The sequence below is a fragment of the Streptomyces sp. NPDC032940 genome (genome assembly GCF_040636935.1).
GTDB lineage: Bacteria > Actinomycetota > Actinomycetes > Streptomycetales > Streptomycetaceae > Streptomyces.
In genome coordinates this window covers 311,115-368,035 of the sequence record NZ_JBEZVJ010000003.1, presented here as the reverse complement: position 1 = coordinate 368,035, position 56,921 = coordinate 311,115, and the positions used below count along the sequence as shown (strand labels likewise).

General features: G+C 72.8%; 50 protein-coding genes and 1 tRNA gene (2 of these 51 cut by a window edge). 22 read left to right on the top strand and 29 right to left on the bottom strand.

Annotated features, from left to right (window positions below; all coding sequences use genetic code 11):
* Positions 1-1,420, bottom strand: partial view of a PQQ-binding-like beta-propeller repeat protein gene (locus AB0E77_RS06650; RefSeq protein ID WP_361566462.1) — the 5' portion only. 353 nt of this gene lie to the left of the window's left edge; only the first 1,420 of its 1,773 coding nucleotides appear in the window; it begins with the start codon at positions 1,418-1,420; its stop codon lies off the left edge, out of view.
* Between the two features lie 250 nt (positions 1,421-1,670).
* Positions 1,671-3,485 (bottom strand): ABC-F family ATP-binding cassette domain-containing protein, encoded by a 1,815-nt coding sequence (locus AB0E77_RS06645; protein ID WP_361566460.1) that lies wholly within the window; start codon positions 3,483-3,485, stop codon positions 1,671-1,673.
* A 144-nt stretch (positions 3,486-3,629) separates the two neighbouring features.
* Here AB0E77_RS06645 and AB0E77_RS06640 point away from each other — a divergent pair, with 144 nt between their 5' ends.
* Positions 3,630-4,238 carry a Uma2 family endonuclease gene (locus AB0E77_RS06640; protein ID WP_361566457.1) on the top strand — a complete coding sequence of 203 codons (609 nt, stop codon included), beginning with the start codon at positions 3,630-3,632 and terminating at the stop codon, positions 4,236-4,238.
* Between the two features lie 4 nt (positions 4,239-4,242).
* Here AB0E77_RS06640 and AB0E77_RS06635 read toward each other — a convergent pair whose 3' ends face one another.
* The 6 genes from AB0E77_RS06635 to rsmI all read right to left on the bottom strand — a co-directional run bounded on the left by AB0E77_RS06635 (position 4,243) and on the right by rsmI (position 9,904).
* Positions 4,243-5,136 (bottom strand): 4-(cytidine 5'-diphospho)-2-C-methyl-D-erythritol kinase, encoded by an 894-nt coding sequence (locus AB0E77_RS06635; protein WP_361566455.1) that lies wholly within the window; start codon positions 5,134-5,136, stop codon positions 4,243-4,245.
* Between the two features lie 7 nt (positions 5,137-5,143).
* A complete protein-coding gene (gene rsmA / locus AB0E77_RS06630) occupies positions 5,144-6,004 on the bottom strand; it encodes a 16S rRNA (adenine(1518)-N(6)/adenine(1519)-N(6))-dimethyltransferase RsmA (RefSeq protein WP_361566452.1) in 861 nt (286 codons plus the stop codon).
* A 52-nt stretch (positions 6,005-6,056) separates the two neighbouring features.
* Entirely contained in the window at positions 6,057-7,349 is a 1,293-nt protein-coding gene (locus AB0E77_RS06625; protein ID WP_361566449.1) for a ubiquitin-like domain-containing protein, read from the bottom strand.
* Between the two features lie 96 nt (positions 7,350-7,445).
* Complete coding sequence (locus AB0E77_RS06620) at positions 7,446-8,345, bottom strand: TatD family hydrolase (protein WP_361566447.1); 900 nt, start codon at positions 8,343-8,345, stop codon at positions 7,446-7,448.
* 65 nt (positions 8,346-8,410) lie between these two features.
* Entirely contained in the window at positions 8,411-8,842 is a 432-nt protein-coding gene (locus AB0E77_RS06615) for a hypothetical protein (protein WP_361566444.1), read from the bottom strand.
* 213 nt (positions 8,843-9,055) lie between these two features.
* A complete protein-coding gene (gene rsmI / locus AB0E77_RS06610) occupies positions 9,056-9,904 on the bottom strand; it encodes a 16S rRNA (cytidine(1402)-2'-O)-methyltransferase (RefSeq protein ID WP_361566441.1) in 849 nt (282 codons plus the stop codon).
* A 97-nt stretch (positions 9,905-10,001) separates the two neighbouring features.
* Here rsmI and AB0E77_RS06605 point away from each other — a divergent pair, with 97 nt between their 5' ends.
* From AB0E77_RS06605 to AB0E77_RS06595, 3 genes are all read left to right on the top strand, one after another.
* Positions 10,002-11,747, top strand: coding sequence for a phospholipid carrier-dependent glycosyltransferase (locus AB0E77_RS06605; RefSeq protein ID WP_361566438.1), 1,746 nt, complete (start codon positions 10,002-10,004; stop codon positions 11,745-11,747).
* 502 nt (positions 11,748-12,249) lie between these two features.
* Positions 12,250-13,887 carry a penicillin-binding transpeptidase domain-containing protein gene (locus tag AB0E77_RS06600; RefSeq protein WP_361566435.1) on the top strand — a complete coding sequence of 546 codons (1,638 nt, stop codon included), beginning with the start codon at positions 12,250-12,252 and terminating at the stop codon, positions 13,885-13,887.
* A gap of 167 nt (positions 13,888-14,054) precedes the next feature.
* Positions 14,055-15,788 carry a penicillin-binding transpeptidase domain-containing protein gene (locus AB0E77_RS06595; RefSeq protein WP_361566432.1) on the top strand — a complete coding sequence of 578 codons (1,734 nt, stop codon included), beginning with the start codon at positions 14,055-14,057 and terminating at the stop codon, positions 15,786-15,788.
* A gap of 36 nt (positions 15,789-15,824) precedes the next feature.
* Here the strand turns inward: AB0E77_RS06595 and AB0E77_RS06590 are convergent, their stop codons facing one another.
* Positions 15,825-16,202, bottom strand: coding sequence for an SsgA family sporulation/cell division regulator (locus AB0E77_RS06590; RefSeq protein WP_361566429.1), 378 nt, complete (start codon positions 16,200-16,202; stop codon positions 15,825-15,827).
* Positions 16,203-16,394: 192 nt separating this feature from the next.
* On the opposite strand from AB0E77_RS06590, the gene AB0E77_RS06585 reads away from it, so the two are divergent.
* The 4 genes from AB0E77_RS06585 (at position 16,395) to AB0E77_RS06570 (ending at position 20,448) form a co-directional block, all read left to right on the top strand.
* The gene (locus AB0E77_RS06585; protein WP_361566426.1) at positions 16,395-17,465 is read left to right on the top strand and encodes an energy-coupling factor ABC transporter permease; all 1,071 of its coding nucleotides are present in this window, start codon (positions 16,395-16,397) and stop codon (positions 17,463-17,465) included.
* Between the two features lies 1 nt (position 17,466).
* Positions 17,467-18,228 carry a cobalt ECF transporter T component CbiQ gene (gene cbiQ / locus AB0E77_RS06580; RefSeq protein ID WP_361566423.1) on the top strand — a complete coding sequence of 254 codons (762 nt, stop codon included), beginning with the start codon at positions 17,467-17,469 and terminating at the stop codon, positions 18,226-18,228.
* Between the two features lie 208 nt (positions 18,229-18,436).
* Complete coding sequence (locus AB0E77_RS06575) at positions 18,437-19,186, top strand: ABC transporter ATP-binding protein (RefSeq protein ID WP_361566420.1); 750 nt, start codon at positions 18,437-18,439, stop codon at positions 19,184-19,186.
* 65 nt (positions 19,187-19,251) lie between these two features.
* Positions 19,252-20,448, top strand: a complete 1,197-nt coding sequence (locus tag AB0E77_RS06570) for a serine hydrolase domain-containing protein (RefSeq protein ID WP_361566418.1) — start codon at positions 19,252-19,254, stop codon at positions 20,446-20,448.
* A 71-nt stretch (positions 20,449-20,519) separates the two neighbouring features.
* Here AB0E77_RS06570 and AB0E77_RS06565 read toward each other — a convergent pair whose 3' ends face one another.
* From AB0E77_RS06565 to AB0E77_RS06545, 5 genes are all read right to left on the bottom strand, one after another.
* Entirely contained in the window at positions 20,520-20,795 is a 276-nt protein-coding gene (locus AB0E77_RS06565) for a DUF1876 domain-containing protein (RefSeq protein ID WP_361566416.1), read from the bottom strand.
* A 56-nt stretch (positions 20,796-20,851) separates the two neighbouring features.
* Positions 20,852-21,697 (bottom strand): EamA family transporter, encoded by an 846-nt coding sequence (locus tag AB0E77_RS06560; protein ID WP_361566413.1) that lies wholly within the window; start codon positions 21,695-21,697, stop codon positions 20,852-20,854.
* Positions 21,694-22,197 carry a YbaK/EbsC family protein gene (locus AB0E77_RS06555; RefSeq protein WP_361566411.1) on the bottom strand — a complete coding sequence of 168 codons (504 nt, stop codon included), beginning with the start codon at positions 22,195-22,197 and terminating at the stop codon, positions 21,694-21,696. Before AB0E77_RS06555 ends, AB0E77_RS06560 begins: the two co-directional genes overlap by 4 nt.
* 142 nt (positions 22,198-22,339) lie before the next feature.
* Positions 22,340-24,574, bottom strand: a complete 2,235-nt coding sequence (locus tag AB0E77_RS06550; RefSeq protein ID WP_361566409.1) for an MMPL family transporter — start codon at positions 24,572-24,574, stop codon at positions 22,340-22,342.
* Positions 24,575-24,697: 123 nt separating this feature from the next.
* Positions 24,698-25,288, bottom strand: a complete 591-nt coding sequence (locus tag AB0E77_RS06545; RefSeq protein WP_361566406.1) for a TetR/AcrR family transcriptional regulator — start codon at positions 25,286-25,288, stop codon at positions 24,698-24,700.
* Between the two features lie 161 nt (positions 25,289-25,449).
* On the opposite strand from AB0E77_RS06545, the gene AB0E77_RS06540 reads away from it, so the two are divergent.
* Positions 25,450-28,869, top strand: a complete 3,420-nt coding sequence (locus AB0E77_RS06540) for a S41 family peptidase (RefSeq protein ID WP_361566403.1) — start codon at positions 25,450-25,452, stop codon at positions 28,867-28,869.
* 144 nt (positions 28,870-29,013) lie between these two features.
* Here AB0E77_RS06540 and AB0E77_RS06535 read toward each other — a convergent pair whose 3' ends face one another.
* The 4 genes from AB0E77_RS06535 to AB0E77_RS06520 all read right to left on the bottom strand — a co-directional run bounded on the left by AB0E77_RS06535 (position 29,014) and on the right by AB0E77_RS06520 (position 32,670).
* Entirely contained in the window at positions 29,014-29,217 is a 204-nt protein-coding gene (locus tag AB0E77_RS06535) for a hypothetical protein (RefSeq protein ID WP_361566401.1), read from the bottom strand.
* Positions 29,218-29,303: 86 nt separating this feature from the next.
* Positions 29,304-30,197: an SDR family oxidoreductase gene (locus AB0E77_RS06530; RefSeq protein WP_361566398.1), complete on the bottom strand. Its 894-nt coding sequence runs from the start codon at positions 30,195-30,197 to the stop codon at positions 29,304-29,306.
* On the bottom strand, positions 30,194-31,141 hold the full coding sequence (locus tag AB0E77_RS06525) for an alpha/beta hydrolase (RefSeq protein ID WP_361566395.1): 948 nt from the start codon (positions 31,139-31,141) through the stop codon (positions 30,194-30,196). Before AB0E77_RS06525 ends, AB0E77_RS06530 begins: the two co-directional genes overlap by 4 nt.
* Entirely contained in the window at positions 31,138-32,670 is a 1,533-nt protein-coding gene (locus tag AB0E77_RS06520) for an NAD(P)/FAD-dependent oxidoreductase (RefSeq protein ID WP_361566392.1), read from the bottom strand. Before AB0E77_RS06520 ends, AB0E77_RS06525 begins: the two co-directional genes overlap by 4 nt.
* A gap of 187 nt (positions 32,671-32,857) precedes the next feature.
* Here AB0E77_RS06520 and AB0E77_RS06515 point away from each other — a divergent pair, with 187 nt between their 5' ends.
* Entirely contained in the window at positions 32,858-33,496 is a 639-nt protein-coding gene (locus AB0E77_RS06515) for a MerR family transcriptional regulator (protein ID WP_361566696.1), read from the top strand.
* On the opposite strand, the gene AB0E77_RS06510 is transcribed toward AB0E77_RS06515, so the two are convergent.
* The gene (locus AB0E77_RS06510; RefSeq protein ID WP_361566389.1) at positions 33,484-34,287 is read right to left on the bottom strand and encodes an exodeoxyribonuclease III; all 804 of its coding nucleotides are present in this window, start codon (positions 34,285-34,287) and stop codon (positions 33,484-33,486) included. The genes AB0E77_RS06515 and AB0E77_RS06510 overlap by 13 nt on opposite strands.
* A 68-nt stretch (positions 34,288-34,355) precedes the next feature.
* On the opposite strand from AB0E77_RS06510, the gene AB0E77_RS06505 reads away from it, so the two are divergent.
* The gene (locus AB0E77_RS06505) at positions 34,356-34,841 is read left to right on the top strand and encodes a GNAT family N-acetyltransferase (RefSeq protein WP_361566386.1); all 486 of its coding nucleotides are present in this window, start codon (positions 34,356-34,358) and stop codon (positions 34,839-34,841) included.
* A 16-nt stretch (positions 34,842-34,857) separates the two neighbouring features.
* On the opposite strand, the gene AB0E77_RS06500 is transcribed toward AB0E77_RS06505, so the two are convergent.
* The 8 genes from AB0E77_RS06500 to galU all read right to left on the bottom strand — a co-directional run bounded on the left by AB0E77_RS06500 (position 34,858) and on the right by galU (position 42,401).
* Positions 34,858-36,588, bottom strand: a complete 1,731-nt coding sequence (locus AB0E77_RS06500; protein ID WP_361566383.1) for a hypothetical protein — start codon at positions 36,586-36,588, stop codon at positions 34,858-34,860.
* A 193-nt stretch (positions 36,589-36,781) separates the two neighbouring features.
* Positions 36,782-36,855, bottom strand: a tRNA-Ala gene (locus tag AB0E77_RS06495).
* Between the two features lie 85 nt (positions 36,856-36,940).
* Entirely contained in the window at positions 36,941-38,179 is a 1,239-nt protein-coding gene (gene glpR / locus AB0E77_RS06490; protein WP_361566380.1) for a gephyrin-like molybdotransferase receptor GlpR, read from the bottom strand.
* 168 nt (positions 38,180-38,347) lie between these two features.
* The gene (locus AB0E77_RS06485; protein WP_361566693.1) at positions 38,348-38,986 is read right to left on the bottom strand and encodes a GNAT family protein; all 639 of its coding nucleotides are present in this window, start codon (positions 38,984-38,986) and stop codon (positions 38,348-38,350) included.
* Positions 38,987-39,009: 23 nt separating this feature from the next.
* Complete coding sequence (locus tag AB0E77_RS06480; RefSeq protein ID WP_361566377.1) at positions 39,010-39,549, bottom strand: MogA/MoaB family molybdenum cofactor biosynthesis protein; 540 nt, start codon at positions 39,547-39,549, stop codon at positions 39,010-39,012.
* On the bottom strand, positions 39,546-40,058 hold the full coding sequence (moaC, locus tag AB0E77_RS06475) for a cyclic pyranopterin monophosphate synthase MoaC (RefSeq protein WP_361566374.1): 513 nt from the start codon (positions 40,056-40,058) through the stop codon (positions 39,546-39,548). Before moaC ends, AB0E77_RS06480 begins: the two co-directional genes overlap by 4 nt.
* 85 nt (positions 40,059-40,143) lie before the next feature.
* On the bottom strand, positions 40,144-41,427 hold the full coding sequence (gene glp / locus AB0E77_RS06470) for a gephyrin-like molybdotransferase Glp (protein ID WP_361566690.1): 1,284 nt from the start codon (positions 41,425-41,427) through the stop codon (positions 40,144-40,146).
* A gap of 71 nt (positions 41,428-41,498) precedes the next feature.
* Entirely contained in the window at positions 41,499-42,401 is a 903-nt protein-coding gene (galU, locus tag AB0E77_RS06465; RefSeq protein ID WP_361566372.1) for a UTP--glucose-1-phosphate uridylyltransferase GalU, read from the bottom strand.
* A 152-nt stretch (positions 42,402-42,553) separates the two neighbouring features.
* On the opposite strand from galU, the gene AB0E77_RS06460 reads away from it, so the two are divergent.
* Positions 42,554-43,108: a 5-formyltetrahydrofolate cyclo-ligase gene (locus AB0E77_RS06460; protein ID WP_361566687.1), complete on the top strand. Its 555-nt coding sequence runs from the start codon at positions 42,554-42,556 to the stop codon at positions 43,106-43,108.
* A 92-nt stretch (positions 43,109-43,200) separates the two neighbouring features.
* Here AB0E77_RS06460 and AB0E77_RS06455 read toward each other — a convergent pair whose 3' ends face one another.
* Complete coding sequence (locus tag AB0E77_RS06455) at positions 43,201-46,008, bottom strand: penicillin acylase family protein (protein WP_361566370.1); 2,808 nt, start codon at positions 46,006-46,008, stop codon at positions 43,201-43,203.
* A gap of 187 nt (positions 46,009-46,195) precedes the next feature.
* Between AB0E77_RS06455 and AB0E77_RS06450 the strand changes: the two genes are divergently transcribed.
* The 6 genes from AB0E77_RS06450 (at position 46,196) to mscL (ending at position 51,966) form a co-directional block, all read left to right on the top strand.
* A complete protein-coding gene (locus AB0E77_RS06450; RefSeq protein WP_361566367.1) occupies positions 46,196-47,761 on the top strand; it encodes a potassium/proton antiporter in 1,566 nt (521 codons plus the stop codon).
* A 245-nt stretch (positions 47,762-48,006) separates the two neighbouring features.
* Positions 48,007-49,320: an MFS transporter gene (locus AB0E77_RS06445; protein WP_361566364.1), complete on the top strand. Its 1,314-nt coding sequence runs from the start codon at positions 48,007-48,009 to the stop codon at positions 49,318-49,320.
* A 67-nt stretch (positions 49,321-49,387) separates the two neighbouring features.
* On the top strand, positions 49,388-49,708 hold the full coding sequence (locus AB0E77_RS06440; RefSeq protein WP_361566361.1) for an FmdB family zinc ribbon protein: 321 nt from the start codon (positions 49,388-49,390) through the stop codon (positions 49,706-49,708).
* A gap of 83 nt (positions 49,709-49,791) precedes the next feature.
* Positions 49,792-50,634, top strand: a complete 843-nt coding sequence (locus AB0E77_RS06435; protein WP_361566359.1) for an S-methyl-5'-thioadenosine phosphorylase — start codon at positions 49,792-49,794, stop codon at positions 50,632-50,634.
* A gap of 240 nt (positions 50,635-50,874) precedes the next feature.
* Positions 50,875-51,384: an RcpC/CpaB family pilus assembly protein gene (locus AB0E77_RS06430; RefSeq protein ID WP_361566684.1), complete on the top strand. Its 510-nt coding sequence runs from the start codon at positions 50,875-50,877 to the stop codon at positions 51,382-51,384.
* A 111-nt stretch (positions 51,385-51,495) separates the two neighbouring features.
* The gene (gene mscL, locus AB0E77_RS06425; protein WP_361566357.1) at positions 51,496-51,966 is read left to right on the top strand and encodes a large conductance mechanosensitive channel protein MscL; all 471 of its coding nucleotides are present in this window, start codon (positions 51,496-51,498) and stop codon (positions 51,964-51,966) included.
* Between the two features lie 10 nt (positions 51,967-51,976).
* On the opposite strand, the gene AB0E77_RS06420 is transcribed toward mscL, so the two are convergent.
* Positions 51,977-52,153, bottom strand: coding sequence for a hypothetical protein (locus tag AB0E77_RS06420; protein WP_361566354.1), 177 nt, complete (start codon positions 52,151-52,153; stop codon positions 51,977-51,979).
* A 191-nt stretch (positions 52,154-52,344) separates the two neighbouring features.
* On the opposite strand from AB0E77_RS06420, the gene AB0E77_RS06415 reads away from it, so the two are divergent.
* From AB0E77_RS06415 to AB0E77_RS06400, 4 genes are all read left to right on the top strand, one after another.
* The gene (locus AB0E77_RS06415; RefSeq protein WP_361566351.1) at positions 52,345-53,577 is read left to right on the top strand and encodes a low temperature requirement protein A; all 1,233 of its coding nucleotides are present in this window, start codon (positions 52,345-52,347) and stop codon (positions 53,575-53,577) included.
* Between the two features lie 28 nt (positions 53,578-53,605).
* Entirely contained in the window at positions 53,606-54,649 is a 1,044-nt protein-coding gene (locus tag AB0E77_RS06410) for a P1 family peptidase (RefSeq protein ID WP_361566348.1), read from the top strand.
* A 231-nt stretch (positions 54,650-54,880) separates the two neighbouring features.
* The gene (locus AB0E77_RS06405; RefSeq protein ID WP_361566345.1) at positions 54,881-56,110 is read left to right on the top strand and encodes an Ig-like domain-containing protein; all 1,230 of its coding nucleotides are present in this window, start codon (positions 54,881-54,883) and stop codon (positions 56,108-56,110) included.
* Between the two features lie 188 nt (positions 56,111-56,298).
* A protein-coding gene (locus tag AB0E77_RS06400; protein ID WP_361566343.1) for a DUF6227 family protein crosses the window boundary here: on the top strand, positions 56,299-56,921 show its 5' portion. The gene runs 124 nt beyond the window's last position; only the first 623 of its 747 coding nucleotides appear in the window; its start codon is at positions 56,299-56,301; its stop codon lies off the right edge, out of view.

Sequence of the window (56,921 nt, the reverse complement as noted above, 5' to 3'; positions counted from 1 at the left end):
TCGCCTCGGTCGGCAGGTAGAGGGTGTTGTCGGCGACGACGACGCCCGTGCAGCCCTGGAGGTCGCGCTCGAGGATGGCCCAGTCGCACTCGGGAGCGAAGTCCTCGTCCACGCCGACCTGTGCCTGGACCCGGCCGGCGGAGGTGAAGCCGGAGATGTTCCAGACCTTCTTGTCCTCGTTGGTGGCGTAGATGACGAGCGGGTCGACGGAGTAGGCCCGTGCGACCTGCCAGCCCTTCTCGTACTTGTAGGTCCACAGGGCCTTGCCGGTCTTCGGGTCGAGGCCCTGCAGCTCGTCGTGCTCGTTGTCGCCGCCGGCGCCGCAGGAGGCGACCTGGACGAGCTTGGTCGCGCTGCCCGCGAATCCGGCGGGGAAGCAGGCGTCGCCGTACCGCTTCTTGTCGTACAGCTTCTTGCCGCTGGTGACGTCGTAGGCGGTGCCGGACTGGGAGCGGCCGACCATCAGGGTGTTGCCGCTGACGGTGAGTTCGAGGGAGAGCGTCGAGTCGAACAGCTCGCCGTCCTCGACCACGCCCTTCCAGCCCTGCTTGCCGGTGGCGAGGTCGATCTGCTGGAGCTGGTTGCACTCGGCGCGGTCGCTGGAGCCGCTCATGTAGGCGACGACGATCGTGTTCTGGGCGGTCGCCTCCGGGGTGACCGCGCAGATCTTCTGCGGGAAGGTGACCGGGTCCCAGGTGGGCTTGCCGTCACCGACGTTGTAGGCGAAGACCTGCTTGTACGCGGCCTTCACCGCGGCCTTGTCGGTGATCCACATGCCGTCGGCGTCGGCGCCGGAACCGGGGGCGTCGGGCGCCTCCTTGTACCAGAGGACCTTGGACTCCCCGTCCTGGCGGCCCTCGTTGAGGTCCTCGGGGTCCTCGCCGCCGTCGCCGCTGCCGTCACCCGGGTCGACCGGGGCGCCGCCGGAGGCGGAGGGCTTGGCGTCGTCGCTCTTCTCGGCGACCGGCTTCTTGTCCTTGTCGTCCCCGCTGCCGGTGACCGCCCACACGGTGCCGCCGATCACGAGCAGGGCCGCGACCGCGGCGCCGATCACGAGGGCGGGCTTGCCCTTGAAGGGGTTGCGGGAGCCGGAGCCGCCGGGCGGCGGGGTGCCGGGTCCACCGGGGAACTGGGGCTGCGGATAGCCGTAGCCCGGCTGCTGGCCGTACGGTCCCGGCTGCTGGGGCTGGGCGTACGGGCCGGAGGCGTACGGCCCCGGCTGCGGCGGCTGGGCGTACGGGCCGGGCTGCTGCGGGTATCCGTACCCCGGCTGCGGCGGGCCCTGCGGAGGCGGCGGCGTCTGGGGCGATCCCTGCGGGGGCGGCGGCGTCTGCGGTGCGCCGAACCCACCGCCCGGCGGCGGATCCTGCGGTGCTCCGAAGCCACCCGGCTGCGGCGGCTGGTTGGGCGGCTGGCTCATCAGCGCGTTCCCCCTTATTGCTCACTGATTTTTCGCCACGTCCCGAGGTACGCGCTGGCCTCGGGGACGTCGTAGGGCGGTCACTCAGACAGTCTTCAGACGGCCCTTTCTATCACCCGGCACCGACAGCACACCGGGCCGCGTCCGCCCCTGTTCCCAAGGGAGGACCGGCCCGTGATGCCCCCGTTACGCGCCTTCACGCCCCCTTCACGCGCTGCGCGCCCCGCATACGCACGGGGCGGCCGCCGGATCAGGCGTCCTCGGCCAGTTCCAGCCAGCGCAGTTCCAGCTCGTCGCGCTGGCCCGCCAAGGCGCGCAGCTCGGCGTCCAGTTCGGCCACCTTCGCGAAGTCCGTGGCGTTCTCGGCGATCCGGGCGTGCAGCTTGGTCTCCTTCTCGGAGATCTTGTCGAGCTGCCGCTCGATCTTCTGGAGCTCCTTCTTCGCGGCGCGCACGTCGGCGGCGCTCTTCTCGGGCACCTCCGCGGCCGGCTTCGCCGCCGGTGCCGGGGAGTTGGCGGCCGCGGCCTCCTCCATGCGCTGCCGTCGCTCCAGGTACTCGTCGATGCCGCGCGGGAGCATCCGCAGCGCGCCGTCGCCGAGGAGGGCGAAGACGCGGTCGGTGGTGCGCTCGACGAAGAACCGGTCGTGGGAGATGACGATCATCGATCCGGGCCAGCCGTCGAGGACGTCCTCCAGCTGGGTCAGGGTCTCGATGTCGAGGTCGTTGGTGGGCTCGTCGAGGAAGAGGACGTTGGGCTCGTCCATGAGGAGCCGGAGCAGCTGGAGCCGCCGCCGCTCACCGCCGGACAGGTCGCCGACGGGCGTCCACTGCTTCTCCTTGCCGAAGCCGAAGGTCTCGCAGAGCTGCCCGGCCGTCATCTCGCGGCCCTTGCCGAGGTCGACGCGCTCGCGCACGCGCTGCACGGCCTCCAGGACCCGCCAGTCGGGGTCCAGCTCGGCGACCTCCTGGGAGAGGTAGGCCAGCTTGACGGTCTTGCCGACGCGGACGTGCCCGCCCGCCGGCTGCTTCTCGCCCTCGGTGCGGGCGGCCTCGGCGAGGGCGCGCAGCAGGGAGGTCTTGCCGGCGCCGTTGACGCCGACCAGGCCGATGCGGTCGCCGGGGCCGAGCTGCCAGGTGACGTGCTTGAGCAGCACCTTGGGGCCGGCCTGGACGGTCACGTCCTCCAGGTCGAACACGGTCTTGCCGAGCCGGGACGAGGCGAACTTCATCAGCTCGCTGCTGTCGCGGGGCGGCGGCACGTCGGCGATCAGCTCGTTGGCGGCCTCGACGCGGAAGCGGGGCTTGGAGGTGCGGGCGGGTGCGCCGCGCCGCAGCCAGGCCAGCTCCTTGCGGACCAGGTTCTGCCGCTTGGTCTCCTCGGTGGCGGCGATGCGCTCGCGCTCGGCGCGGGCGAAGACGTAGTCGGAGTAGCCGCCCTCGTACTCGTAGACGTCGCCGCGCTGGACGTCCCACATGCGGGTGCAGACCTGGTCGAGGAACCAGCGGTCGTGGGTGACGCAGACGAGGGCGGACCGGCGCTCGCGCAGGTGCTTGGCGAGCCAGGCGATGCCCTCGACGTCGAGGTGGTTGGTGGGCTCGTCGAGGACGATGAGGTCCTGCTCGTCGATGAGCAGCTTGGCGAGCGCGATCCGGCGGCGCTCGCCGCCGGAGAGCGGGCCGATGACGGTGTCGAGCCCCTGCGGGAAGCCGGGCAGGTCGAGCCCGCCGAACAGGCCGGTCAGCACGTCCCGGACCTTGGCGTTGCCCGCCCACTCGTGGTCGGCCATGTCGCCGATGACCTCGTGGCGGACGGTGGCCTCCGGGTCGAGGGAGTCGTGCTGGGTGAGCACGCCGAGCCGCAGCCCGCCGGAGTGGGTGACCCGCCCGGTGTCGGGCTCCTCCAGCCTGGCGAGCATCCGGATCATGGTCGTCTTGCCGTCACCGTTGCGGCCGACGACACCGATGCGGTCCCCTTCGGAGACGCCGAGGGACACGCCGTCGAGCAGTGCACGGGTGCCGTACACCTTGCTGACGTTCTCGACATTGACCAGATTGACGGCCATTTCTCTCCTGCCTGGGGGATCGATCAGCCTTCAAGCGTAGGCCCTCCGGGGGGTGGGGGGACGCGGGCGGGGGTGGTCACTCTTCGTGGTGACGTGTGTCGGAGCGTCCGGCTACGGTGGGGAGCAGGCAGCAGGATCCCGTCCATGGGAGGAACCATGACCGCCGAGTCCGTAGAGCACCGCCACCCGCGCTGGCCGGTGCCGCCGCAGGACGGATACACCGTGGACGACCTGTTCACGCTGCCGGATCTCCCGCCGCACACCGAGCTGATCGACGGGAGCCTGGTTTTCGTGAGTCCGCAGCGCCGTTTCCACTACTTGGTGATCGACCTGCTGTGCAATGGGCTGCGCAACTCGCTGCCCCCGGAGTTCAGCGTCGAACGGGAGATGACCGTTCTCCTCGACGACCGCAACGGACCCGAACCCGACATCAGCGTGGTGCGAGCCGACGCGGTCACCGGAATGGATCAGACCAGTTTTCGGGCCAAGGACGTCCTCCTCGCCGTCGAGGTCGTGTCCCCGGAGTCCGAGTCCCGCGACCGCACGACGAAGCCGTACAAGTACGCGGCCGCCGGCATTCCGAGCTTCTGGCGCGTGGAGCGGGGCGGGGCGAACGGCGGGCCTGTCGTCCATGTCTATGAGCTGGAACCGAGGACCAAGGCGTACGTGCACACAGGTCTGCATCGCGACGTCCTCAAGGTGGACCAGCCGTGCGCCATCGGCATCGATCTGTCGGCGCTCGGTAGGCAGTAGCCCCTCAGACCACCGTCGCCCCCGCCGCAGCCCCCACCGCGGTGCGTACGTCCCGGCACGTCCCCGACGCCCGCAGCACCCCCGCGATGTCGGAGGCCGACCCGGCGTCGGTGGCGAGGAAGGCCGTCGTCGGGCCCGAGCCCGAGACCAGGGCCGCCAGTGCGCCCGCCGCCCGTCCCGCCGCGAGGGTGTCGGAGAGTTCGGGGAAGAGGGAGAGCGCGGCCGGCTGGAGGTCGTTGGACAGGGCGACGGCGAGTGCGGTGGGGTCGCCCTTGGCGAGGGCGTCGAGCACCGCCTGGTCGGCCACCGGCTCCGGGATGTCCAGGCCCTCCCCCAGCCGGTCGAACTCGCGGAAGACCGCCGGCGTCGACAGCCCCCGCGCCGCCAGCGCGAAGACCCAGTGGAAGTCGCCGCCCACCTCCAGCTCCGTCAGCCGCTCGCCCCGGCCCATGCCCAGCGCCGCCCCGCCGACCAGGCTGAACGGCACGTCGCTGCCCAGCTCGGCGCAGATCTCCAGCAGCTCGTCGCGCGAGGCGCCGGTGCCCCACAGGGCGTCGCAGGCCAGCAGCGCGCCCGCGCCGTCGGCGCTGCCGCCCGCCATGCCGCCGGCGACGGGGATGTCCTTGGCGATGTGGAGGTGTACGGCCGGTTCACGGCCGTACCGCTCGGCGAGCGCGAGGGCCGCGCGGGCCGCCAGGTTGCTGTGGTCCAGCGGGACCTGACCGGCGTCCGGGCCCTCGCAGGTGACGCGGAGCGCGTCGGCCGGGGTCGCGGTGATCTCGTCGTACAGGGAGACCGCGAGGAAGACGTTGGCCAGGTCGTGGAAGCCGTCGGGGCGGGCGGCGCCGACCGCGAGCTGGACGTTGACCTTGGCGGGGACGCGGACCGTCACGCTCACTTGCTCGTCACTCCTTGTGTTCGGCGATACGCGCGAACTCTTCCACGGTCAGGGCCTCTCCGCGCGCCTGCGGCGACACGCCCGCGGCGACGAGGGCGGCCTCGGCGGCGGCGGCCGACCCGGCCCAGCCGGCCAGGGCGGCCCGCAGGGTCTTGCGGCGCTGGGCGAACGCGGCGTCGACGACGGCGAAGACCTCGCGCCTGGACGCGGTGGTCTTCAGCGGCTCGGTCCGCCGGACGAGTGACACCAGTCCGCTGTCGACGTTCGGCGCGGGCCAGAAGACGTTGCGGCCGATGGCGCCGGCCCGCTTGACCTCGGCGTACCAGTTGGCCTTCACGGACGGGACGCCGTACACCTTCGAGCCGGGCCCGGCGGCGAGCCGGTCGGCGACCTCCGACTGGACCATGACGAGGGTGCGCTCGATGGTCGGGAAGGTGTCGAGCATGTGGAGGAGGACGGGGACGGCGACGTTGTAGGGCAGGTTCGCGACCAGCGCGGTCGGCGCGGGGCCCGGCAGTTCGGTCACGTGCATCGCGTCGGAGTGGACGAGCGCGAAACGGTCGGCGCGCTCGGGCATCCGGGCGGCGACGGTGGCGGGCAGGGCGGCGGCGAGGACGTCGTCGATCTCGACGGCGGTGACCCGGTCGGCCGCCTCGAGGAGGGCCAGGGTGAGCGAGCCGAGACCCGGTCCCACCTCGACCACCACGTCGTCGGGGCGTACCCCGGCGGTGCGGACGATACGGCGGACCGTGTTCGCGTCGATCACGAAGTTCTGGCCGCGCTGCTTGGTGGGGCGCACGCCGAGCGCCGCCGCGAGTTCGCGGACGTCGGCGGGGCCCAGGAGGGCGTCGGGGGTGGGGCTGCTCACCCCGCAAGGGTAGCCGGGGGCGGACCGCGGGCCGCCGGTGCGCCGCCCGGGGTCAGCGCAGCCGGGCCCCGCAGTGCGGCCAGGCGCTCGCCCCGCTGCGCACGTAGAGCTTCTTGGCCCGGTACGTCTGTTCCGCGGCCGGCGCGTCCTGGGGCCGCCCCTGCCCGCCGAGGCTGTGCCAGGTGGCGGTGTCGAACTGGTACAGGCCCCCGTACGTCCCGGAGGGGTCGACGGCGTCGGGGCGTCCGCCGGACTCGCAGGCGGCGAGGCCCTCCCAGTCCAGGTGGCCGGCGCCCCGCACGGTGACCGGCCGGGGCCGGGTGCCGACCCGCACGACCTGGGAGCGGGGCTCGCGCACCACCTCGGTGCTCAGCCTGCGGGGCTCGAGCCGTACTCCGTTGACGGTGCGCACGGCGTAGGTGGTGCGCCGCAGGCCGGGCTGTCCCGCCCGTTCGACGACCTCGGTGCCCCGGGGCAGGGAGGCGTCCTCCGTCCGCTCCTCGGCGAAGGGGAGCGGGTCCTCCCGGACCTCCTGGGAGTCGGTGACGCGCAGCACGGTGACGGTCTGTCCGTCGCGCGGGAAGCCGGCCGCGGGGACGGAGGTGGTGTCCTGGCCGTGCAGGGTGACGCCGGCCTGCGCGACGGCCTCGCGCACGGTCGCGGCGTTGGTGCGGATGGTGCGGGCCCGGCCGTCCGCCATGACCGTCACGACGCGTTCGGTGCGGACCTCCAGCGCGAGTCCTCCGTCCCCGATGCGCCGGGAGGGGCTGGTGGACAGGTGGGCGCCCTCCGTGCGGACGCCGAGCATCCGCAGCGCCTCCTCCACGGTCCCGGCGGTGGTCCACACCTGGCGACGCCGGCCGTCGAGGGTGAGCAGGACGGGCCGCCCGTGCCGGACGGCGATCTCGTCGCCGCTGGTGAGCGGCGTGCCGGGGGCGGGTGAGACGACGTCGTGGGCGCCGACCGGGACGCCCTGCTCGGCGAGCAGCCCGGTCACGTCGTCGGCGAAGGTGTGCAGGGTGCGGGGCGTGCCGTCGACGGTCAGCTCGACCGCCTTGTCCTCGGCGACGAAGGCGGTGGTGCCGCCGGCGAGGAAGGCCACGACCAGCGCCTGCGGCAGCAGCCGGCGCACGGTGCCTTCCGCGCGCCCGGCGGAGCGTGCCCGGCGGTGCGCGGCCCGACCGCCCGCCGGGACGGACGCGCGCGGTGCGGGGCTCTGCCGGGGCAGTGCGGGCTCGGCCGCCTCGTAGGCGGGCCGGTACGTCTGCGCGTACGGCAGGGTCGGCGCGCTGTGCACGTCGTACGGTGCACGGGTCGCGCGGGTCTCGGACTGCGTTCTGCTCACGCCGACACGCTCCAGGGGTCCGGATCGGGCCCCCAGAACCTAGCCGAGCCGCGGTCACTCTCCAAAGCGACGCGACCACGAGGCGTGAGCGGCGTGTCAGTAGCCGAAGGCGCGGGCCGTGTTCGCCGCGAGGGCCGTGGCCAGGGCGTCCTCGTCGATGCCGCGCACCGCGGCCATCGCCCGCACCGTGACCGGCACGAGGTACGGCGCGTTGGGGCGGCCCCGGTAGGGGGCCGGCGTCAGGAACGGCGCGTCGGTCTCCACGAGGACCAGCTCCAGCGGGGCGACGGCGAGGGCGTCGCGCAGGTTCTGCGTGTTCTTGAAGGTGACGTTGCCGGCGAAGGACAGGTAGTACCCGGCCTCGGCGCAGATCCCGGCCATGTCGGCGTCGCCGGAGTAGCAGTGGAAGACGGTGCGCTCGGGGGCGCCCTCCTCCTTGAGGACGCGCAGGACGTCGGCGTGGGCGTCGCGGTCGTGGATGACCAGGGCCTTGCCGTGCCGCTTGGCGATCTCGATGTGGGCGCGGAAGGACCGCTCCTGTGCCTCCCTGCCCTCGGGGCCGGTGCGGAAGTAGTCGAGGCCGGTCTCGCCGACGCCCTTGACCTGCGGCAGCGCGGCCAGCCGGTCGATCTCGGCGAGGGCGTCGTCGAGCGCCGCGTCCCCGCCGGGCTGCCGGGACCAGCCTCCCCCAGCCCTAGGGGGCTGGGAGGTGCTTCCAGGGTCCCCGTGGACGATGCGCGGGGCCTCGTTGGGGTGCAGGGCGACGGTGGCGTGGACGGCGTCGTACTGGGCCGCCGTCTCGGCCGCCCAGCGGGAGCCGGCGAGGTCGCAGCCGACCTGGACGACCGTGGTGACGCCGACCGACGCGGCCTTCGCGAGGCCCTCCGCCACCGTGCCCGACTGCATGTCGAGGTGGGTGTGCGAGTCGGCGACCGGTACCCGCAGGGGCTCCGGGAGCGGGGGCGCGGCGGTCTTGTCGGAGGCGTTCGAAGGCATGCCCCGATCCTACGGAAGGAGCGTGCCGTCGCGGATCGCCGGACCGGACCGGGGAGGCGGGGCGGTCAGCTCGGCCTGCGCTGGATGTGGAGGGCCTGGAGGAGGTCGGAAAGGTGCCAGTGCCGGTGCCCGGACGAGACCCCCGGTGTCCCAGGTCCCGGCTGTTCGGGCACCCGCGGGACCTCCAGCGGCCCGGCCGGCGGCACCCGGTGCACGCCGTGCGCGGTGCCGCGTACCGAGGCGACGCGGCCCGGCCGCATGATCCGTACGACGTGGCTGTCGCAGCTGGCGCACGTGGGCCGGCTCAGCGGGGAGGGCACGACGTGGCCGTCCGTCACGTAGCGCACGAACTCGTGGCCCTCGGCGTCCCTGAAGTGTTCTATCTCGAACGACTGCTCCCAGCCGTGCCCGCACCGCATGCAGGCGAAGGAGTACGACTCGTGGACGACGGCGGTGGCGGTGGCCCGCCGGCCGGTCCGTCCGGTGATCTCGCTCATGCCGGCTCCTGCTGTCCGCTGGACGTGGGGAACGGGTACGTCCCCCTTCCTCCAGTGGACGCCTCGGCCGACGGGAATGCATCAGTCCTGTCGACAATTGGAGCCGTTTTGGACGTTTCTTGCCCAAGAGCGCCCTGCGGGTGGTCTGCGGCTTTGCCTTGTGGACAGGCTGTTTGCCCGCCCATGGGGCGCAGGCGCGTGCCGGGGGGTGCGTCACGCGCCGGCGTGCTTGGCGGCCACCACCGCGTCGAACACCTCCCGCTTGGGCACGCCCGCCTCGGCGGCCACCGCGGCGATCGCCTCCTTGCGCCGTTCCCCGGCCTCCTCGCGCACCCGCACCCGGCGCACCAGCTCCTCCGCGCCGACCTCCTCGGGCCCGGTCTCGGGGGCGCCCTCGACGACGACGGTGATCTCGCCGCGCACCCCTTCGGCGGCCCACGCGGCCAGCTCTCCGAGGCCGCCCCGCCTGACCTCCTCGTACGTCTTGGTCAGCTCGCGGCATACGGCGGCACGCCGGTCGGCGCCGAACACCTCGGCCATCGCGGCGAGGGTGTCGTCGAGGCGGTGCGGGGCCTCGAAGTAGACGAGGGTCCGGCGCTCCCCGGCGACCTCGCGCAGCCGGCCGAGCCGTTCGCCGGCCTTGCGCGGCAGGAAGCCCTCGAAGCAGAACCGGTCGACCGGCAGCCCGGACAGCGCGAGCGCGGTGAGCACGGCGGACGGGCCGGGCACCGCGGTGACCCTGACGTCCCGCTCGACGGCGGCGGCGACCAGCCGGTAGCCCGGGTCGGACACCGAGGGCATGCCGGCGTCGGTCACCAGCAGCACGCGGGCGCCGCCCACCAGCTCCTCGACCAGTTCGGGTGTGCGGGCGGACTCGTTGCCCTCGAAGTACGACACGACGCGCCCCTTGGGCGTCACCCCGAGCGCCTGGGTGAGCCGGCGCAGCCGCCGGGTGTCCTCGGCGGCGACGACGTCGGCGCCCGCGAGTTCCTCGGCGAGCCGGGGCGGGGCGTCCTGGACGTCGCCGATGGGGGTGCCCGCCAGTACAAGGGTTCCAGTCACGTCCCCCATCCTCCCAGGGGTGCGCGCGGGGGGACGCATCCGGACCGGTGAGGGCCGTGCGCGGGACGCGCACAGAACGGTTCCCTACGATGGCGCGGTGACCAGTACCGCGTCCTCCACGGACCTCCGGCAGGACCAGGCACCGCCCGACCAGGGGCCCACCTGGCAGCAGCGGCTGCGCCGCTTCGGCTACCGGGCGGGGCTGCCCGCGGGCGACGTGAGCGACCGGCTGGTGCCGCCGTACACGCGGCCCGGCCCGCGGCTTTGGGTCTTCCTCGGGCTGTCGAAGACGGCGGCCGACCGGATCGTGCGCTGGTCGGGCTGGGGCGGTCCGCTGCTGGTGACGCTGCTGGCGGGCGTGCTGCGGTTCTGGAACCTGGGCAGCCCGAAGGCGGTGATATTCGACGAGACGTACTACGCCAAGGACGCCTGGGCGCTGGTCCACCGCGGTTTCGAGGTCAACTGGGACAAGAACGCCAACGACCTGATCCTGAACTCGGGCGGGCACGTCCCGATCCCCGCCGACGCGGCGTACGTGGTCCATCCGCCGGTCGGCAAGTACGTGATCGGTCTCGGCGAGCTGATGTTCGGGTTCGACCCCTTCGGCTGGCGGTTCATGACGGCGCTGCTCGGCACGCTGTCGGTGCTGCTGCTGTGCCGGATCGGGCGCCGGCTGTTCCGGTCCACGTTCCTCGGGTGCCTGGCGGGCGCGCTGATGGCGCTGGACGGGCTGGCGTTCGTGATGAGCCGCACCGCGCTGCTGGACAGCGTGCTGATGTTCTTCGTGCTGGCCGCGTTCGGCTGCCTGGTCGTGGACCGCGACAGGGCCCGCGGCAGGCTCGCCGCCGCGCTGCCCGTGGACGCCGACGGCCTGGTCCGCCCGGACGCGCACGTCGCCGAGACGCTGCGGCTCGGCCTGCGGCCCTGGCGGCTGGCGGCCGGGGTGATGCTGGGCCTGGCCGCGGGCACCAAGTGGAACGGCCTGTACATCATGGCGGCGTTCTGTGTGATGGCCGTGCTGTGGGACGTCGGCTCCCGCCGGGTCGCGGGTGCCCGCCGGCCGTATCTGGCGGTCCTCAAGCACGACCTGGGCTGGGCGTTCCTGTCGACCGTGCCGGTCGCCGTCGCCACCTACCTCGCGTCCTGGACCGGCTGGATCCTCTCCGCCACCGACGGCTCCGGCGGCTACTACCGCGACTGGGCGACGGCGGACGGCCGGACGAGCTCCTGGTCGTGGCTGTTCCCGGACTGGTGGCGCAGCCTGTGGCACTACGAGACGCAGGTGTACGAGTTCCACACCCATCTGACGTCGCCGCACACGTACCAGTCCAACCCGTGGAGCTGGATCGTCCTGGGCCGCCCGGTCTCGTACTTCTACGAGTCGCCGAGCGCCGGCACGGACGGCTGCCCGGTCGACGCGGGCGGGAAGTGCGCCCGCGAGGTGCTGGCGATCGGCACGCCGCTGCTGTGGTGGATCGGCTGCTTCGCCCTGCTGTACGTCCTGTGGCGCTGGGCCTTCCGCCGCGACTGGCGCGCGGGCGCCATCGCCTGCGGGCTGGCGGCCGGCTATCTGCCCTGGTTCCTGTACCAGGAGCGCACGATCTTCCTCTTCTACGCCGTCGTCTTCCTGCCCTTCCTGTGCCTGGCGGTGGCGATGCTGCTGGGGGCGGTGGTGGGCCGGCCGGGCTGCGGCGACACCCGGCGCGTCGCGGGGGCGACGGGCGCGGGCGTGCTGGTGCTGCTGATCGCGTGGAACTTCATCTACTTCTGGCCGCTGTACACGGGCACGGCGATCCCCATGGACGAGTGGCGGTCGCGGATGTGGCTGGACACCTGGGTCTGACGGCCGCCTCCGGAGCGGCTCAGGAGGTGTACTTCACGGTCACCGGCGCGGTGTTGCCGGAGACGTCGGGTCCTCGGGGGCCGGCGGGGCGGTGACGCGGCCAGCGGCGCCGTCGACCGCTTCGGCGATGCGGACGCGCATCATGACGGCGCCGTACGTGAGGGCCCGCACAGGTGGGGCCCTCTCTCGTCGGCGCCCTCCCGGCAGTAGCCGACCTCGCCGGGGTAGGGGAGCTCCCCGGGCTCGAGGGACTCGAGGACGAGTCCCTCCGGGAGGGTCACCTCCATGGTGACGGACCCGCCCGCACGACGCCGCCGCCGACCCGCGCCCCCGGCACGGGGTTGCCGCCTCTTCAGCGGCGTTGTGCCGCAGCATCTCCGTTCGGCAACGAACGGAAACACCCGTACCTTCCGCCGCCCCCGGCGCATAGAGTGCTCACCACAACTACTTCTGAACACGTTCAAGAAAGCGCGTTCAGGGTTCGACGGGGAGGGGACTGCCCATGGGCAGGGGGGTGAAGGCCGCCGTCATAGGCGGCGTGCTCGCCGTGATGGTGGGCGGGGCCGGATACGGCGCCTACAACGTGGTGTCGGCGCTGGAGGGGGGCGGAGGCTCCGGTGCGGCCGGGGCGTCCACGAAGAGCGGGCCGCCGAGCGCCGACGAGGTGCAGGAGACCGCGGACGCGTTCCTCACCGCCTGGGAGAAGGGCGACGCGACGACGGCGGCCTCGTACACGAACAACGCCGCGATCGCCGGGACGCTGCTGACCGCCTACGGCGAGGACGCCCACATCACCGGCGTCGAGATCACTCCCGGCGAGGTGAGCGTCAGCGGCATGACCGTGCCGTTCACGGTGAAGGCGAAGGTCTCCTACGACGGCGCGTCCAAGCCGTTGACCTACCGGAGCAAGCTGACCGTGGTGCGCGGGCAGACCACGGGGCGGCCGCTGGTCGACTGGGACCCGGCCGTCGTCCATCCCCAGCTGAAGGACGGCGACACCCTGGTCACCGCGGAGTCGGCGACCCCGCAGATCCAGGCCGTCGACCGCGAGGGCGCCGTGCTGTCTGCGGAGAAGTACCCCTCGCTCCGTCCGGTCCTCGCCACGCTGCGCGAGAAGTACGGCGACGAGGCGGGCGGCACCCCCGGCGTCGAGCTGGCGGTCCGGCACACCATGACCCAGGCCCCGGACACCCCGCTGCTGACGCTGACCGAGGGGAAGCCCGGCAAGCTGCGCACGACGCTCAGCGCCGGTGTGCAGGCGGCGGCCGAGCGGGCGGTCGCCCAGTACGACGAGTCCTCGGTGGTCGCCGTCAAGCCGAGCACCGGTGAGGTGCTGGCCGTGGCGAACAACCGCGCGGACGGCTTCAACGCGGCCTTCCAGGGCCGGGTCGCCCCCGGCTCCACCATGAAGATCATCACGGCCGCCATGCTCATCGACAACGGCGTGACCTCGATGAACGGACCGGCGCCCTGCCCGGACACGGCGATGTGGCAGAGCCAGACCTTCAAGAACCTCACCAACATGAAGGAGGACATGAGCGCCACGCTCGCCGGCACCTTCATGCGCTCCTGCAACACGGGCTTCATCAAGCTCATCGACGAGGACCCGCTCGACGACGGGTCGCTGACCCGGGAGGCCGAGGAGCGGTTCGGTCTGGGCCGGGACGACTGGCAGACCGGGATCGTCTCCTTCGACGGCAGCGTCCCCGCCGTCAGCGGCCCGGACCGCGCGGCCAACGCCATCGGGCAGGGCCAGGTCCAGATGAACCCGCTGAACATGGCCTCGGTGACGGCGACCGCCATCACCGGCGAGTTCCGCCAGCCCTATCTCGTCTCGCCGGAGCTGGACGGCCGGCAGCTGGCCACCGCCAAGGGGCTGCCGGGGAGCACCGCCGACCAGCTCAAGCAGATGATGCGGCTCACCGCGACGCAGGGCACCGCCGCGACCGCCATGTCCGGGCTGCACGGCGACATCGGCGCCAAGACCGGCTCGGCCGAGGTCGACGGGCAGACCGCGTCCAACAGCTGGTTCACCGGCTTCCGCGGCGACGTCGCGGCGGCGGCCATGGCCGAACGGGGCGGCCACGGCGGTGACGCGGCCGGTCCGATCGTGGCGTCCGTGCTGCGGGCCGGCGGCTGAGCCGATCCCGCGGCGCGGGACGCCCCGGGGCCTGTCGGACGATGCCCGTCGTCGTCCGAAGGGCGGCAGACGGGCATCGTCCGACAGGCCCTAGGGTGGTCGCCGTCGCGGCAGGGCGCGGCGGCGGGGTCCCGGGGATCCGGGCGACACGGAGGAACGGGACGCGAGTGGGCAGCAGAAGGGCCGCCGCCGGGCGGCGGAGGACGAGACCGGCCGTCGTCGGCGGGGTGGTCGCCGTGGTCGTGGGCGGCGCGGGAGCCGGCGCGTGGGCGCTGTACGGCGGCGGGGCCGCGGCCGAGGAGGACGGGCGTACGACGGCCGCGGCCGAGGAGAAGGTGCGGACCGGCCCGCCGACGGCGGCCGAGGTCACCGCCGTGTCCCAGCGGTTCCTCACGGCCTGGCAGCGCGGCGACGTCGCCGCCGCGGCCGCCGCCACCGACGACGCCCAGGCGGCCACGGCCCTGCTCACCGGCTGGACGAAGGACGCCCGCGTCACGGCCGCCACGTTCGCCCCGGGCGCCCCGGCCGGCGCGAAGGTCCCGTTCTCCGTCCGGGCGACGGTGAGCTACGGCGGCCGGACGCCGGCGGGGACGCGGCAGGAGGGGACGCAGCAGGACGCGTCCGGGCAGGGGGCGGCGATCAGCAAGCCGCTCGCCTACGACAGCGCGCTGACCGTCGTCCGCCGGGCCGCCGACGGCGAGCCGGTCGTCGACTGGCACGCCGCCGTCGTCCACCCCGAGCTGAAGGACGGCGACACGCTGGTCACCGGCTCGGCCGGGGAGCCCCCGGTCAAGGCCCTGGACCGCGACGGCGGGGAGATCACCGCCGCGAAGTACCCGTCGCTCGGCACCGTCCTGGACGGGCTGCGCGAGAAGTACGGCAGGAAGGCCGGCGGCACGGCGGGCATCGAGCTGCGCGTGGTCCGCGGCAAGGAGTCCAAGGCGGCGAAGGCGTCCGACAGGACCCTGCTGGAGCTGAGCGAGGGCACGCCGGGCACCGTGCGGACGACCCTGGACCCCGGTCTCCAGGCCGTCGCCGAGCAGCAGGTGGCGGGCAAGGCGCGGGCGTCGGTCGTGCTGCTGCGCGCCTCGACGGGCGAGATCCTCGCGGTCGCCAACGGCGGCCACGGCTTCAACACCGCCTTCCAGGGCTCCCTCGCCCCCGGCTCCACGATGAAGGTCATCACCTCCTCGCTGCTCATCGAGAAGGGCCTGGCGTCGGCGGACAAGCAGCATCCGTGCCCGAAGTACTTCAGCTACGGCGGCTGGAAGTTCCAGAACGACGACGAGTTCGAGATCAAGGACGGCACGTTCAAGGCGAGCTTCGCCCGGTCCTGCAACACCGCCTTCATCAGCCAGGCCCCGAAGCTGGAGGACGACGACCTGACCAAGCAGGCCCAGGAGGTCTTCGGCCTGGGCCGCAACGACTGGGCGATCGGCGTGCCCAGCTTCGACGGCTCGGTGCCGGTGCAGAGCGCGGCGCCGATGGCCGCCTCCCTCATCGGGCAGGGCGGGGTGCGGATGAACCCGCTGAACATGGCGTCGGTGTCGGCGACCGTGCGCACGGGCGCCTTCCACCAGCCGTATCTGGTCGCCCCGTCGGTCGACGGACGCCGGACCGCCACGGCCTCGCGCACGATGTCCGCGTCCACGCTGGGGCAGCTGCGGGACCTGATGTCCTACACGGCCACGAACGGCACCGCGGCCGAGGCGATGGCCGGCGTCAGCGGTCAGATCGGCGCGAAGACGGGATCCGCCGAGGTGGACGGCCAGGACAAGCCCAACGGCTGGTTCACCGCGTACCGGGGCGACCTGGCCGCGGCGGGCGTGGTCCAGCAGGGCGGCCACGGCGGTGACACCGCGGGACCCATCGTGGCGGCGCTGCTGAAGGCGGCCGGCTGAGCGGACGCCCGAGCGGACGCCGGGCGGGAGCGCGGCTCAGTGCGGAACCGGCTCGGCCGCCGTCGCGTGGGTGCGGCGCAGGAAGCGGAAGAGCGCCTTCGTCTCGAACTGGACGACCGAGCACCCCTGCGCGGAGTGGAACTCGACGACGGCCTGCACCCGCCCGCAGGGCCACACCCGCACCTCGCCGCTCCCGGCGGGCGCCCGCATCCCCTGCTCCAGCAGGTCCCGGGCGAACCTCCACTCGCGCGGGGCGGAGCTCCGGCCCCGGCCGGGCAGCGCCACGCACACCGAACGGGGGTCGTGGTCGGGGTCGTAGCGCAGCACAACCGGTATCGCGCCGCCGTCGTCCTCCTCGGGGAGGTCCTCGTCCGTGAGGATGTGGGCTCGTACGTACTGTTCGACAACGGACATCGGATCGCCCCTCACGCTCTGTGACCTGTGGGGATGCCATGCGCCCACTCACTCTTAAATGTCCCATATTTTCCGAATGACACATTTTGAGGGCCGATCACCGCCCGCGCCGCCCGGTCACCCATCTCACATGTGAGATGACGACGCCGTCGCTCTTGCAAGAGGTTCGCAACAAGCCTCTATCATCGAGCCGTGCATGTACCTGACGGATTCATCAACGCCCCGACCTCCGCGGTGACCGGAGTCGTCGCCGCCGGCGCCGTCGCGGTGAGCCTGCGCGGCGCGCGGCGCGAACTGGACGAGCGGACGGCGCCCCTGGCGGGCCTGGTCGCGGCGTTCATCTTCGCGGTGCAGATGCTGAACTTCCCCGTCGCCGCGGGGACCAGCGGCCATCTGCTCGGCGGCGCGCTCGCCGCGATACTCGTGGGTCCCTACACGGGGATCCTGTGTGTCTCGGTCGTCCTGCTCATGCAGGGCATCCTCTTCGCGGACGGGGGTCTGACCGCGCTCGGCGTGAACATCACCGACATGGCGATCGTCACCACGGTCGTCGCCTACGCCCTCTTCCGGGGCCTGGTGAAGGTCCTGCCGCGCACCCGCCGCTCGGTCACCGTCGCCTCCTTCGTCGCCGCGCTGGTCTCCGTCCCGGCCGCCGCCCTCGCCTTCACGCTGCTGTACTGGATCGGCGGCACCACCGACGTCTCCATCGGCAAGGTCGCCACCGCGATGATCGGCGTGCACGTCCTGATCGGCATCGGCGAGGCCGCGATCACCGCGCTGACCGTCGGCGCCGTCATCGCCGTACGCCCGGACCTCGTGTACGGGGCGCGCGGGCTCCGGCAGCGGCTGAAGCTGCGGGTGAACGGCGAGCTGGTCGACGCCCCGGACGCCTCCGGCGCCGCCGCGCCCGCGCCCGTCGCAGCCCGCTCGCACCGCACGGTGTGGATCACCGGCCTGGTCGCCTCCCTGGTCCTCGCCGGCTTCGTCAGCTTCTACGCCTCCGCCGATCCGGACGGCCTGGAGAAGGTCGCCGCCGACAAGGGCATCGACAAGAAGGCCGAGGAGCACGCCGCCGCCGACTCGCCGCTCGCCGACTACGGCGTGAAGGACATCGCGAACGCCCGTGTCTCCGGCGGCCTCGCGGGCGTCATCGGCGTCGGCGTCACCGTCGTCGCGGGCAGCGCGGTGTTCTGGGCGGTGCGCAGGCGGCGCAGTGACGACACGTCGCCCAGCAGCACGTCCAGCAGCAGCACGAGCGTCTGAGATGGGCGCCGGACACGCCCACCGGCTCTACCGGCACGGGCACTCCCCCGTGCACGGTCTGCCGCCGCACACCAAGCTCGCCGCCACGTTCGCCTTCGTGGTCGTCGTGGTGTCGACCCCGCGCGAGGCGATGTGGGCCTTCGGCCTGTACGCCGCCCTGCTGGCGACGGTGGCGTACGCGGCCCGCGTCCCCGCCGGCTTCCTGCTCAAGCGGCTGCTGATCGAGGTGCCGTTCGTCGCGTTCGCCGTGCTGATGCCGTTCGTGGCCGAGGGCGAGCGGGTCGACGTCCTCGGCCTGTCGCTGAGCGCGGGCGGCCTGTGGGGCGCCTGGAACGTGCTGGCCAAGGGCACCCTGGGCGTCGCCGCCTCCGTCCTGCTCGCCTCCACCACCGAGCTGCGCGAACTGCTGCTCGGCCTGCAGCGGCTGAAGCTGCCGCCGCTGCTCGTGCAGATCGCGTCCTTCATGATCCGCTACGGGGACGTCATCACCGACGAGATGCGCCGGATGCGGATCGCCCGGGAGTCACGCGGCTTCGAGGCGAAGGGCGTCCGGCACTGGGGGGTGCTCGCCAAGTCCGCCGGGGCCCTGTTCATCCGCTCCTACGAGCGCGGCGAGCGCGTCCACCTGGCGATGGTCAGCCGCGGGTACGCCGGCTCGATGCCGGTCATCGACGAGGTGACCGCGTCCCGGGCGCAGTGGTCGTACGCTTCACTGCTCCCGGGGGCGGCTCTCGTCGTGTGTTTGCTGGGATGGACGCTTTGAACCCTCCCTCTTGGGTTGCAACGGGGATTCCTGGCTCACGCTGCCCGATTGCCCAGCGGACGACCGAGTCTGACGCGATCAACACCATCCGGGTTGGAACCAGCCCGGTTGCCGGCAATGACACAGAGGTGGTGCAAGCTTGGCTCTCGCATGCACCAGCCGTCGACAACGACACTCATCCGCAGACTGGGAAGTGGGCGTTTTTCCGATGACACCCTCCCTGGAGGTCTCCGGCCTCGCCTTCGCCTACCCCGACGGGCACCAGGCCCTGTTCGGCGTGGACTTCTCCGTCGCCCGCGGCGAGCGGGTCGCGCTGCTCGGCCCGAACGGCGCGGGCAAGACGACCCTGGTGCTCCACCTCAACGGCATCCTGTCCGGCGGCACCGGCACGGTCACCGTCGCCGGGCTGCCCGTGGACAAGCGGAACATGGCGGAGATCAGGCGCCGGGTCGGCATCGTCTTCCAGGACCCCGACGACCAGCTCTTCATGCCGACCGTGCGCGAGGACGTGGCCTTCGGGCCGGCGGCGGCCGGGCTGAAGGGGGCCGAACTGGAGGAGCGCGTGGACCGGGCGCTCGGCCTGGTCGGCATGGCCGGGTTCAAGGACCGGCCCCCGCACCATCTCTCCTTCGGCCAGCGGCGCCGGGTGGCGGTCGCCACCGTGCTCGCCATGGAGCCGGAGATCCTGGTCCTGGACGAGCCGTCGTCCAACCTCGACCCCGCCTCCCGCCGCGAACTCGCCGACATCCTGCGCTCCCTCGACGTCACGGTGCTGATGGTCACCCACGACCTGCCCTACGCCCTGGAGCTGTGCCCCCGCTCCCTGGTCCTGAGCGACGGCGTGATCGCGGCGGACGGTCCCACCGGCGAGCTGCTGTCCGACGACGCGTTGATGCGCGCCCACCGTCTGGAGCTGCCCTTCGGCTTCGACCCGCGGTCGGTGACGTCGGGCGGGTGAGGAATCGCAGGCGCGCGGTGACTGTTGCAGCCACTGTCGCAGGCGAGCGGAAGGAACACAGGGACGTGGACGCGGACATACACGGCACGGTGGCCGGGGGCTTCGAGCCGGTCAGGGACGCGTTCGCGCGGAACTTCGCGGCGCTCGGGGACCGGGGTGCGGCCGTCGCCGTCTACCGGGACGGGCGCAAGGTCGTCGACCTGTGGGGCGGCACGCGCGACATCGACGGCACCGAACCGTGGCGCCGGGGCACCGCGCAGGTCGTGCGCTCGGCGACGAAGGGCGTCGCCGCCGCCGTACCGCTGCTGCTGCACCAGCGCGGGGAACTGGACCTGGACGCGCCGGTGGGCGAGTACTGGCCGGAGTTCAAGGCGCACGGCAAGGAACGGGTGCTGGTGCGGCACGTGCTGAACCACCGGGCCGGGCTGCCGGTGCTGGACCGTCCGCTCACCCCCGAGGAGGCCCTCGACCCGCTGCGGGGCCCCGAGGCCGTCGCCGCGCAGGCACCCGTCTGGGAGCCGGGCACCGACCACGGCTACCACGCGCTGACCTACGGCTGGCTGCTGGACGAGCTGGTGCGCAGGGTCACGGGCGGGCGGAGCGCGGGCGAGTGGATCGCCGACGAGATCGCCGGCCCGCTGGGCCTGGACCTGTGGCTCGGCCTGCCCGCCCAGGAGGAGGCCGCGGGGCGCGCCGGAAGGGTGGGCCGCGTCGAGGACCCCGAGCCCGCGGGCGGTGGCGGACTGCGCCTGCGTCCCAAGCGCTCCGTCACCGAGGCGTACCAGGACCCGGACTCGCTCACCCGCCGTGCCTTCGCCGCGATCACGCCGTTCCCGGACCAGAACGACCCGGCGTACCGGGCGTCGGCCCTCCCGGCGACCAACGGCATCGCGACGGCCGACGCCCTGGCCCGCTTCTACGCGGCGCTGATCGGCGAGGTCGACGGCGTCACGCGGCGGACACGGCTGTTCGACCCGGCGACGACGGAACGCGCCCGGACCGAGGAGTCGGCGGGCCCGGACCGGGTGCTGGTCGTGGGCACGCGCTTCGGCCTCGGCTACATGCTGCACGGCAGCGCGTCGCCGTTCCTGTCGCCCGGCTCCTTCGGCCATCCCGGCCGCGGCGGTGCCCTCGGCTTCGCCGACCCGGAGACGGGGACCGCCTTCGGCTACGTCACCAACGGCTTCCGCAAGACCGTGACGGCCGATCCGCGGGCCCAGGCCCTGGTGCGGGCGGTGCGCGCGTCGCTCGGCGCGGGCTGAACGGGCTGAGCGGACCGGGCCCCGGCGGGCCACGGAACCGGCCCCCACCGGGGACCCGGGCCGGGACGGGCTCAGACGTGGATCGGGTGGGAGATCCTGCCCGACGCGTCGTCGATCTCGTCGTGCGCCTTGGTGAGCAACTGCATCGCGAGCTCGTTCAACGCCCGTGCGCCGGCGACCTCCTCCCCGACGCGGGGCTGCTGGGAGTCGACCCGGTGACGGGTGGCGTGGCCGTGCGCCCGCACCTCCGCGCCGTCGGGCAGCCGCACCATCGCGACCGCGCGCGTGTGCTGGTCGTCCTCCATGAACTCCAGCTCGACATGCCATCCCACAGCGGTGTGCATCATGACGATCACCTCCGGAACATCTGCTTCCAGGGTGCTCCTCGTCGCCGCCGCGCGCACTATCCGGCGTGCAGCATCAGCCCGATCCCGACGACCAGGAGACCCGCCGCCGCGATCCGCGAGGCGCCGAACCGCTCCTTGAAGAACACGGCGCCGATCGCCGCGCCGACCAGGATGGACGACTCGCGCAGCGCGGCGATGGGGGCGAGTGCGGCGCGGGTCTGCGCCCACAGCACGAGGCCGTAGGCGGCGAAGCTCAGGGCCGCGCCGAGCAGGCCGAGGGCGGCCCGGGGACGCACCACCGCCCAGGCGCCGGCGCGGTGGCGGTACACGAGGTACCCCGGGATGAAGCTCCCCTGCACCACCATCAGCCAGGAGATGTACCCGAGGGAGGACCCGGAGGCGCGTACGCCCAGGCCGTCCACGACGGTGTACACAGCGATGGTCGCGCCGGTGGCGAGGGCCGCGCCGATCGCCGCCCAGTCGGGCCGGCGCCCCCTCAGCCCCCACAGGGCGACGCCGGTCAGCCCCGCGCAGGAGAGCACGATGCCGGCGGTCCCCCATCCGTCGGGCACCTCGTGCGCGAAGGCGGCGGCCAGCACGGTGACCAGCAGGGGCGCGCTGCCGCGGGCGATGGGGTAGGCCTGCCCGAAGTCGCCGAGCCGGAAGGAGCGCATCAGCAGGGCGAAGGAGGCGATGTGGACGGCGGCCGACACGAAGAGGTACGGCCACGCGCCGGCCGCCGGGAACGCCGTGAACGGCAGCAGCGCGAGCCCGATGAGCATCCCGCCGCCGGTGATCAGGGCGAAGCCGGTGAGCTTGTCGGGTATCCGGTGGGCGATGGCGTTCCAGCCGGCGTGCGTGACGGCGGCGAGCAGGACCGCGGCGGTGACGAGGGGGGTCACGCCGAGGGCTCGCGCACGTCCACGAGGGTGGCGCCCGCGGTGGCGACGAGGTCCTTGGGCTCCATCGGGAAGACGCTGTAGGGCGTGCCGGCGGCGGCCCAGACGACCTCGTGCGCGAGCAGCGACCGGTCGGCGAGGACCCTGGTCCGGCTGCGGTGCCCGAAGGGCGGCACACCGCCGATGGCGTACCCGGTGGTCTCCCGCACGACGTCGGCCTTGGCCCGCGTGACCTTCTCGGCCCCGAGCTCCTCCCGGACCCGCTCCAGGTCGACCCGGGAGGCCCCGTCCATGAGCACCAGCACGGGCACCCCGTCCGCGGCGAAGATCAGCGACTTGCAGATCTGACTCAGCTCGCACCCGATCGCGTCGGCGGCCTCGACAGCGGTCCGCGCGGCCTCCGGAAACCGCCGCACCCGCCCGACGATCTCATCGAGCCCGAGCCCACGCAGGGCCTCGGCGAAACGGGGGTGGACGTCGGGGGTGCCGTTGGTCGTCGTCATGGTCGGCACGGTAGCGGTACGTGTAGCTCGCATGCGACCGGGTTGTGCGGTTGCCCCGCACACGGCGGGGCAACCGCACACGGCGGGCCGGTGAGGGCCGTCCCGTCCCCACGGAGCCCTCACCGGCCGGTCTGTGTGTGCGTCAGGTGTGTGCCGGGACGCGGTCCTCGTCGGGGTCGGAGCGGTCGGCGTCGGCGGCCGTGCGCAGGCCCTCGCCCTCGACGTCCACGTTGGGCAGGGCGCGGTCCAGCCACTTCGGCAGCCACCAGGCCTTCTTGCCGAGCAGGGCGAGGACGGCCGGGACGATGGCCATGCGGACCACGAACGCGTCGAAGAAGACGGCGATCGCCAGGCCGAAGCCGATCATCTTGATCATGGACTCGCTGGAGCCGATGAAGCCCGCGAAGACCGCCATCATGATGACCGCGGCGGCCGTGACCACCCGGGCGCCGTGCTTGAAGCCGGTCACGACGGCCTGGTTCGGCTTCTCGCCGTGGACGTACGCCTCCCGCATGCGGGTGACCAGGAAGACCTCGTAGTCCATCGCCAGGCCGAAGACGACGCCCACCATGAAGATCGGCATCATCGACATGACCGGACCGGTCTCCTCGACGCCCATCAGGCCGGACAGCCATCCCCACTGGAAGACCGCGACGACCGCGCCGAGCGCCGCCATGACGGAGAGCAGGAAGCCGAGGGCGGCCTTCAGCGGGACCAGGATCGAACGGAAGACCACGATCAGGAGGAGGAAGGCCAGGCCGACGACCAGGACCAGGTAGGGCAGCAGCGCGTCGTTGAGCTTCTGACTGACGTCGATGTTCATCGCCGTCGCGCCGGTGACCAGGGTCTCCGCGCCGGTGTCGGCCTCGATGTCGCCGCCCGCGTCACGGATGGAGTGCACCAGGTCCTCGGTCTGCACGGAGGACGGCTTGGAGTCCGGGATCACGGTGATCGTCGCGGTGTCGCCGTCCTTGTTGGGCGCGGGCGGGGTGACCGCCACGACGCCGTCCAGGCCCTTGATCGCTTCGGAGACGTCGGTGAACGCGTCCTTCGGGGCGTCGCTGCCCTTGGCGTCCACCACGACCATCAGCGGGCCGTTGAAGCCGGCGCCGAAGCCGTCCGAGAGCAGGTCGTACGCCCGGCGCTGCGTCGTGGACGTCGGCTGGGAGCCGTCGTCGGGCAGCCCCAGTTCCAGGGAGGTCGCGGGGATCGCGGCGGCGCCGAGGCCGAGGACGCCGAGCAGCAGCACGGCGACGGGACGGCGGACGACGAAGCTCGCCCAGCGGGTGCCCATGTTGGCCTTGGCGGGCTTGCCGGCCTCGGCCTTGCGCGCGGCACGGCCGCCGCCCAGCAGCTTGCTCTTCTCCCCGGCCGGCTTGACCCTGCGGCCCACGTAGCCGAGCAGCGCGGGGATCATCGTGAGGGCGATCAGGACCGCGATGGCGACCGTGCCGGCCGCCGCGACGCCCATCTTGGTCAGCATCGGGATGTTGACGACCGCGAGACCGACCAGCGCGATGACCACGGTGAGGCCGGCGAAGACCACCGCGGAGCCCGCGGTGCCGACGGCCCGGCCGGCCGCCTCCTCGCGTTCGCGGCCCTCGGCGAGTTCCGCGCGGTAGCGGGAGACGATGAACAGGGCGTAGTCGATGCCGACCGCGAGGCCGATCATCATCGCCAGCGTGGAGGTGGTGGAACCCAGGTCCAGCACACTGGCCAGCGCGGTGATCGAGGAGACGCCGATGCCGACGCCGATCAGCGCGGTGAGCAGCGGCAGTCCGGCGGCGATCAGCGAACCGAAGGTGATGACGAGGACGACCGCGGCGATCGCGATGCCGATGATCTCCGTCGCGCCGGTCTCCGGGACCGCCTGGAGCGCGTCGCCGCCGATCTCGACGGTCAGCCCGGCGTCACGGGCCTGCTGCGCCGCGTCCTCCAGCGCGTCCTTGGTGGACTCCTCCAGCTCCATGCCGGAGACGTCGTACCGCACCGAGGCGTAGGCGATCGAGCCGTCCTTGCTGACGGCGTCGCCCTGGTAGGGGTCGGCGACGGAGGCGACCTCGGAACCGTCCGACAGTTCGTGGACGGTCTTCTCGACGGTCGCCTTGTTGCCGGCGTCCGTCATCTTCTCGCCGGCCGGTGCCTTGAAGACGACGCGTGCGGTCGCCCCGTCGGCGCTCTGGCCGGGGAAGCGCTGTTCGAGCAGGTCGAAGGCCTTCTGGGCCTCCGTGCCGGGGATGGAGAAGGACGAGTTGCCGGCGGGCGGGGCGCTGGCCGCGCCGACGCCGGCGAGCGTCAGCAGCGCCACCCAGATCAGAGCGACGAAATGCCGTCGCCGGAAGGCGAGCCGGCCGAGTTTGTAGAGGAAAGTGGCCACGAGGGCGTACTCCCGGTCAGGTCGTGGGGTCTTCGGGGCAGGGGTGATCAGCCCGACGACGTGAGCGGTGACGTCAGGTGGGGCTCGGGGACAGGGCTCAGGCGGGGCCTGGCCGAGGGGGTGTCAGGCGCCGAGAGCGGGGAGGATCACGGCGTCGATGTAGGAGGTGAGGAAGGCCCGGGTGGGTGGCTGGTCCTCCAGCAGCGTCCGGGTGGCGAAGGCGCCGGCCAGCATGGGGACGAGGAAGTCCAGCGCGGGACAGTCCGCTCTGATCTCGCCCCGGTCGATCGCGCGTTGCAGCAACCGCCGGAACTCCGCCATCTCCGGTTCCACGAGCTGTTCGCGGAAGGCCTGGCGCAGGTCCGGATTCTGGTGGAGCGCCATGGCCACGCCGCGCATCAACGCGGCGTTCTGGGCCATGGTGCAGTCGTCCTCGCGTTCCATCAGGGCGTGCAGGTCGCCGCGGAGGGTGCCGGTGTCGACGTCGGCGATGTCACCGGGCTTGTTGTGCCGCATGGCCGTGACGACCAGCTCGGGCTTGCCGCCCCACTGGCGGTAGAGCGTGGCCTTGCTGGACCGGGTGCGGGCGGCCACGGCGTCCATGGTCAGGGCGTCGTAGCCGACTTCCCGGAGCAGGTCGAGCACGGCGCCGTACAGCTCGGCCTCGCGCTCGGGAGTGATCCGACTGCGGCGCGCGGTGGCGGTCTCGGTCATCTCGCTCTCCCCCTTCTCCGTCGTACGACACCGTTTCGTACGTGTCTTCGTACACGTCGAATCTACACCGGCCCACTAGCGAAACGAAACGGTTTCGTTCGTGTTGTGGGTCACGGTTGTCAGCTCCCCATAAGTTGCCGGTGACCTGCCCGCGGCAAAGCATGGGAGGGGTGAGTTACCTGCGCCTTCCCCACCTCAGCGGCGACCGGCTGTGCTTCGTGACCGAGGACGACCTCTGGCTCGCCGACCTCGACGGTCCGGGCAGCGCCCGGCGGCTCACCGTCGACCGGACCAAGGCGGGCCCCCCGCGCTTCTCGCCCGACGGCCGCCACATCGCCTACACCAGCTGGCGCACCCTGGCACCGGAGGTCCACCTCGTGCCGGTCGACGGCGGGCCGGGACGCCGGCTCACCCACTGGGGCGGCCTGGACACCCGCGTCTGCGGCTGGACGCCGCCCGAGGCCGACGGCGACAGCGCGGTCCTCGCCGTCGCCTCCCACGGCGAGCCCTTCTCACACCTGACCTGGGCCTACAAGATCTCCCTGGACGGCGATCCCGGCCGCAAGCTGCCCTGGGGCCCGGTCACCGACATCCAGGCCGCCGACCTCGACGGGGAGCGGAGGACGCTGCTGCTCACCGGCACCCCGCCGCACGAACCCGCCGCCTGGAAGCGCTACCGGGGCGGCGCCACGGGCCGGCTGTGGCTGCACGGCGAACGCCTGCTGCCCGACCTCGACGGGCACCTCTCCGCACCCATGTTCGTCGCCGGCCGCATCGCCTTCCTCTCCGACCACGAGGGCACCGGCAACCTCTACTCCTGCGCCCACGACGGCTCCGACCTGCGCCGCCACACCGATCACGACGCCTTCTACGCCCGCAACGCCGCCAGTGACGGCACCCGCGTGGTGTACCAGTGCGCCGGCGACCTGTGGATCGTCGACGACCTGTCGTCCGGCTCGGTGCCGCGCCGGCTCGACGTCCGGCTCAGCGGGCCGCGCGCGGGACGGCGTACGTACCAGGTGCCCGCCGCCCAGAACGTGGGCGGCATCTCCGTCGACGAGACGGGCCGCGCGAGCGCCGTCGTCGTCCGCGGCAGCCTGTACTGGCTCACCCATCGCGACGGCCCGGCCCGCACCATCGCCGACACCCCGGGCGTACGGGTCCGGCTGCCCGAGATGCTCGGCGAGAGCGGGCGGGTCGCGTACGTGACGGACGCGGACGGCGAGGACGCCGTCGAGATCTCCTACCTGCCCCGGGCGACGGGCGGCCGGGCGCCCCGGCGGCTGGCGTCCGGCCTGCTCGGCCGGGTGCTGGAGCTGGTCTCCGACCCGGCCGGCGAGCGCCTCGCCGTCGCCTCGCACGACGGGCGGCTGCTCCTCCTCGACGCCTCGGACGAGACGGAGCCCGCGGCCGCGCTGGAGGCGGCCGAGGCCGCCCTCACCGGCCAGGACGGCGCCGGGGCGGCCGGCGGCACGGACACCGGCGGCGGCACCTCGGACACCGGCGCGGACCCGGGCCGGGAGACCGCGGCGGACGCCGGCCCGGGCGGCCCCGCCGGCGGCGGCGTCACCGAGCTGGTCCGGTCCGACAACGGCCCCGTCCGCGACCTCGCCTTCTCCCCGGACGGCGCCTGGCTGACCTGGTCCCACCCGGGCATCGGGCGGTCCCTGCGGCAGATCAGGATGGCCCGCATCGACGCCGCCGACGGGCCGGCCGTCATCGACGTGACCAACGGCCGCTTCGAGGACGAGAACCCGGTCTTCACCAGCGACGGCCGCTATCTCGCGTTCCTCTCCTGGCGCGGCTTCGACCCGGTGTACGACGTGCACACCGGGGACCTGTCCTTCCCGCTGGGCTGCCGCCCCTACCTGGTGCCGCTGTCGTCGGCGACGCCCTCCCCCTTCGCGCTCAACCCGGAGGGCCGCCCGGCCGCCGGCGGTCTGGACCCGCTGGAGGACGAGGCAGGCGAGGGCGGCCCGGTGACCGTGGAGGCGGAGGGCCTCGAGGCACGGGTGACGCCCTTCCCGGTGGCCGCCTCCAAGTACTCGGCACTGCACCCGGTCGCGGGCGGCGGCCTGGTCTGGCTGCGCTGGCCGATCTCGGGCGCGCTCGGCGAGACCTTCGCCAACCCGGACGACCCGAGCGAGCGCCCCACCCTGGAGCACTTCGGCCTGGCCAAGGCGAAGAAGACCGAACTGGTCAACCACCTCGACTGGTTCCGGGTCAGCGGCGACGGCACCCGGCTGGTCGTGCTCGACGAGGGCGACCTGCGCGCCGTACCGGCGACCGAGGCCGGCGACGGGGACTCCACCACCTGGATCGACCTGCGCCGCATCCTGCACGAGGTCGACCCGCCCGCCGAATGGCGCCAGGCCTACGAGGAGGCCGGCCGGCTGACCCGCGCCTACTTCTGGGACCCCGGCATGTGCGGCATCGACTGGGACGCGGTGCTGGCGCAGTACCGCCCGCTGGTCGAACGGGTCGCCTCCCCGGACGAGTTCGCCGACCTGCTGCGCGAGGTCCTCGGCGAACTGGGCACCTCGCACGCCTACGTCGCCGCCGCCCGCCGCAACGAGGGCCCGGCGCACTACCAGCGCTGGCAGGGCCTGCTCGGCGCCAACTTCGTGTGCCGGGACGGCCGCTGGATCGTCAAGCGGATCCTGCCCGGCGACTCCTCCGACTCCAAGGCCCGCTCCCCGCTGGCCGGCACGGGCATCCGCGAGGGCGCCGCCCTCACCCACGTGGACGGCCGCCCCGTCGACCCGGTGGCGGGCCCCTCCCCGCTGCTCGCCGGCGCCGGCGGCACGACCGTGGAGCTGACCTTCGCACCGGCGGGGGACGGCCCGGGCCCGGCCCGCCGGGTCGCCGTCGTCCCGCTGATCGACGAGCGCCCGCTGCGCTACCAGGACTGGGTGTCCAAACGCCGCGAGGTGGTAAGGCGGTTGAGCGACGGACGCTGCGGCTATCTGCACATCCCCGACATGGGCGGCTCCGGCTGGGCGCAGTTCAACCGCGACCTGCGCATGGAGGTGTCTCGGCCCGCGCTGATCGTGGACGTGCGCGGCAACGCGGGCGGTCACATCAGCGAGCTGGTCATCGAGAAGCTGACGCGCACGATCCTGGGCTGGGACCTCACGCGCGACGCCCAGCCGGTGTCGTACACCTCCAACGCCCCGCGCGGGCCGGTGGTGGCGCTCGCGGACGAGGCGACGTCCTCCGACGGCGACATGATCACGGCCGCCTTCAAGCTGCTGCGGCTCGGCCCGGTGGTCGGGCAGCGCACCTGGGGCGGGGTGGTCGGCATGACCGGCCGGCACCGCCTGGGCGACGGCACCGTGATCACGGTGCCGATGAACGCGGCCTGGTTCGACGCGTACGGCTGGTCCGTGGAGAACTACGGCGTCGCCCCCGACGTGGAGGCGCTGCGCACCCCGCTGGACTGGGCGGAGGGCCGCTACCCGGTGCTGGACGAGGCGGTGCGGCTCGCGCTGGAGCTGCTGGAGGCCAACCCGCCCACCACCCCGCCCGGTTACGACGCCGTGCCCGACCGGTCCCGGCCACCGCTGCCGCCGCGCGCCTGACGCGGACCCCCGGGGCACGGGCACGCGCGCACGACGCGGATCCCGACGGACACGCGCGCACGACGCGGTCCCCGAAGGGCACGGGCACGCGCGAAGGCGCCCTCCGTCGCACGGAGGGCGCCTCGCGGGCTCAGCGGCTACGCGTCAGGCGTCGTAGCTCTCCTCGAACCGCTCGTCCGCGTCGCGGCGGCGCGAGGCCGGGTCCTGCTGGTCCTCGTCGCGACGGCGGTCGCGGTTGTGCATCTGGTCCTGCGCCTGGCCGGCACGCTGCCGACCCTGCTCGGCACGCTGCTTGCCCTGCTGCTGCATGCGCTCGGCCTTGTCCTGGAACTGGTCCTTGATACCCATGTGGGTTCACTCCTGTGGTCTTTCGGGCCGGCCGGATCGGCCGGGCCCGATCAGATTCACACGGGCGGTGACCCTGCGCATGTCGATCAGTGACGGACCGTAGCGGAGGTCGTCCGGTGCTGTTCGTCGGCCGCTCCGCCCGCCCCGACCAGCCCTGTGCGCATGCCGTTCAGCCGGTCCGCGAAGCGCCGCATCTCGCGCTGGCCGACGGTGCCGATGACAGCCGGCAGATAGCCACGCACGCCCTGCATGCCGCGCAGCCACCACTGCCCGTAGACGTGTCTCGACCGGCGCTCGATGCCCTCCACGAGCCGGTCCACCGCCGGGCCCAGCGGATACGTCTTGTTCGACGGCCACGGCAGCCGCTGCCGCAGCTCCCGCATGACGTCGTCCTGGTCCGCGCCGCGCACCATGTCCGTGTCGGTCCACGACAGATACCCGACGCCGACCTTCACGCCCCGGTGGCCTACCTCGGCCCGCAGGCTGTGTGCGTACGCCTCCACCCCGGACTTGGAGGCGCAGTAGGCGGTCATCATCGGCGCGGGGGTGATCGCGGCCAGCGACGCGATCTGGAGCAGATAGCCCCGGCTCTCCGTCAGCGCCGGCAGGAAGGCGCGGGCCGTCACCGCCGAGCCGATCAGATTGACCTCGATGACCCGCCGCCAGGACTCCGGGTCGGAGTCGACGAACGGACCGCCCGTGGCGACACCGGCGTTGGCGACCACGATGTCGACCTTGCCGAACCGCTCCTCGACCTCGCCCGCCACCCGGGCCATCACCTCGTGGTCGGTGACGTCGGCGTGCCACACCTCGCTCTCGGTGTGCAGCCGCGCCGCGACCTGCTTGAGTCCGTCCGGCTCCAGCCCGACCAGGGCCACCTTCACGCCCCGCGCCGAGAGCTTGCGGGCCAGCAACTCCCCTACGCCCCGCGCCGCCCCGGTGACGACGGCGACGCGTCCTTCCAGGCTCACCCTGCTCATGCGCTCTCCTCGGCGTGTACGGCGTCCGTCGTCGCGGACGCGGCGGTGATGTGCGCGGCGGCCAGCGCGCGTATCTTCCCGGTGACCAGATCCGGCGCCTCCACCGGCGTCATGTGGCCCATACCCTCGAGCACCGTCAGACCCACGCACCGGGGCAGCGCGGCGGCCAGCGCACGGGCGTGCACGGGCGGGGTCAGCCGGTCCGCGGTGCCGGCGACCACCTCGACCGGCATCGTCAACTCCCCGACACCGCGGTCGAGGTCGAGCAGGTCGAGCACCTGCGACCAGGCGTGGCGCGCCGTACGGGGGCAGGCGTGCACGATGCGGGCGCACGCCTCGACCATGTGCGGGGCCGAACCCGGGCCCATCGTGCCGTACTTGAGGATCCTCAGCGCGATCGGCGTGACCGGTCCGAGCGGCGCCCGGGAGCCGAGGATCCGCCGGGTCAGCCAGGTGCGCACCCGGCCCTCCCGCAGCGGCAGCACGGTCGCCGACGCCACCAGCCGCGAACTGCCCGTGCTGCACAGCAGAACGGCCGCGGCGTGCTCGCGCAGCGCGGGCCGCGAGGCGGCGGCCATGACCGTCATCCCGCCCATGGAGTGCCCGGCGATCACCGCCTGTTCGCCCGGCGCCAGCGTGGCCTTCAGGACCGCCTCGAGGTCGTCGGCGAGCGCGTCGGTGCCGCACACCCGGCTCACCGGGCTGCGGCCGTGGCCGCGCTGATCGTAGGCGATGACCCGGTGGTCGGCGGACAGGGCGCGTATCTGCGCCGCCCAGAAGGCGGTCGAGCAGGTCCAGCCGTGGGCGAGGACGACCGCGGGCGCGTTCTCGGGGCCGTGCACCTCGACGTGCAGCCGGGCCCCGTCGGCGGAGGTGACGGTCAGGACGTGGGCCGCCACGGGCGGGGCGTAGGGGCCAAAGGAGACGTGCGGGAGGCGGCTCACGCGCCCACCTCCGCGCCCTCGGCGGAGGCCGGGGCCTTGCGGGCGGCCGGGACGCGCAGCACCTCGTACTCGGCGAGGTCCACCTGCCGTGTCGCCCGCCGGAACTCGGCGGTCGTGCCGGGCCAGATGGTGGTGTTGCGGCCGCTCGGGTCCAGGTACCAGCTGGTGCAGCCGCCGGTGTTCCACACGGTGCGCTTCATGCGCTCCTGCACCCGGTGGTTCCAGCCCCGCACGGCCGTGGGGCGGGCGTCCAGGGCGACCTTGCCGCCGAGGACGTTCAGCTGGCGCAGGTAGTCGGCCATGTAGTTCAGCTGGGACTCGATCATGAGGATCATGGAGGAGTTGCCGAGACCGGTGTTGGGCCCGATGACCGTCATGAAGTTGGGGAAGCCGGCCGCCGTGGCGCCGCGCAGGGCCTCCATGCCGCCCTTCCAGTTCTCGGCGAGGGTCCGCCCGTCCGCGCCCACGACCCGCTCCGCGACCGGCATGTCCGTGACGTGGAAGCCGGTGCCGAAGATGATCGCGTCGACCTCGGCCTCACTGCCGTCGGCGCCGACGAGGGTGCTGCCGCGGACCTCGCTGAGACCGCTGGCGATCACGTCCACGTTGGGGCGGGCGAGCGCCGGATAGTAGGTGCTGGACAGCAGGATCCGCTTGCAGCCGATGCGGTAGTCGGGGGTGAGCTTGGCGCGCAGGGCCGGGTCCTTGACGGCGGCGGCCATGTTGCGCTTGGCGATCTTCTCGACGAAGCCCAGCTCGTTGGGGTGCTTGGTGAAGGCCTGCACCTGGAGTTCCCGGATGCCCCACAGCAGGCCCCGACGGATCTTGGTGGTGACCGGCAGCGCCCGGTGCAGGGCGCGCTCGGCGCCGCTGATCGGCCGGTCCATGCGGGGCATCACCCAGGCCGGGGTGCGCTGGAAGAGGGTGAGGCGGCCGACCTTCGGCTGGATGGACGGCACGATCTGGATGGCGGAGGCGCCGGTTCCGATCATGGCGACGCGCTTGCCGGTGAGGTCGTAGTCGTGGTCCCAGCGGGCCGAGTGGAAGACCTTGCCGGGGAAGGTGTCGAGGCCGGGCACGTCCGGGAGCTTGGGGTCGGACAGCGGGCCGGTCGCGGAGACGATGACGTCGGCGGTGAGGTTGCCGCTCGCCGTCTCGATCTCCCAGTGCAGCTGCTCGGGGTCCCACACCATCCGCTTCACCTCCGAGTCGAAGCGGAGGTGGGGGCGCAGCCCGAAGGTGTCGGCCACGTGCTCCAGGTAGGCCCGGATGTGCGGCTGCCCGGAGAAGGTGCGCGGCCACTCGGGATTGGGCGCGAAGGAGAACGAGTACAGATGGGACGGCACGTCACAGGCGCACCCCGGGTAGCTGTTGTCCCGCCAGGTGCCGCCGACGCTGCCGGACCTCTCGAGGACGACGAAGTCGGTGATCCCCTCGCGGCGCAGCCGCACGGCGGCTCCCAGCCCTCCGAAGCCCGACCCGATCACCGCCACCCGCACGTGTTCTTGAACCTGCTCGTGCTCGGCCATCCCGAAGCCTCCACGCATCGCCTAGAACTCTGCCAGTGAACACTGGCGCAATGGGGAGAGTAGAGCAGCTCCGTACCGATGGGTAGGGGGCGCGGCAAGGAAAGTTACCGCCGGTACGACATAGGCTTCCGGCGTGGCAGAAGACGCTGGAGACGCTGGACGCACCGAAGGCCCGCGCGAGTACCGCATGGAGGAGCTGGCCCGGCTGGCCGGCATCACGGTGCGCACCCTGCGCTTCTACCGCGAACGCAAACTGATCCCGCCGCCCCGCCGCGAGGGCCGCATCGCCTGGTACGACGACCACCACCTGGCCCGCCTGCGCACCATCGCCGCCCTCCTGGAACGCGGCCACACCCTCAGCGGCATCGCCGAACTCGCCGACGCCTTCGACCACGGCCGCGACGTCGGCGACCTGCTCGGCATCGGCGAGCCCACCGAGGAGACCCCGGTCCGCCTCACCCCCGAGGAACTCGCCGCCCGCTTCGAGGGCGAGGTCACCCCGGAGAACCTCGCCGCCGCGATGGAGCTGGGCTACCTCGGCACCGACGGCGACGAACTGGTCCACATCAGCCACCGCCTGCTCGACGTCTCCTCCGCCCTGGTCCGCGAGGGCATACCCCTCGCCGAGGTCCTCGACGCCGGCAAACGCGTCCGCGACCACGCCGACGCCCTCGCCGAACTCTTCGCCGACGTGATCCTCCGCCACGCCACCACCGAGGACCTCGCCCGCCTGCGCCCCCTGGCCCGCAGCGTGGTCGAGGCGGAACTGTCCCTGGCCCTGGACCGCCGGCTGCGGATGCGGCCGGACGAGGATCAGCGCTCGTAGACGACGGTCACCGGCGCGTGGTCCGACCAGCGCTCGGCGTGCGTGGCGGCCCGCTCGACGTACCCCTTGACCGCCCGGGCGGCCAGCCCGGGGGTGGCCACCTGGAGGTCGATCCTCCAACCCGAATCGTTGTCGAAGGCCCGCCCCCGGTACGACCACCACGAGTACGGCCCTTCGACGTCCGGGTGCAGGGCGCGGACGACGTCCACGTAGCCGCCGTCGGCCGGGTCGAGGACGCGGCTCAGCCACTCGCGCTCCTCCGGCAGGAAGCCGGAGTTCTTCTTGTTGGCCCGCCAGTTCTTCAGATCGGCCTCGCGGTGCGCGATGTTCCAGTCGCCGCAGACCACGACCTCGCGGCCCTCGGCGGCGGCGCGCTCGCGCAGGCCCTTGAGGTGGGCGAGGAACTCGCCCATGAAGCGGATCTTCTCGTCCTGTCGCTCCGTACCGACCTCGCCGGAGGGCAGGTAGAGGGAGGCGACCGTCACACCCGGCAGGTCGGCCTCGACGTAGCGGCCGCTGGTGTCGAACTCCGCCGAGCCGAAGCCGATCCGCACGGCGTCCGGCTCACGGCGGGTGTAGAGGGAGACGCCGGCGCGGCCCTTGGCGGCGGCGGGGGCGTGCGTCACGTGCCAGCCCTCGGGGGTGCGCACGTGCTCGGGCAGCTGCCCGGGCTCGGCCCGCACCTCCTGGAGGCACAGCACATCGGCGGAGGTGTCCGCGAGCCATTCCACGAAGCCCTTCTTCGCGGCGGCACGCAGACCGTTCACGTTTGCGGTGGTCACGGTCAGCACCCCGGCACGATACCGGCACACTGGACGACGTCCCTCTCCGGATTGCGCATCGAACAACGGTAGGAAGCATGAACATACGCCGGGTCTCCTTCGACCACCCCGACGCCGTGAAGCTGAACGACGAGGTCCAGGCCGAGTACGAGCTGCGTTACGGCGACGGTGGCGACGCCACGCACCTGGAGGCCTCGGACTTCGCGCCGCCGAACGGCCTCTACCTGATCGCGTACGACGAGAACGACGTCCCGGTCGCCTCCGGCGGCTGGCGCAGTCAGGACGCCAACGAGGAGGGCAACCGGGACGGGGACGCCGAGCTCAAGCGGATGTTCGTGATCGAGCAGGTGCGCGGCCGCGGGCTGGCCCGCCGCATCCTGGCCGCCCTGGAGGAGGACGCCCGTGCGGCGGGCCGGACCCGGATGGTGCTGGAGACCGGCACCAAGCAGCCGGAGGCCGTGGCCCTGTATGTCTCCAGCGGCTACGAGCCCTGCGAGAAGTTCGGCTACTACCGCTTCCACGAGGAGAGCCTCTGCTATGCGAAGGCTCTCCGGGTCCCGTAGGGGCCGGCGGCGGCGATCAGGCCGCGCCGGCCGTCCTGCGGCGGCGCGAGACGGCGTACAGGACACCGCCCGCCGCGAGCGCGAGGGCCGCCGCGGCCGAGCCCAGCAGGGCCGTGGTGCCGGTGGAGGCCAGCAGGCCGTCCTCGCCGCCCTGGGGTGACTGGCCGCCGTCCGTGCCGCCGGTGGTCCCGGCGGTGGAGGTGTTGCCGGTGCTGCCGCCGGTGGCGTCGGTGCCACCGGTCGTCCCGGTGCCGCCCGGGGCCGGCGTACCGCCGGTGGTGCCCGTACCGCCCGTGGAGTCCGAGCCGCCGGCGGTGCCACCGGTGTCGCCGGGCGTCTCCTCGTCACCCGTGCCGTTGAGCACGATCCAGCCGGTGTCGTTGGACGGGTCGCCCTCCCACGGGTTCTCGAAGTCGGGCAGGGAGATCTTGCCCTTGGCGCCGGGGACGACCTTGTCGATGCGCAGCGTGAAGGGGAAGCTCCGCGTGTCGTCCTCCAGGAAGGGGGTGGCGGCGAAGCACAGGTACTCGGAAGCCGTCCCGCCGCTCTTGGGCCGGCAGGGACTGTCGACGACGCCGGCGCCCTCGGGGATCTGCACGGTGAAGCCGATCGGCTCGCCGCCCGCGCGCAGCGACCCGACCCAGGCGGGGCCGTGGTTGCTCAGGCCGACGTCGACGGTGACGGTCTCGCCCTGCTCGCCCGCGACGCGGGCCCCGGTGAGGTCGAGGTCGTAGGTGTTCTTGGTGGCCAGGTCGATCTCGGCGTACTTGGCGTAGTCGCCGCTCTGTCCGCCTCCGACCGGCTTCAGGGTGAGCGTCGTGCCGCTCCCCTGCCGGTGGCCGGCGCCCGCGCGCAGGGCGTCGGCCCCCTCGGCGCCGATCGCGTCGAAGCCGTAGCTGAAGATGTCGCCGAGCGCGAAGTCCGCGGTCTTGACGGCGATCGGCTCGCTCAACGCGTAGGCCGTGCCGGGCGGGAAGTCGCCATCGAAGGTGCACAGGGCGATGTGGCGGTAGCGGATCAGGTTGTCCTTGTTCTCCTCGGCGTACGTGCAGTTGTCGTACGTCTCGGGGAAGGAGAGCCCGCGGGTGCCGGCCAGGCGGAGCACGACCCCGTGCGCGGGCAGGGCGCCCACGTTGCGGAAGCCGAGCGGGGCCGTGTAGGTGTCGCCGGCCTTGAAGCCCCCGGGTTCGGCGGGGAGCTTCTTCTGGAGGAGCTCGGGGCCGCCGACGAGGACGTCGACGGTGTGCTCGTTGAACTCCAGGCCCTCGCCCTCGCCGGTGACCTTGACCGTGCCGTGGTCGCCGGCCGCGGCGGAGTCCAGCAGGTCGAGCCGGACGTTCCAGTACGGGTTGTAACTGGCGCCCGGGTAGAGGCTGCTCTCCTGGCAGACCGCGACGAGGCCGTCGACGTCGCAGAAGCGCGGCAGGGTGACCTTGGCGAAGCCCTTGAGCGCGGTGGCGTCGATGGTGACCCGGTAGCCGCTGTTGGGGATCGGCTCGGGGTCCGTGTCCGGGTCGTATTCGCCCGGGCCGGTGAGCCCGAGTTCGATCTGCGGCTCCCCGGGCTCGGTCTCGGCGCCGTCGAGGGCGAGGTCGACCCTGTCCGTGCCGGTGATCGTGACGGGCAGCGGTGCCTGACCGTCGGCCGCATGGGCGACGCCGGCCAGTCCGGCCGCGGCGAGCCCGGCGGCCGCCGCCCCGGCCACCGCCGCACGCGCCCACGGCGAGTACAGGGAGCTTGGTCTCATGGTGTGCTTCTTCCGTTCCCCGGACGACAAGAAGGTGCCACTGTGTGACACCGCGCACAGGAGACCCACGGGAAACGCCCAAGGTTGTGCTGTACATGATCACGGATGTGTCTCGGTGCCGCGAGCCGGGGCCGGGAAACGACGAAGGTCCCGTCCGATCGTGATGATCGGACGGGACCTTCGTCAATGTGCGTGGACCTGAGGGGATTTGAACCCCTGGCCCCCTCGATGCGAACGAGGTGCGCTACCGGACTGCGCCACAGGCCCTTGCAACGAGTGAAACTTTAGCACCCCGATCGGCCTGCTCAAAAATCCCTTCCCGGAGCCCGGCCGAGGCCGTGGCGCGGGCGGGCTACTCGTTGGCCGCGCGGGGCCGGTCGCCGTCCTCGTACTGGTCGAACAGCGGCGTGCGGCCCCGCTCCCGCGCACGGCGGGCGGACGCGGCGCGGCGGACGCCGCTGCGGCCGGGGGCCTCGGGCCGGTCCTCGGCTCCGTCGGCCGGGCGGTCGGGCTCGGGCCGGGCCTGTGCGTCCCGCCCGTCCGTCCGCTCCGTCCGCTCCGGTGTGACGGCGCTGGAGCGGGCCGAGCTCCACGCGTCGGGCGCCGCGAGGTCCACGTCGGGCGTGGCGCGCGGAGCGACCGGCGCGGTGACGTAGGTGGGCAGCGGGACCGGCACGGGGTCCCAGCTGTCGCCCTGGCCGGGCCGCCGCTGCCGTTCGCGCTGCTGGTCGACCCACTCGGCGTGGTCGGTCTGCTCCACCAGCGCCCGGCGGTCCGCGGCGAGCGCGGAGAGCCCGGCGTCGGGTTCGGCCTCGGGTGCCTCGTCGGGCTCCTCGGCGTCGGGCTCGGCGGGGACGTCGGCGGGGGTGCGCCGGCGCGGCTGGCGGTCGCGCAGCCGCTGGGCGGCGACCTCGGCCTGGCGGCGGTCCATGTGGAAGGCGAACCGGCGGCGTTCCTGGGACCGGAGGTAGGCGATGTAGGCGCTGAGCAGCACGGCGGGCACGCCGGGCGCCCACAGGAACGCCAGTCCGCCGACCGCGGCGACGACCGAGCCGAGGGTGAAGGCCAGGAAGAGCACCACGGTGGTGCGGCGGCGGCGGGCGAGGACCTTGGTGCGCCGGGCGCGGGCCGCCGCCGGTGAGCCCGGGGCGGGCCGGGCGGCGGGCACCCGCTTGCGGCCCGGCGCGGCGCCGGACTCGGGGGTCTGCGCGGGTCTGGCGCGCTCGGCGCGTCCGTCCGCCCCGGCGCGTCCGTCCGTCCCGGCGCGCGCGGGCCGCTCGTCGCCGGGCTGCGGGACCGGCTGGGTGTACTGCTGGGTCCTGGACACGGCGAAGGCCCGGACGTCCACCGATCCGGTGACGGCGTCCGGGGCGTCGGCGTCGGACTCCGCCTCGTCGGCGGAGCGCGACCGCAGGTCCTTGGCGTACCGGCGCTCCATGCCCGCCCGTCCGGACAGCAGCCGGATGGCGGTGCTGAAGCGTTCCGTCGGACGGGCTTCGTTCAGCTCGTCCTGCCTACGGAGCCACATCGGCACCAAGTAGGCGGCCCAGGCCCCGACGATGACTGCGTAGATGAGGCCGCTGCTGCTCACATCTCACACGGTAGAGGGGTTTGCGCGGGGCCATCCGCCAATTGGGCCGGTGTGTCGCACGATCCGGCTGATATTTCGAACTTTTTTTGCGACCGATGCGACCAGCCGACTGTCGGGGTCACGAATTACCCGCTCGGATGCGGTCGCGACCCGATCAATTTCGAACGTTTATTCAATTCCGGTGCTCGGCCGGGCCGGATTCCCCGGCGTGTTCCGGGTGCTGCGCTCCCGTGACCGGTGCCAGCGTCGCAGCATGCCCTCCGGTACTTCTTCCGCGGTGAGCGCGAAGACGAGATGGTCGCGCCATCCGCCGTCGATGTGGAGATATCGGGGCCTGAGGCCCTCCTCGCGGAATCCGAGTTTCTCCACGACCCGGCGGCTGGGCCCGTTCTCCGGGCGAATGCAGATCTCGACGCGGTGCAGGCCGACGGTGCGGAAACAGTGGTCCACGGCCATCGCGACGGCCGTGGGCATCACGCCGCGCCCCGCCACCGCCTCGTCCACCCAGTACCCGACGTGGCCCGAGCACATCGAGCCCCAGGTGATCCCGGCCACCGTCAGCTGTCCGGCCAGCCGCCCCTGGTACTCGATGACGAAGGGCAGCATCCGGCCGGCGTTCGCCTCGGACCTGAGGTGGCGGACCATCTGGCGGTACGTCGGCCGCTGTGCGAGCGGGCCGCCGGGCGCGGGCGGCGGGATGGTCGCCTCCCAGGGGCGCAGCCAGTCGCGGTTGCGCCGGTTGACCTCGCGCCACGCCCGCTGGTCGCGCAGCTTTATCGGCCTCAGGACGATGTCGCCGTCCACCAGCTCGACGGGCCAGGACGGGCCGTTCAGCTCGCACCCCCGCTGCCGGCGCTTCCGGGGTGGTCGGCGCCGCGGAGCTGGTCCACGGCGTGCTTCAGCAGGGGCTCAAGGACCGCGAGGCCGTCCTTCACCCCGCCGGTGGAGCCCGGCAGGTTGACGATCAGCGTTGCGCGCGCCACCCCCGCCAGGCCGCGGGAGAGCGCCGCGGTGGGCACCTTGTCGCGGCCGTACGCACGGATGGCCTCCGCGATGCCGGGGACCTCGTGGCCGATCACCGCGCGGGTCGCCTCGGGGGTGCGGTCGGTGGGCGAGATGCCGGTGCCGCCGGTGGTGACGATCACGTCGTAGCCCGCGTCGACGCCCGCGCGCAGGGCCGCCTCGACGGGGTCGCCGTCGGGCACGACCTGGGGGCCGTCGACGGCGAAGCCGAAACGCCGCAGGCCCTCCGCGACCAGGGGGCCGCCCCGGTCCTCGTAGACCCCTGCGGCGGCCCGGTTGGAGGCCGTGACCACCAGGGCGCTGTACGGGGCCGGCAGAGCGCCGCCGATCGACGCGTCCGGTGTCATGACCGGCTCCAGTCGCCCGACTTGCCGCCCGTCTTCTCCTCCACGCGCACGTCCGTGATGACCGCTCCCTTGTCTACCGCCTTGACCATGTCGACCACGGTGAGCGCGGCGACGGAGACCGCGGTGAGCGCCTCCATCTCGACGCCCGTGCGATCCGTCGTCTTCACCGTGGCGGTGATCTCCACGGCGTCGTCCGCGACCGACAGGTCCAGTTTCACACCGGAGAGCGCCAGGGGGTGACAGAGCGGGACCAGATCGGGGGTGCGTTTGGCGCCCATGATGCCGGCGATCCGGGCGGTGGCCAGGGCGTCGCCCTTGGGGACGCCCTCGCCGCGCAGCAGTTCGATCACGCGGGGTGCGACCAGCACGCGTCCGCTGGCGCGTGCGGTACGCGCGGTGACGTCCTTGGCGGACACGTCGACCATCCGGGCGGCGCCGGCCTCGTCGATGTGCGTCAGCCGGCCTTGGGTGTCCTGGCCGTCCTGGGTGGGTCGGTCCTGCGTGCTCATGCTGTGTGGCGCTCCCGGTCCGGGCCCGGCGCGGTGCGGCGCGTGGGCCTGCTGTGCGCGACACGGTACCGCCAACCGGGCAGGGTCAGCGGAGCAGGACCACCTCGACCTCGGTGCCGGGCTCGACCTTTTCGACGTCCTCGGGGACGACGATCAGCGCGTCGGCGTGGGCGAGGGCGGCCACCAGGTGGGAGCCGGCGCCGCCGACCGGGGTGACCGTGCCGTCCGCGAGGGTGCCGCGCAGGAACTGCCGGCGTCCCTTGGGCGAGCCGAGCGCCTTGTCGGCGGCGAGGGTGGCGGTGACGGTCGGGCGGTGGACGTCGGCGAGGCCCATGAGGGTGCGGATGGCGGGGCGCACGAACAGCTCGAAGGAGACGTACGACGACACCGGGTTGCCCGGCAGGGCGAGCAGCGGGGTGTGGTCGGGGCCGACGGAGCCGAAGCCCTGCGGCTTGCCGGGCTGCATGGCGAGCTTGCGGAACTCCACGCCGCTGCCCGGCTCGTCCTCGTCGGCGACGTGTGCCAGTGCCTCCTTGACCACGTCGTACGCCCCGACGCTGACGCCGCCGGTGGTGACCATCAGGTCGGCGCGGACGAGCTGGTCCTCGATGGTGGAGCGCAGTGTCTCGGCGTCGTCGGCGACGGCGCCCACGCGGTAGGCGATGGCGCCGGCGTCGCGGGCGGCGGCGGTGAGGGCGAAGCTGTTGGAGTCGTAGATCTGGCCGTGGGCCAACGCCTCGTCGGGCTGGACGAGTTCGCTGCCGGTGGAGAGCACCACGACGCGCGGGCGGGGGTGCACCCGGACCCTGCCGCGGCCGATGGCGGCGAGCAGGGCGATCTGCGGCGGGCCGAGGACCGTGCCGGCCTCCAGGGCGCGGTCGCCGGACTTCACGTCGCTGCCGGCCGCGCGCACATGGGCGCGTGCCTCGGCCGGCCGGTACACGTGGACCTGGCCCTCGGCGCCCTCGGGGGCGAGGCTGCGGGCGCGCATCCCGGCGACCGGGCCCTCGCCGAGGCCGCCGTCGGTCCACTCGACGGGGACGACGCTCTCGGCGCCGGGCGGCAGCGGGGCGCCGGTCATGATGCGGGCGGCCTGGCCGGGGCCCACGGTCGGCGGGTCGGCCTGGCCGGCGGCGACGTCGCCGACGACCTCCAGGACGGCGGGGAACTCCTCGCTCGCGCCCGCCACGTCGGCGACCCGCACCGCGTATCCGTCCATGGAGCTGTTGTCGAACGGCGGCAGCGAGAGGGGCACCGTGATGTCGTCGACCAGGACGCACCCCTGGGCGTCGAGCAGGTTCAGCTCGATGGGCTCCAGAGGGCGGACGGTGGCGAGGATGTCGTCCAGGTGGTCCTGCACCGACCACAGCCGGTCCGGAGCGAAGTCCGCACCTGCGTGGTCGTGGCCGGTGTCACGGGGCTCGGCGCTGCTCAACGTCGTTACATCTCCTCGGCTACGTAACTGCGGAGCCAGGTCCGGAAGTCGGGGCCCAGGTCCTCACGTTCGCACGCGAGCCTGACGATGGCCCGCAGGTAGTCGCCGCGGTCACCGGTGTCGTAGCGGCGGCCCTTGAAGACGACGCCGTGCACCGGGCCGCCGACCTTCTCGTCCTCCGCGAGCTGCTGGAGGGCGTCGGTGAGCTGGATCTCACCGCCGCGGCCGGGCTCGGTCTTGCGCAGTATGTCGAAGATGTGCGGGTCGAGGACGTAGCGGCCGATGATGGCGTAGTTGGAGGGGGCGTCGGCCGGTTCGGGCTTCTCGACCAGTCCGCTCACCTTGACGACGTCGCCGTCCTCGGTGGCCTCGACGGCGGCGCAGCCGTAGAGGTGGATCTGCTCGGGCTCGACCTCCATGAGGGCGATGACGCTGCCGCCGTGCTGCTCCTGCACGTCGATCATGCGCTGGAGCAGCGGGTCGCGCGGGTCGATCAGGTCGTCGCCGAGCAGGACCGCGAAGGGCTCGTCGCCGACGTGCGGCGCGGCGCACAGCACAGCGTGGCCGAGGCCCTTGGGGTCGCCCTGGCGGACGTAGTGGATCATCGCGAGGTCGCTGGACTCCTGGACCTTGGCCAGCCGGCTCGCGTCGCCCTTCTTCTGGAGGGCGGACTCCAGTTCGTAGTTGCGGTCGAAGTGGTCCTCGAGGGGGCGCTTGTTGCGGCCCGTGACCATGAGGACGTCGCCGAGACCCGCGGAGACGGCCTCTTCGACCACGTACTGGATCGCCGGCTTGTCGACGACCGGCAGCATCTCCTTGGGAGTGGCTTTGGTGGCCGGCAGGAACCGGGTACCAAGTCCGGCTGCGGGGATGACAGCCTTGCTGATCCTGGGGTGGGACTGAGTCATGCCCGCCACCATATCCGGTGACTTTGGGAGAATCCGCAACTCCGGATCACCCGCGCTCATATGAGCATACGAGAACGGTACAGGAGTCACTTTTGACGCTCAGCGGACATGCGGACGAGCCCGGCAAGCGGGCCCTGCGGCGGGAGTTCCTCATGGTGAGGAACGGTTTGACGGCGGACGCCGTGCGCGAGGCGGCGGAGGCGCTGGCCGAACGGGCGCTCGCGCTGCCCGAGGTCGCGCAGGCGGGCGTCGTGGCGGCCTATGTCTCCGTGGGCACCGAACCGGGCACCCTCGCGCTCCTCGACGCGCTGCGCACGCGGGGCGTGCGCGTGCTGCTGCCCGCGCTCCTGCCCGACAACGACCTCGACTGGGGTGTCTATGCCGGAGAGGACTCCCTCGCGCGCGTGCGGCACGGCGGGCGGATGGCCCTGTACGAGCCCGGCGGCGAGCGCCTGGGGCCGGACGCGGTGACCGCCGCCGACGTCGTGCTGCTGCCGGGCCTGGCGGTCGACGAGCGCGGCATGCGGCTGGGGCGCGGCGGCGGGTCCTACGACCGGGTCCTGGCCCGGCTGGAGCGGGCGGGCGCGCGGCCCGCGCTGCTGGTCCTGCTCTACGACCGGGAGGTCGTGGCACGCGTCCCCGAGGAGCCGCACGACCGGCCGGTGGACGCGGTGGTGACACCGTCGCGGGTGCGCCGGTTCCGCTGAGGCGGGGGATTCCGTGGAGCGGAGGGTTCCGTACAGGCGAGGACGGCCTCCACGCGTGCGCGTGGAGGCCGTCCTCGGGTTCCGCCGGCGGCCTACGGCTTGAGCACCAGGGTGTCGCTCGTGCTGTCGTCGACCGCCTTCGCGGAGAAGGACCACGGCAGCAGCTCACCGTCGGCCCACTTGTCCGTCTGGTCGGTGTAGTGGGCGCTGTAGGCGTGCCCGGAGGCGCCGGTGAGGTTGATCCACCGGGACTTGTCGAGGTCGCCGAGGTTGACCACCATCCGCATGGACGGCACCCACACCACTCCGTAGCCGCCGGCCGCGTTCCAGCCGGTGGCGTTGACCGCCGCCTCGCCGCCGCTGAGCTTCCACGGGCCGCGGTTCAGGGCGTACTTCACGAAGCCGGGGCCCTCGGTGCCGAGGGTCTGGTTCTTCAGGAACAGGCGGTGCAGCCGGCCCCAGTTCCAGGTGTCGATGTCCTTGCCGAGCTTGGCGGTCAGCTCCCAGCGGGCGTCGACCATGGCGCGCTTGAACAGGTCGTCGCGGTTGTGGTCGGCGCCCTTGCGGGTGCCGTTCGCGGGGGTCGTCCACCAGTCGCTCTTCGGGTCCTCCATGAGCGTGCGGACCGCCTCGAACCAGCGGTCGCCGCCGTCCGGTTGCGCCTGATCGGCGTCGCGCTGACCGCACTCGTAGACCTTGCCGACCTCGTCGGCGGGCCCGGTGCTGTTGACCGGGTCGACCCACAGGCACTGGCCCTCGACGCGCAGCTCCTTGGGCAGCTTGTTGCCGAAGGCGAGCTTGAGGATGTTGCGCCAGACCGCGTTGAAGTAGGCGGCGGCGGCCGAGTCGGCGTCCTGGGTGTAGTCCCAGCCCTCCAGCAGCTTCTGCGCCTCGCGCACGTCCTTGTCGGCGACGTCGATCTTCAGCAGCTGGGGCACGAGCAGCCTGGCGATCTCGCTGCTGTTGTCCAGCTGCATCTGCCGCATGTCGTCCGTGGAGATCTTGCCGCCGTCCTTGATCTTCTGCTCGATCAGGGCGGTGATCCGCTGGCTGCGGGTGCCGTAGCCCCAGTCCGTGGTGAGGGTGTACGGGTACTTGTCCTCGTCGATCACGGCCTGGTTGGCGGTGACGATGTAGCCGCGGTCGGGGTCGAACTCGTAGGGCAGTTCGTCGTCGTCGATGTACTTGCCGGTCCACCGGTACTTGGAGCTCCAGCCCGGCGCCGGGACGGAGCCGTCGTGGCCCTGGGCGCGGATCGGGATCTGGCCCGGCAGCGTGTAGCCGATGTGGCCCTCGGTGTCGGCGTAGACCAGGTTCTGCGAGGGCACGTCGAACAGGGCCGCGGCCTCGCGGAAGGAGTCCCAGTCCTTGGCCCGGTCGATCGCGAAGACGGCGTCCATCGTGGTGCCCGCGTCCAGCGCGGTCCAGCGCAGGGAGACGCCGTAGCCGTCGGCGCGGTCGGGTGCCGCGGCGTCGACGGTGGCCTTCTTGCCGACCTTCACGAGCTCGTCGTCGCGGTCGGACAGGAGGGGCCCGTTGTCGGTCTCGCGGACGACGATCTTCTTCGGCGTACCGCCGGCGACCTTGATGGTCTCCTCGCGGGTCTCGAAGGGCACGACCTTGCCGTCGTACTGGTAGCCGTCGCCGGTGATCTTCTCCAGGTACAGGTCGGTGACGTCGACGCCGGAGTTGGTCAGGCCCCAGGCGATGTCCTGGTTGTGGCCGATGACGACGCCGGGCATGCCCGCGAAGGTGTAGCCGGTGACGTCGTACTGGCACTTGGCGGAGACGGTGCGGCAGTGCAGGCCCATCTGGTACCAGACGGAGGGCAGCGAGGGCGACAGGTGCGGGTCGTTGGCGAGCAGCGGCTTGCCGGTGATGGTGTGGTCGCCGGAGACGACCCAGGAGTTGGAGCCGATGCCGTTGCCGTTGACGCCGACGGCGGTGGGCAGGTCGTCCAGGACGTTCTGCAGGCCCGCGAGTTGGCTCTCCAGGGCGCTGCCGGCGCCGGTGCCGGTGCCGGTGCCGGTCCCCGCGCCGGTGCCGGTGCCGGTGCCGGTCCCCGCGCCGGTGCCGGTGCCGGTGCCGGTGCCGTCCGCGGAGCCGTCGCCGCCGCCCTCGAACGTCTCGGTGAGCTCGTCGTACTGGCCCTCCTGGACGATGGCCTTGTTCCGGCTGTACGGGTACGCCGGGTACAGGTCGGCGATCTGCTTGGGGCCCAGGCGGCTGGTCATCAGGGCACGGTCGACCTCGTCCTGCATGTTGCCGCGCAGGTCCCAGGCCATCGCCTTCAGCCAGGCGACGGAGTCGACCGGCGTCCAGGCCTGCGGCTTGTAGTCGTTGGTGAAGCCGAGGGCCGCGTACTCCAGCGAGATGTCCGCGCCGTCCTTGCCGTCCAGGTAGGCGTTGACGCCCTTGGAGTAGGCCTGGAGGTACTTCTTCGTGGAGTCCGACAGCTTCTCGTCGTACTCCTGCTTCGCCACCCGGTCCCAGCCCAGGGTGCGCAGGAACTCGTCGTTGTCGACCTGGCCCTTGCCGAACATCTCCGACAGGCGCCCGGAGGTCATGTGGCGGCGCACGTCCATCTCGTAGAACCGGTCCTGCGCCTGGACGTAGCCCTGCGCCATGAACAGGTCCTCCTCGGAGGACGCGTAGATCTGCGGGATGCCGTAGCCGTCGCGCTTGACGTCGACGGGGCCCGACAGGCCCTCCAGCGTGAGGGAGCCCTTCGTCTGCGGGAAGGAGGCACGGACGGTGCTGATGGACCAGTACGCCCCGTAGGCGAGGCCGCCGATGACGGCCAGCACCAGCACGAGGACGAGAAGGCGTGCTTTGCGCCCCTTCTTCCTGCCGGACTTGCCGGGCTGCTGACCCGAAGAGGCGGTGTTGGTGGGGGGCATCGCTGTCCTTGCTGTCCTAACACGAGCGGCAGGGGCGGGCTGTGCTTTGTACTGAACGCTGGAGCAACTGTAGGCGCAGGGCCCACCGCCCCTTGACGCGGAGTCGGGTACCGGCGCGCACGGGCGTTCGATCCTGCCAAGGCCCGCGTCAAGAAATCGTCAAGAGTTAGGTAAGGTAACGAAGTAGTTGGCTGCGGACTCCCGCGGCTTCGTGTGCCATGTACGTGCGCCAGGGAAGGGAAGGCCGCTGACCGTCCACCACCTCAACCAGCTCCTGCTCGTCTGCTCGCTCGTCCTGCTGATCGCCGTCGCGGCGGTCCGGATCTCCTCGCGCAGCGGGCTCCCCAGCCTGCTCGTCTACCTGGCCATCGGCATCGCCATGGGCCAGGACGGCATCGGCCACATCCAGTTCGACAGCGCCGAACTGGTCCAGGTCATCGGGTACGCGGCGCTGGTCGTGATCCTGGCCGAGGGCGGTCTGGGCACGAAGTGGAAGGAGATCAAGCCGGTCCTGCCGTCCGCCTCCGCGCTGGCGCTGGCCGGCGTCGCGGTGAGCGTCGGGGTGACCGCCGCGGGCGCGCACTACCTGACCGGGCTGGAGTGGCGGCAGGCGCTGATCGTCGGAGCGGTGGTGTCCTCCACGGACGCGGCGGCGGTCTTCTCGGTGCTGCGCAGGATCCCCCTGCCCTCGCGCATAACGGGCACGCTGGAGGCCGAGTCGGGCTTCAACGACGCCCCGGTGGTCATCCTCGTCGTCGCCTTCTCCACGGCCGGGCCGATCGAGCACTGGTACATCCTCCTCGGCGAGATCGCCCTGGAACTCGCCATCGGCGCCGCCATCGGCCTCGCGGTGGGCTGGCTGGGCGCCTGGGGACTGCGGCACGTGGCGCTGCCCGCCTCCGGCCTCTACCCGATCGCCGTCATGGCCATCGCCGTCGCCGCCTACGCGACCGGCGCCATGGCGCACGGCAGCGGCTTCCTCGCCGTCTACCTGGCCTCGATGGTGATGGGCAACGCCCGGCTGCCGCACTGGCCCGCCACCCGGGGTTTCGCCGACGGGCTCGGCTGGATCGCCCAGATCGGCATGTTCGTGCTGCTCGGCCTGCTGGTCACCCCGCACGAACTCGGCGACGACGTCGTCCCCGCCCTGATCATCGGACTGGTGCTGACCATGGTGGCCCGGCCGCTGAGCGTCGTGCTGTGCCAGCTGCCCTTCCGGGTGCCCTGGCAGGAGCAGGCGCTGATGTCCTGGGCAGGGCTGCGCGGCGCCGTGCCCATCATCCTCGCGACGATCCCCATGGTGGAGGGCGTCGAGGGCAGCCGCCGGATCTTCAACATCGTCTTCGTCCTGGTCGTCGTCTACACCCTGATCCAGGGCCCGACCCTGCCCTGGCTGGCCCGCAAGCTGCACCTGGGCAAGGGCGACGAGGCCGCCGACCTCGGCATCGAGTCGGCGCCCCTGGAGCGGCTGCGCGGTCACCTGCTGTCCGTCACCATCCCCGAGGGCTCGAAGATGCACGGCGTCGAGATCAGCGAACTGCGGCTGCCGGCCGGCTCCGCCGTCACGCTGGTCGTGCGGGACGGCACGTCCTTCGTGCCGCTGCCGACGACCGGGCTGCGGCGCGGGGACGAACTCCTCGTCGTCGCCACCGACCCCGTCCGGGACGCGGCCGAGGCCCGGCTGCGCGCGGTCGGCCACGGCGGCAAGCTCGCCGGCTGGCTCGGCACGGACACCGGTACGAAGCGCGGGTGAGCGGGGGCCGGGTGCCCTCTTTCACAGGTCCCGGCCCGCTCGGCCCCTGTACGATGAAGGCGGCACCTGATCGAACCAACTCTGCCTGATGCAGAGCTGGCGCGACCGTATGGCGGCCGGAACGTCCCGTGACCCGGGCTCCGGTATCTACCGCAGTCCGCGCAAGAGGACAGCTCTCGGCGCTTCCGCACGGCCATCAGCCGCGAGGCGGGACCGGCGCTACCAGGCGGCAGAAAGGCACGGCCGTGGCATCCACGGTCACCCCGTCGAAGAAGTCGCCGGAGGAGACGCTGCACACCACGCCCTCCCGCCCCGGATACGGACAACTGCTGCGCACCCGCGGCGCCTGGACGTTCCTGCTTCCCGGCTTCGCGGCCCGCCAGCCGTTCGCCATGCTGACGATCTCCATCGTGCTGCTGGTGCAGCACACCACCGGCTCCTACGGCGTCGCGGGCGCCGCCGCCGCCGTCACCGGCGTCTCCATGGCCCTGTTCGCCCCCTACAGCGGCCGGCTCGCCGACCGTTTCGGACAGCGCGCCGTGCTGCTGCCCGGTGTGCTCGTGCACGCCGCGTCCGGCCTCGCGCTGACCGTCCTCGCACTCTCCGACGCCCCCCTGTGGGCGCTGTTCGCGGCGGCCGTGCCCACCGGTGCCTCGGTGCCGCAGATCGGGCCCATGGTGCGCGCCCGCTGGGGCGTGAAGCTCGGCGGCTCCCCGCTGATGAGCACGGCGGCCGCCTTCGAGTCGGTCACCGACGAGCTGACCTTCGTCCTCGGGCCGCTGCTGGCGACCGCCCTGTGCACGGGCGTCGGCCCGGCAACCGGCCTGGTCACCGAGTCCGCGCTGACCCTGGTGGGCGGTCTGCTGTTCGCCGCGCAGAAGGGCACCCAGCCGCGGGTCGGCGGCGACGGCGGCGGCAGCCACGCGCGCGTGGAGCACGTCCCGGCGCTGCGCGTGCCCGGCGTGCGCGTGCTGGCCGTGATCTTCCTGGGCATCGGGTCGGTCTTCGGCGGCATGCAGGTCTCGCTGGCCGCGTTCACCGAGTCGATCGGCGAGCCCGGCATGAACGGCGTCCTGTACGGCGTCTTCGCCGCGGGCAACATGCTCTCCGGCCTGGCGTGCGGCGCCATCGCCTGGAAGGCGGCACCGCAGCGGCGCCTCCTGGTCGGCTACACCGCCCTCGCGCTGACCGCGTCCGGCCTGTGGGCCGCGCACTCGGTGCTCGTGCTGGCCGGCCTCGGCCTGCTCGTCGGCATGTGCATCGCTCCCGCGCTGGTCACCGGCTACACGCTGGTCGAGGACCTGGTCCCGGCGGGGGCCCGCACCGAGGCCTTCACCTGGCTGACCGGCGCCGTGGCGCTCGGCCAGGCGGCGGCCGTCACGGTCGCCGGACAGCTGGAGGACCGCTTCTGGGACGGCGCCGGGTTCCTGGTCCCGATGGGCGGCACGGTGCTCGCCCTGGCGGTGCTCGTGGCCCTGCGCTCGCGGCTGGCGACACCGGTCCGCGGACGGACGGTCGCACGTGGCGTCGGTCACCGCACGCCCGCGACAGTGGACTGAACCCCGGGAATACGTCACTATGGATCGTCGTTAGCACTCATCGAGTGAGAGTGCCAGGAGGAAGACAGTGCCGACGTACCAGTACCAGTGCACCGAGTGCGGCGAGGGCCTCGAGGCGGTGCAGAAGTTCACCGACGACGCCCTGACCGAGTGCCCGAACTGCAAGGGGCGCCTGAAGAAGGTCTTCTCCGCGGTCGGCATCGTCTTCAAGGGCTCCGGCTTCTACCGCAACGACAGCCGCGGCAGCTCGTCCAGCAGCTCGCCGGCGTCGTCCTCGAAGCCCGCCTCGACGTCGTCCTCGTCGTCCTCCTCGGACTCCGGTTCGTCGTCGGCCTCGAGCTCGTCGGCGAGCACCGGCAGCTCCTCGTCGAGCACCACCGCCGCGTAACGCTTTGCACCGGGACCCTGCCGTCGCACGAGGGCAGGGTCCTCGGCGTTGCCCGGAAAGGGGCGACGGCTAGGGTGCGGGTCATGGCGAACAAGGTGAAGGCCGAGATCGGCGTGATCGGCGGCTCCGGTTTCTACTCGTTCCTCGACGACGTGACCGAGGTCCGGGTGGACACCCCGTACGGGCCGCCCAGCGACTCCCTGTTCCTCGGCGAGGTCGCCGGCCGGCGGGTCGCCTTCCTCCCCCGGCACGGACGCGGCCACCATCTGCCGCCGCACCGGATCAACTACCGGGCCAACCTGTGGGCGCTGCGCTCGGTCGGTGTGCGCCAGGTACTCGGTCCGTGCGCGGTGGGCGGGCTGCGCCCCGAGTACGGGCCGGGCACGCTGCTGGTGCCGGACCAGTTCGTGGACCGGACGCACGCCCGCCCGTCGACGTACTTCGACGGGATGCCGCTGCCCGACGGCACGGTGCCCACGGTGGTGCACGTGTCGCTGGCCGATCCGTACTGCCCCGCCGGGCGGGCGGCGGCGCTGGAGGCGGCGCGGGGCCGGGACTGGGAGCCGGTGGACGGCGGCACCCTGGTCGTGGTCGAGGGGCCGCGTTTCGGGACCCGCGCGGAGTCGCTGTGGCACCGGGCGCAGGGCTGGTCGGTGGTCGGCATGACCGGTCACCCGGAGGCGGCGCTCGCCCGTGAGCTGGAGCTCTGCTACACCTCCCTGACCCTCGTCACCGACCTCGACGCCGGGGCCGAGAACGGCGACGGCGTCTCGCACGAGGAGGTGCTGCGGGTGTTCGCGGCCAACGTGGACCGGCTGCGGGGGGTGCTGTTCGACGCGGTGGCGGCACTGCCGGCGTCCGGGGAGCGGGACTGCCCGTGCGGGCAGGCTCTGGGCGGGATGGACCCGGGGATCACGCTGCCCTGAACCCGCCCCGACCCTGAACCGACGCCGCCCCGACGGCCTGCGGAACATCCGGAACGTCCGGTTCGGGTGAGGGAGTTCTCCACAGCTCCCGTGGTGGTCCACAGGCTGCGGCGGGGAACGGCGCGAGGCCTCATCGTGGGTGCGCAAGCCGATCCCTCGTCACAGGTGGTGGTCACCGTGTCCCGTTCCGCCGTTCCCTTCCCGCAGCCGCTCGGCGCCGACGCCCCGCCCACCGGCGAGGTGCCGCACTTCCCGCCCGTGCGGGTGCGCGGCGGACGTCACCGGCTGCACCGGCTGGTGCGGCACCGCCGGCGTGCGGTGGCCGCCGGGCTCGCGGTCACCGCGGCGGCGCTGGTGGCGGCGGGCCCCTCTCCGGGCACGGGTGCGCAGGACGGGGGCCGGGCCCGCGGGCACCCGGTGTCCGACGGGGCGCGCGAGCGGCCGGCCGCGCGGCGGGTGGCGGCGCCCGTGCGGATCGCCGACGCCGCGACGGTGCGGCTGCTGACGCCGGGCGACCGGGTCGACGTGGTCGCGTCCGAGGAGGGCGCGGGCGGCGGGGTGTCGGTGATCGCGCGGGCGGCGCGGGTCGTGCAGGTGCCGGAACCGGACGCCGGGGCGCGGGGGGACGCGGTTCCTGAGGCCGGGGTGTCCGAGGCCGGGGCGCTGGTCGTGCTCTCCGTGCCGCCCGCCACAGCGCACCGGCTGGTCGGCGCGAGTGCCCGGGCGCGGTTGGCGGTGACACTGTGCTGAGCCTGTCAAGTCCCTCGTTGGTGGTACCGGACTGGACAGCACCGCGGGGTCTCGGCGTAGGTTGCGGAGCGTTTTGTTCCACAACCTGGTCATGTGAGGAGTACCCCCGAGGTGAGCGCGAAGAAGGATCCCGGCGTCTGGCAGGGCTTCAAGGCCTTCCTGATGCGCGGGAACGTCGTCGACCTGGCGGTTGCGGTGGTCATCGGCGCCGCCTTCACCAACATCGTCAACTCGGTGGTGAAGGGCATCATCAACCCGCTGGTCGGGGCCTTCGGCACGCAGAACCTGGACAGCTACAGTTCCTGCCTCAAGGGCCCGTGCGAGGGCACCGGCGACAGCGCGACCGGCGTGCGGATCCTGTGGGGTTCGGTGCTCGGCGCCACCCTCACGTTCGTGATCACGGCGGCCGTCGTCTACTTCCTGATGGTCCTGCCCATGTCGAAGTACCTGGCCCGCCAGGAGGCCCGCCGCAAGGCGCGCGAGGGCACGCAGGAGGTCGTCGAGGTGTCCGAGCTGGAGGTGCTCAAGGAGATCCGCGACGCGCTGGTCGCACAGCGCGGCTCGGGCCACGACCGCACCTAGGGGCTGCTGCTCACAGGTGGTGGGGCGGCTTCTCGTCGAGGAAGCGCTTGAGGTCGGCCGCGCCGTCGGCCTCGGGCCGCTCGCCCCATCCCCGGTCGGTGTCGTCCGAGGACTGCTGGTCGAGCGGGTCGTCGAAGACCAGCGCGGGCTTCGGCGCGCGGGGCTCGGATTCGGGGCCGGTACTCATGGCTCCAGGGTACGGCCCGCCCCGCGGGACCACTCCGGCCCGTCGCACCGCCCCTCGGGGTCGTTCCGGCCCGTCGCACCGCCCCGGCAGGCAGGCTCCGGCCCCGGGGCACAGCCCCGGCGCCGGCACGTCCGCCCCGTCTTCCGGCCCCGCGCGGGCGATTCCGCCCCGTCTCTGCTGTGCTGGGAGCCATGACGTCCAGTCCCGTTCCCCCGCCCGAGCCGTCCTCCCCGGCCGCCGGCCGCCGGCCGCTGCGCAGGCTCACGGCCCGGCCCCCGCACGAGTCCCATCGCGTCGCCTCGCCGCTGGAGCTCTTCTTCGACCTGTGCTTCGTCGTGGCCGTGGCCCAGGCGGGCGTCCAGCTGGTGCACTCCGTCGCCGAGGGTCATGCCGGCGAGGGGATCCTGTACTACGCGATGGTCTTCTTCGCCATCTGGTGGGCGTGGATGAACTTCACCTGGTTCGCCTCGGCGTACGACAACGACGACGTGCTGTACCGGATCGTCACCCTGGTGCAGATCGCCGGGGTCCTGGTCCTGGCCGCCGGGGTCTCCTCGGCCTTCGAGGACCACGACTTCCTGGTCATCGTGATCGGCTACGTGATCATGCGGATCGCCATGTCGGCGCAGTGGCTGCGGGCGGCCCGCCACGCCGGGCCGGCGGAGCGCGCGATGACCCTGAGGTACGCCGGTGGCGTGCTGCTCTGCCAGATCGGCTGGGTGGGGCTGCTGTTCGTGCCGGACGCCGGCCGGGCGTGGCTGTTCCTGGTGATGGCGCTGCTGGAGCTGTGCGTGCCGACGCTCGCGGAGCGGAACCACCGGTCGTCCTGGCATCCGCACCACATCTCCGAGCGGTACGGGCTGTTCACGATCATCGTGCTCGGCGAGACCATCGCCGCCGCCACGGTCGCGGTGAAGTCGGGCATCGACGAGAACGACGCGCTGGGCGAGCTGCTGCCGATCGCGGTGGGCGGCCTGCTGATCGTCTTCGCCGCCTGGTGGATCTACTTCGTGGTGCCCGTCCACGGGCATCTGCGGTCCAGCAGGCAGGCGTTCGTCTGGGGGTACGGCCACTACCTGGTCTTCGCGTCTGCGGCGGCGATCGGGGCGGGGCTCGAGGTGGCCGTGGAGCAGACGGTCGGCAAGGCGCACATCTCGGCCCTCGCGGCGTCGGCCGCGGTGACCCTGCCGACGGCGATGTACCTGCTCACGGTCTGGGTGCTGCACGCGCGCCACTTCAAGGTGGGCATCGCGCAGCAGGCGGTCCTGCCGACCGCCGCGCTGATGGTGATCGGCTGCACGTTCCTCGGGGACATGGCGGTGCTCGCGGCGGGCATCGTCCTGGCGCTGGCGGTGGCGACCGGGGTGACGCTGACGGCCCGCTCGGGAGCCGCGCACCGGGGACCGACGGCGCCGGCCGCCTGAGAGCGCGCCGTCGGCCGACACTGGGGGCATGACAGTTGACGCATTGACGGACGTGGCCGGGGTGCGGGTGGGGCACGCGACGCGCATCGGCGACGGGTGGCTCACGGGCACGACGGTGGTGCTGGCGCCGGAGGGCGGGGCGGTGGCCGCCGTGGACGTGCGCGGCGGCGGTCCCGGCACCAAGGAGACCGACGCGCTCGACCCGCGCAATGTGGTGCAGCGGGTCGACGCGCTGGTGCTGACCGGCGGCAGCGCCTACGGGCTCGACGCGGCGTCCGGGGTGATGGCCTGGCTGGAGGAGCAGGGCCGCGGGGTGCGCGTCGGGCCCGGCCCGGCGCACGTCGTGCCGGTGGTGCCCGCCGCCTGTGTCTTCGACCTGGGGCGCGGCGGCGACTTCCGGGCCAGGCCGGACGCGGCCACCGGACGCGCCGCCGTCGAGGCGGCGGCCGCGAGCGCACCGGGTGCGCGGGTGGCCGAGGGAGGCGTCGGGGCCGGCACGGGAGCCGTGGTGGGGCTCCTGAAGGGCGGGGTCGGCACCGCGAGCACCGTGCTGGAGTCGGGGATCACGGTGGCCGCGCTGGTGGTGGCCAACGCGGCGGGGTCGGCGGCGGATCCGGGGACGGGGGTGCTGTACGGGGAGTTGTTCCAGGGGCGGCGTGTGGAGTATCCGGCGGCGGAGGTGCACGAGGCGGCGCGGCGACGCGTCGCCGAGGCCGCGGCGCGGAACGCACCGCCGCCGCTCAACACCACGCTCGCCGTGGTCGCCACGGACGCCGCGCTGTCCAGGGCGCAGGCGCAGAAGCTGGCCGGAACCGCGCACGACGGCATCGCCCGCGCCGTGCGTCCGGTGCATCTGCTCAACGACGGGGACACGGTGTTCGCCCTCGCCACCGGCGAGCGCCCGCTCGACGCGACGCGGCCGCTCGCGCTGAACGAGGTGCTGGCGGCGGGCGCGGACACGGTGACCCGGGCGATCGTGCGCGCGGTACGCGCCGCGGGGCCGGTGGACGGGCCGGGCGGGACGTGGCCCTCGTACGGCGAGTTGTACGGGGACGCGACCGGGGCGCCCTAGCGAGGCGAGTGTCGTGGCGCGGAGGGCGCCGTAGCGAGGCGGGCGCCGTAGCGAGGCGGGTGCCGTGGTGACGTGGGGTGCCGGCGGGCGCAAGTGGCGGGCGGTGAGGGGCGATTGTCGCGGTTCTGTCACCGATCGGCCTTTCCGGCGGGCGGTGGGAACCCCCTCGGCCGCCGGTCCGCTCTTCAGGGCTGAAGCGGCCACGCACATCACCTGAACCTGGAGCAGCCCGTGACAACGCAGGACATATCAGCGCGTCGTGCACTGGTGGCCTGTGCCGCCCTCGTGGTCGGCGCCCTGACCCTCACCGCCTGCGGCGGCAGCGCCAGCGCCGACGACAAGAGCGGCGGCGACGGCAAGGACGGCACCGGTTCGGTGAAGACCTCCGTGGCGAAGGTCGTGATCTCCGCGAAGGACGGTTCGACCGGCGCGTCGATCAACGCGACCGGCGTGAAGGTCAGCGACGGCAAGCTGACCGAGGTGCGGATGACGGTGGCGGGGACGGGCGCGGCCGTACCGGGCTCGGTGTCCGCCGACGGCAGGAGCTGGAAGCCGAAGGAGCAGTTGGAGCGCGGCACCAAGTACCGGATCAGCGCGACCGCGAAGGACGCGAAGGGCCTGCCGGCCGCCGCCGACTCGACGTTCACGACCGTCTCCTCGGACAACAGCTTCATCGGTACCTACACCCCGGACGGCGGCACCACGGTGGGGGTGGGCATGCCGGTGTCGTTCACCTTCGACAAGGAGATCGGCGACAAGAAGGCCGTGCAGTCGCACATCACGGTCACCTCCAGCAGCGGGCAGGAGGTGGTCGGGCACTGGTTCGGCGCGCAGCGCCTCGACTTCCGGCCGAAGGAGTACTGGAAGGCCGGTTCCGAGGTCACGATGAAGATCGACCTGGACGGGGTGGAGGGCGCGAACGGCGTCTTCGGCGTGCAGAAGAAGACCGTCACCTTCACCGTGGGCCGCTCGCAGGTCTCCACGGTCGACGTGAACACGCAGACCATGACGGTCGTGCGGGACGGCGAGACGGTCAAGTCGATCCCGATCTCGGCGGGCAGCGCGGAGAACCCGACGTACAACGGGCAGATGGTGATCTCCGAGAAATCCCTCCAGACGCACATGGACGGTTCGACGGTCGGCTTCGGCGGGGAGTACGACATCCCGGACGTGCCGCACGCGATGCGGCTGAGCAGCAGCGGCACCTTCATCCACGGCAACTACTGGTACCTGCCCGGCAATCCGCCCTTCGGCCGCCAGGGCACCAGCCACGGCTGCGTGGGGCTGCGGGACGTGCAGGGCGGCCGGGGCGACACCCCGAGCAAGTGGTTCTACGACAACTCGCTCGTCGGGGACCTCGTCGTCGTCAAGAACTCCCCGGACGACACGATCGCGCCCGACAACGGCCTCAACGGCTGGAACATGGGCTGGAGCGAGTGGGCCGCGGGCAGCGCCGTCTGATCCCGGCCGGCAGCGGCCGACCACCCCGCTGAGCAGCTTTTTTGACGGTCCGCCGGATCGCGCGGGAACTTCTCGCGCGTCCGGCGCGTTTTTCGTGCGTACGTTTTCCCGGTTCCCAAACATGATGTCCGACCGAGGGGCTACGGTATGCACCCACCAGGTGACATGCAGCAACGCCGGGAGAAACCTTGAGCGTTCCGTACGAGACGGCAGCGTACGAACCAGCCGAGTCGTCCGAGTCTCCGGAGGAGCACCTCATGCGACTGCTCGGCCGCGCCCTGAACTCGTTCGAGCTGCCCGACGAGACGATACGGCGGCTGGACTGCGCGCTGGCGCACGACGGTTCGCTGCACTCCGCGCACCACAGCGCCGGGCTGCACCGCGAGACGTACCGCCACACGTGGCTGCTCGCCGACGGTTCGGCGCTCACCCTCTGGGAGCTCGTCCACAACACCGTCCCGGGCGGCGAGGCGCAGCACGAGGTGTACGTCGACGAGGAGGAGCTGCGCGCCGCGACCGCCCGGCTGGCGCTGCCGCCGGACACCCCCGAGTTCGAACTGCCGGTGCCGGTGCAGCTGTCGCCGGTCCCGACCCCGCGGCACGCCTATGTCCAGGGCGGCTCCGCGGACCACGCGCGCCGGCTGCTGCGCCGCGCGGAGAACGCGGACCGGCCCGGCGCGGACACCGCCGCCCTGCTGGCCACGGCGTCCGCCCACCAGATCACGCAGGCCTTCGGCGGCCCCGGCCGCACGGGTCGTGGCGCGGTCGGCTTCGCGCTCTACGAACACGCCTTCCTGCTGCGTGACGGTGC

What these genes read in the sequence shown, in the direction of transcription:
- AB0E77_RS06645 (WP_361566460.1), bottom strand. Translation starts at nt 3,485, where the DNA reads ATGGCCGTCAATCTGGTCAATGTCGAGAACGTCAGCAAGGTGTACGGC.
- AB0E77_RS06640 (WP_361566457.1), top strand. Translation starts at nt 3,630, where the DNA reads ATGGGAGGAACCATGACCGCCGAGTCCGTAGAGCACCGCCACCCGCGC.
- AB0E77_RS06620 (WP_361566447.1), bottom strand. Translation starts at nt 8,345, where the DNA reads ATGCCTTCGAACGCCTCCGACAAGACCGCCGCGCCCCCGCTCCCGGAG.
- AB0E77_RS06615 (WP_361566444.1), bottom strand. Translation starts at nt 8,842, where the DNA reads ATGAGCGAGATCACCGGACGGACCGGCCGGCGGGCCACCGCCACCGCC.
- AB0E77_RS06600 (WP_361566435.1), top strand. Translation starts at nt 12,250, where the DNA reads ATGGGCAGGGGGGTGAAGGCCGCCGTCATAGGCGGCGTGCTCGCCGTG.
- AB0E77_RS06590 (WP_361566429.1), bottom strand. Translation starts at nt 16,202, where the DNA reads ATGTCCGTTGTCGAACAGTACGTACGAGCCCACATCCTCACGGACGAG.
- cbiQ (WP_361566423.1), top strand. Translation starts at nt 17,467, where the DNA reads ATGGGCGCCGGACACGCCCACCGGCTCTACCGGCACGGGCACTCCCCC.
- AB0E77_RS06575 (WP_361566420.1), top strand. Translation starts at nt 18,437, where the DNA reads ATGACACCCTCCCTGGAGGTCTCCGGCCTCGCCTTCGCCTACCCCGAC.
- AB0E77_RS06565 (WP_361566416.1), bottom strand. Translation starts at nt 20,795, where the DNA reads ATGATGCACACCGCTGTGGGATGGCATGTCGAGCTGGAGTTCATGGAG.
- AB0E77_RS06555 (WP_361566411.1), bottom strand. Translation starts at nt 22,197, where the DNA reads ATGACGACGACCAACGGCACCCCCGACGTCCACCCCCGTTTCGCCGAG.
- AB0E77_RS06545 (WP_361566406.1), bottom strand. Translation starts at nt 25,288, where the DNA reads ATGACCGAGACCGCCACCGCGCGCCGCAGTCGGATCACTCCCGAGCGC.
- AB0E77_RS06540 (WP_361566403.1), top strand. Translation starts at nt 25,450, where the DNA reads ATGGGAGGGGTGAGTTACCTGCGCCTTCCCCACCTCAGCGGCGACCGG.
- AB0E77_RS06535 (WP_361566401.1), bottom strand. Translation starts at nt 29,217, where the DNA reads ATGGGTATCAAGGACCAGTTCCAGGACAAGGCCGAGCGCATGCAGCAG.
- AB0E77_RS06530 (WP_361566398.1), bottom strand. Translation starts at nt 30,197, where the DNA reads ATGAGCAGGGTGAGCCTGGAAGGACGCGTCGCCGTCGTCACCGGGGCG.
- AB0E77_RS06520 (WP_361566392.1), bottom strand. Translation starts at nt 32,670, where the DNA reads ATGGCCGAGCACGAGCAGGTTCAAGAACACGTGCGGGTGGCGGTGATC.
- AB0E77_RS06515 (WP_361566696.1), top strand. Translation starts at nt 32,858, where the DNA reads ATGGAGGAGCTGGCCCGGCTGGCCGGCATCACGGTGCGCACCCTGCGC.
- AB0E77_RS06505 (WP_361566386.1), top strand. Translation starts at nt 34,356, where the DNA reads ATGAACATACGCCGGGTCTCCTTCGACCACCCCGACGCCGTGAAGCTG.
- AB0E77_RS06500 (WP_361566383.1), bottom strand. Translation starts at nt 36,588, where the DNA reads ATGAGACCAAGCTCCCTGTACTCGCCGTGGGCGCGTGCGGCGGTGGCC.
- AB0E77_RS06480 (WP_361566377.1), bottom strand. Translation starts at nt 39,549, where the DNA reads ATGACACCGGACGCGTCGATCGGCGGCGCTCTGCCGGCCCCGTACAGC.
- moaC (WP_361566374.1), bottom strand. Translation starts at nt 40,058, where the DNA reads ATGAGCACGCAGGACCGACCCACCCAGGACGGCCAGGACACCCAAGGC.
- galU (WP_361566372.1), bottom strand. Translation starts at nt 42,401, where the DNA reads ATGACTCAGTCCCACCCCAGGATCAGCAAGGCTGTCATCCCCGCAGCC.
- AB0E77_RS06460 (WP_361566687.1), top strand. Translation starts at nt 42,554, where the DNA reads ATGGTGAGGAACGGTTTGACGGCGGACGCCGTGCGCGAGGCGGCGGAG.
- AB0E77_RS06455 (WP_361566370.1), bottom strand. Translation starts at nt 46,008, where the DNA reads ATGCCCCCCACCAACACCGCCTCTTCGGGTCAGCAGCCCGGCAAGTCC.
- AB0E77_RS06435 (WP_361566359.1), top strand. Translation starts at nt 49,792, where the DNA reads ATGGCGAACAAGGTGAAGGCCGAGATCGGCGTGATCGGCGGCTCCGGT.
- AB0E77_RS06420 (WP_361566354.1), bottom strand. Translation starts at nt 52,153, where the DNA reads ATGAGTACCGGCCCCGAATCCGAGCCCCGCGCGCCGAAGCCCGCGCTG.
- AB0E77_RS06415 (WP_361566351.1), top strand. Translation starts at nt 52,345, where the DNA reads ATGACGTCCAGTCCCGTTCCCCCGCCCGAGCCGTCCTCCCCGGCCGCC.
- AB0E77_RS06410 (WP_361566348.1), top strand. Translation starts at nt 53,606, where the DNA reads ATGACAGTTGACGCATTGACGGACGTGGCCGGGGTGCGGGTGGGGCAC.